Raw genomic sequence first — 57,316 nt, forward strand, 5'->3', positions numbered from 1 at the left:
ACGCGCTGAGCGGCGATCGCGGCAAGGTAGCGGCGCTGACGCCTGAATTTTACCGGCGTATTGACGCACTGGTGGAATATGCGCTGTCGATGCGCGCCGCCGCGATCCTCTTTACCTGCTCGGCGCTGGGCGAGGCGATCGACGCCAGCGCGCAGCGACACGCGCTGCCGGTGCTGAAGCCCAACGAAGCGATGTTTGAAGCGGCGCTGGCGCAGGGCAACGATATTCTGATGCTGGCAACGTTCGCGCCTGCCGTGCCGAGCATGGAGGCGGAATTTCACCAGCTTGCCGCCGCGCAGGGCTCGACGGCGACGCTGAGAACGCAGGTGGTGGCTGGCGCGCGCGACGCGCTAAGCGCGGGCAACGTTGAGCTTCATAACCGGCTGGTGGTCGAAGCCGCGCGCCAGAACCCGCACGTCGACGCCATCGTTTTGGCCCATTTTTCGATGGAAGTCGCCTTCGAGGAGATAAAAGCGGCCGCCGCCTGTCCAGTATTAAGCAGCGCGCAATCCGCCGTCGCGAAATTAAAACGCCTGATGGCGTAATCTCTTTTCTAACCGTCAATAATAAAGGCCAGCCGTGAACAGCCACTCTATTAAGGAGGAGGTGAAATATAGCGATATTTCATCTTCGCCGGACAGCCTGTTGCCGGAAAACAGCTGCGACTGTCATCACCATATTTATGATCATCGGTTTCCCTGCGCACCGGACGATACGCGCAATTTACCGGACGCGACGCTTGACGACTATTCGCACCTGAAAAGGCGGCTGGGTTTTCAGCGGCATGTTCTGGTGCAGCCCTCATCCTACGGCACCGATAACCGCTGTCTGCTGGCGGCGCTGGCGCAGGCGGGCGACTGCGCACGCGGCGAAGCGGTGGTGACGGATCGGGTCAGTGATAGCGAACTGGACGCGCTCGGGCAGGCGGGCGTCACCGGCGTGCGTTTCAACTTCGGCGCAGGCAGCGCCACCACGCCGGAGATGATGCTGCCGCTGGCGCATCGGCTGGCGGCGCGCGGCTGGCATTTGCAGATCCACGCCTCCGCCGACCAGCTCTGGTCGCTGCGTGAACGTCTGCTGCAGCTGCCAGGCAATCTGGTGATCGACCATGTTTTCCGTCTGCCGCAGCCCGAGCCGATGGCGCATCCGGCCTGGCGGCTGGCGTGGGAATTGATTAACCAGGGTCGCTGCTGGGTCAAGCTCTCTGGCCTTTACCACCAGTCGCGACGCGACGACGTCTCAGATATGTCCGCCTTAGTAAAAAGCTTTTTACATGAAGCGACAGAACGCGTGTTGTGGGGCAGCGACTGGCCGCACCCCAGCCTGATAAGCGCGAATAAAAAAATGCCAGACGATGCGTTAATTCTTTCGAAAATCTTTCACTGGGCAAGTAATGAACAGGTTCGGCACAAGTTATTTGTGGCAAATCCGGCTGAACTTTACCGATTTAATTAATCGAATGGCAAAAAAGGCCGAAATAATGGATACCTTACACTCCGCACCACGAAAAAATAAGCCGACGCACTATCGTTATATGATTTTGCTGATGGTATTCCTCAGTATTGCGCTGAATCACGGCGATCGCGCCACTTTCTCTATTGCCGGAACGGATATGGTGAAAGCCGCCGGCCTGGATATTGTTGCGCTGGGCTATCTTATCTCTACCTTTACCTGGGCTTACGTGCTGGGGCAATATCCCGGCGGCTGGCTGCTGGATCGCTTTGGCTCGAAAAAAGTGCTGGTCACCGGCGTCTTCGCCTGGTCGTTTTTTGTTTTCCTGGTGGGGTTCAGCACCGCGTTTGACAGCGTCTGGGTGACGCGCGTCATGATGTTCGGCTTTATCTTTATGATGGGGCTGATCGAGGCGCCAACGCTGCCGGCCAACTCGCGCTTTCTTGCCGCCTGGTTCCCGGCGCGCGAACGCGGCAAGGCCTCTGGCTTTACCACCGCCGCGCAATATTTCGCGCTGGTGGTCTTCCTGCCGCTGATGGGCTGGTTTTCTTACACCTTCGGCTGGGAATCGGTGTTCTGGTTTATGGGCGGCATTGGCATCCTGATATCGCTGCTGATGAGCCGCGTGCTGGCGGACACACCAAAAGTCCATCCGCTGGTTAACCACGCCGAGCTGGAATATATTCAGTCCGGCGGCGGGCTGACCAACCTCAAAGCGACAAAAAAAGGGGACACCCGCAGCAAAGGCTACACCAGAAAGCTGTTAACCAGCCGCCTGGCGCTGGGCGTCTATATGGGGCAGTTCTTTTTTACCGTGCTCTCCTATTTCTTCCTGACCTGGTTCCCGGTCTACCTGGTGCACGATCGCGGCATGACCATTCTGAAAGCAGGCTTTGTCGCCTCGCTTCCGGCGCTGTGCGGCTGTGCGGGCGCGCTGCTGGGCGGCGTACTCTCCGACTTTATGCTGCAGCGCGGCTTTAGCCTGTCGGCGGCGCGCAAAACGCCGATTGTCATCGGCATGCTGCTGGCCGTCAGCATGGTGATCTGCAACTACGTCGACTCCGCCTGGATTGTGGTGGCGATCATGTCGCTCGCCTTCTTCGGCAAGGGATTCGGCGCAATGGGCTGGTGCGTGGTCTCTGACTTTTCGCCAAAAGAGGCGGTGGGGCTGAGCGGCGGCCTGTTCAATATGATTGGCAATATCTCCGGGATCTTCACGCCGATTATCATCGCCTACATTATTAAGGACACCGGCTCCTTTAATGGCGCATTGATTTTCGTCGGCGTCTGCGCCTTCCTGAACCTCTGCTGCTATCTCTTCGTCGCCGGTAAAATCCAGCGGTTGAACTTTGAGACCAGCCAGCAGGATCCAAACGACCGCTTCCCGGAGGAACCGCATGTCAGTCATCGCTGATTCAGAAATCCGTTTCGCCATTAATCTTGGCAACGCCGTGCTGGCCACCACCCTGCCAGACGGCGCACCAGGCGGCATTACCGTCGAGATCGCCCGTAAAATAGCGGCCGCGCTCGACACGCCGCCGCGGTTCGTCACTTACCCCACCGCGGGAAAAGTGGTGGACGATGCGCAAAATGGCCGCTGGGATATCGCGTTTCTTGCCGTCGATCCCAAACGTGAAGAGGTGCTGCGCTTTACGCAGCCCTACATTCAAATTCAGGGCACGGTGCTGGTGAGAGCGGAGAGCAGCTGGCAGAGCGTTGACCAGATGGATCGGCCGGGCGTGGTCATCAACGTCGGCAAAGGCGCCGCCTACGATCTGCATCTGACGCGCCAGCTGCAGCACGCGACGCTGAACCGACTCGACTCTTCCCAGGCGGCAATCGATGCGTTTCTGAGAGGAGAAGGGGATATGGCGGCCGGCATTCGCCAGCCGCTGACCCGCGCCGCCCGCGAACAGGCGGGCTATCGCGTCTTGCCGGACAACTTTGGCGCCATCAATCAGGCGATTTGCGTGCCGCGCCAGCAGCCGGCGCGCTATGAACAGATCGTTGAACTGCTGACCCAGTGGCAGCAGGACGGCAGCCTGCAGTCGATCATTGACAGCTACCTGGCTGACGCCTGAGCCCCTCGCAGAGCGTTCTCATTATGAGAACGCTCTCTTATTCAAGGTTCAATTTTCAACGCCCTTCTGGCGTGGCACGTTATCCATCTGAGAACATAACAATGCTGTGATAGCGGAAGGTTTGTATGACATCGCCCTTATCTCTGGAACGCTCAACGCTGGTCATTGATGGCCACCTTTTTCAGTTTCTCGATCTGACCCAACTGCTGCCGCTCGATCGGCTACAGCGCCTGCCGTTCAGCCTGCGCATTCTGCTGGAGAATGTCGCGCTGCGCTCGCCGCAGGCGCTGCCCCATTTTCTGCGTATGCTACAGGGCGAAGAGGCGGCTGGAGAGGTCGCCTTTTATCCCGACCGCCTGATGTTTCACGACACCACCTGCCTGCCTGCGCTGGCGGACTTTGCGGCGATGCGCGATCTCACCGCCGAACTCGGCGGCGATCCGCAGCGCATCAATCCGCATATTCCGGCGGTGCTGACCATCGATCACTCGGTGATCGTCGAAAGCTACGCCTCCGCCGACGCGCTGGAGCAGAATCTGCAGTTTGACTTTCGTCGCAACGCCGAGCGCTATCGCTTTATTCGCTGGGCCGAGCAGAGTCTTGATAACTTCCGCGTGATCCCGCCAGGCACCGGCATTATTCATCTGATGAACCTGGAGGCGATTGCGGAGATCGTCACGGTGGACGCGCGGGAAGAGGTGCCGCTGCTGCACGCCGACTGCATGGTGGCGACGGACAGCCATACGCCGATGATTAACGCGCTGGGCATTCTGGGCTGGGGCGTAGGCGGACTGGAGGGTCAGGCGACGCTGGTCGGCGAACCGGTTACGCTGCGCTTTCCGGAGGTTATCGGCATTTCGCTGTCGGGTGCGCTGGCCGCTGACGTCAGCGACAGCGATCTGGCGCTGCATATCACCCGCCTGTTGCGCGAAAAAGGTGTGGTCGGCAAGTTTGTCGAATTTACCGGCCCGTCGCTGCATCTGCTGCCGCTGGAGTCGCGCGCCACCATCGCCAATATGGCGCCGGAATATGGCGCCACGGTGGTGTTTTTCCCGTGGGACGATCGCAGCGCCGACTATGTGCAGATGACCGGACGCAGTGAAGAGAAGCAGGCCATCGTTCACGCCTATATGCAGCGGCAGCACCTGTGGCGCTCGCCGGAGACCCCAACGCCTGAATTTACCCAGCTGATCGCGCTGGATCTCGGCAGCATCGAACCCTGCATGGCGGGGCCGGTGAACCCGCATCAGCAAATCCCGCTGAGCCGCGCCGCCGAAAGCTTTCGCGACAGCCTGCCGGCTGAAGCGCGTAACCGGCGCTGGCAGCAAGCCGCCTATCCGCAGGAAATTGAGCAGGGCGCCATCGCCATCGCCGCCATTACCAGCTGCACCACCACCGCCAATCCGTGGCTGGTGATGCAGGCGGCGCTGTTCGCGCGCAACGCCGCGCGGCACGGTTTGAAACCCAAACCCTGGGTGAAAACCTCGTTCTCGCCGGGCTCGCGCGCCGTGACCGACTATCTCAGCGCCTGCGGTCTGCTGAGCGAACTGGAGAAGATCGGCTTCGACGTGACCGGCTACGGCTGCATGACCTGCATCGGCAGCTCCGGCGCGCTGCAGCCTGCGATGGAGACGCTGGTGAACGAGGGTCTGCAGGCGGTCTGCGTGCTGTCGGGCAACCGTAACTTTCCCCGTCGTGTCAATCCCAGCCTCGGGCACGGCTACCTCACCTCGCCGGCGCTGGTGATCGCCTGGGCGCTGGCAGGCCATATTTCCCATGATATGATCCACGACGCGCTGGGCTACGACGCGCAGCAGCAGCCGATCCGCATGCGGGATTTAATGCCGACGCGCGAAGAGGTGGAAGAGTGGGTCGAGCGCGCCATGAAGCGGGAATTTTACGTTAAACGCCGCGAGATTATCTGGCAGGGCACACCGCACTGGCAGCAGATCGCCGCGCCGGGCAGCATGCACTATCCGTGGGAAGCGAGCTCGACCTATCTGCGTCGTCCCGGTTATTTGCAGCGTCTGCCGCGCGATCCCTCTGCGCCGCTGTCGCTGCGCGACGCGCGCCCCTTTTTGTGGTTTGGCGACGACGTGACCACCGACCATATCTCGCCCGCTGGCGCGATTCCGCCCACCAGCCTGGCGGGAAAATGGCTGCTGGAACACCATGAGGATCCGCAGGATCTCAACCTCTACTCGACGCGACGCAGTAATCATGAGGTGATGGTGCGCGGCGCCTTCACCAACAAGGCGCTGGCAAACCGGCTGCTGCCGCCGGAGAAACGCGGCGGCGGCGGTTTCGCATGGGATGCCGACCATCAGCAGATCCTGCCCGCCTATGAAGCGGCGCAGAGCTGGCTGGCGCGCGGCGTGCCGCTGGTGGTGTTCGCCGGCGAACGCTACGGCGCCGGCTCCAGCCGCGACTGGGCGGCGAAAGCCCAGGCGTTGATGGGCGTTAAGGCGGTAGTGGCGGAGAGTTTTGAGCGCATCCATCGTACCAATCTGATTGGCATGGGGATCCTGCCGCTGCACTTCTGCGCGGGCGAGGCGGCGCGTTTGCCGGAAATGGACGGCAGCGAAACGCTGGATTTCGCCGGGCTGGACCGCTTACAACCCGGTACAACGCCGTTACAGCTGCGCATCAGTCGAAATAGCAGGCTGCTCGGCGAGTTTGCGCTGACGGCGGTGATCGACTCGCAGCAGGAGCTTGGCTATCTGCTGCACGGCGGCATCTTGCCCTTTGTTATTCAGCAAACCCTGAAAGGCTGACTATGCGTTACGATCTGGTCTCGTTATCTCTCTTTGTCGCCGTGGCGGAAACGCAAAACCTGACCCACGCCGCGCGGCGCAAGCATACTGCGGTCTCGGCGGTGAGCAAGCGCATCGCCGAACTGGAGCAGCAGGTAGGCACGCAGCTAATGCTGCGCCTGCCGCGCGGCATCGAGCTGACGCCAGCAGGCCATTCGCTGCTCTATCACGCGCGTCAGATATTCCGCAATCTGGAGCAGATGGAAGAGGAGCTGAACGATTACGCCGCAGGGATCCGCGGCCATATCCACATCTTCACGATCTCCGCGGCGCTGATGCACTGTCTGCCGCGCGCCATCAGCCAGTTTCTGACGCACTATCCGCAAACCGATATCGATATTGAAGAGCAGACCGGCGTCGGCGTAGTGCAGGGGCTGCTGGAGGGCAACGCCGATGTCGGTATTTTCTCCAGCTGGACGCCCGCGTCCGGCATCGACGTCTGGCCGTGGCAGCAGGATCAGCTCTCCGTACTGGTGTGGCACGGCCATGCGCTGGCGGCGCGCGCTTCGCTGCAGCTGGCCGATCTGCTTGATGAGAAGATTGTCGGGCCGCACCGCGACAGCGCCGTCAGCCATATTCTGGAACGCGAGGCGCGCAGGCTGGGCAGAACGCTGAGCATCGGGCTGCGCGTCAGCAGCTTTGTCTCGATGGCGGAGCTGGTCAGCCAGCAGCTTGGCATCGCCATCCTGCCGGTGAATGAGATTGCGCCCGCCTCGCTGCACCGCGGCGTGCGGGCGATTCCGCTGGCGGAGCCCTGGGCGAAGCGGGAGCTGCTGGTGGGCGTCAAGGCGCATGCGCTGGCGTCGCCCTCGGTAAAAACCCTGATTGAAAGCCTGACCGCCGCCAACAGACGCGGTCAGGAGGAGGAGGGGTCAGGCAGCGTGGTTACGCTGCGCTAGCGAAACAGAGACAGGTTGGGCTGGCCGTGACGATCGTCTGGCCACGCCTGCGCAGCAGGCCGGTTTGCGCATCGACGTCAAACACCTCAATGGTATCGGACTCCTCATTGGCGCTAAAGAAGCGGCGTCCGTCGGGGGAGAGCGCGGTAAAGCGGGGCGTTTTGCCGCCGCACGCCACCCAGTCAATCACGCTGAGCGTGCCCGTCTGCGCATCCACCGCAAACACGCCGATGCTGTCATGACCGCGATTCGCCGCGTAGACAAAACGGCCGCCAGGATGTACCTCAATCTCGCTGGCGTCGCTGCGTGCCGCATAGCCCTCCGGCAGCGCGCTCAGCGTCTGTTTTAGCCTCAGCGCGCCGCGCTGGGCATCCACCTCCAGTACCGTCAGCGTGCTGCTCAGTTCGCTCAGGCCGTACAGCCATTTTCCGCTGGGATGAAAGTCGACGTGCCGCGGCCAGCTGCCGGGCGCGAGCCTGATTTCATCCAGCAGACGCGCTTCATTTTTATGCCAGCGATAGAGCCGGATCATATCGATGCCGTTGCCGGCCGCGCGTCCCTGTATCGGCACGGCGAACAGATCGCTGTTGGGCGCAAAGACAATCTCATGGGGTCGAGAGAAACTTTCCGGCGCCTCGTGCGCGGCGGGATAGCCGGGAATGCGCGCCAGCGAGTGGGGCGGCTGCAACCCATGTTGATCAATGGCGAGCGCCGCAATATTGCCCGCTTCATGGTTGGCGATCAGCAGATGCTGTCCATCAGGCGTCAACGCCGCGCCAACCGGGTTATTGCGCCGCTGCGGATCGAGATCGGGGTGTGAATGACGCGGACCGGTGGTCTGTTGCATCAGCAGGCTCAACAGGCCGCTCTCGGGATTGCGCTGCCAGACCGCAACAACATCACCGTCGCCGTGCAGTGCGTAAAGACGCTGGCGAAGCGGATCCAGCGTCAGCCATGACGGGTTCTCCTGTACCGACTCGACGCGCTGAATAAGCCGCCACTCGCCATCTGGCAGCACCTGATAGACCTCGATTCCTTTTCCACGCGCGCCGCGCCAGGCGGACGTTCGACAACCCACATAGGCAAATGTCATGCAACCCCCCCGAATTAATGCATTTATGTTAATACAAGTGCATTAATCATCCTGTGACGAGCCTCACAGCAGCCTGTAAATTTAGTAAAAAAACCGGAAAAGACTGGCTTTCAGCGCTGATAAACGTGCCCAGCTTCTCAAAGCACTTTTGAGTGCCAGATTGCATTATTGCATTTACATATCTTTAAAAGCATAAATTAGCCGATCCTGTTCACATTTTCGACGCGGGCAGATTGCAGAAAAAGCGGGTACACCGCTTACTGTTAATGCGAAGTGAACGAATGTTAAAAAAATGCATCTGGGAGTAAGGGTATGACCCAACGTATCGCGTATGTCACCTCTGGAATGGGCAGTCTCGGCACGGCAATCTGCCGTCGGCTGGCTAAAGATGGATTCAAAGTCATTGCCGGCTGTGGCCCCAATTCAAAAAGAAAACAGACCTGGCTGGATGATAATAAAAAGCTGGGCTTCGATTTTATCGCCTCTGAAGGCAATGTGGCCGACTGGGACTCTACCGTTAAGGCCTTTGACAAGATCCGACAGGAGATCGGTGAAGTCGATGTGCTGATCAATAATGCCGGCACCGCGCGAAACGCCTTATTTCGCGATATGCAGCCGCAGGAGTGGCAGGCGGTGATCGATACCAATATGAATTCACTGTTTAACGTCACGCGTCAGGTGATCGACGGCATGATGTCGCGCGGCTGGGGTCGCATTATCAATATCTCCTCGCTTAACGCGCAAATTGGCACCGTCGGGCAGGTGAACTACTCCACGGCGAAATATGCGGTGCGCGGCTTTACCCGCGCGCTGGCGCGCGAAGTCTCCGCGCGCGGCGTCACCGTCAATACCGTGTCGCCGGGCTATCTCGCCACCAGCAAGCTGAAAACCGTCACCCCGGTGCAGGTGATCGATAAAATCGTGCAGGAGATCCCGGTGCGTCGCCTGGGATCGCCGTCGGAAATCGCCTCAATCTGCGCCTGGCTCGCCTCCGATGAATCGGGCTACGCCACCGGCGCGAATTTCTCCGTCAACGGCGGTATGCATATGAGTTAATTTTCCCGCGCTGTAAAAAATATAACGACGACAACTTTACTCGCGCCTTTATTTATAAGGGCGCCGGAGGCTCTTATGCTCTCTTTGCTGGGTTACGGCATGATCGTGGTCTTTATGATCCTGATTATGACTAAAAAGCTTTCTGCTCTGGTCGCACTGACAATTATTCCTATTATCTTTGCGTTAATTGCCGGTTTTGGCGGCGAGATGGGCGAGATGATGATTGAAGGATTAAAGAAAGTCGCGCCGACCGCCATTATGGTGATCTTCGCCATTCTTTATTTCAGCACCATGTTCGATACCGGTTTATTTGATCCCATTATTCGCTTCTTCCTGCGAATTATTAATGGCGATCCGGTGAAAGCGGTAATGTGCAGCGCGGTGCTGGCGGCGATGGTATCGCTGGATGGCGACGGCTCCACCACCTATATGATTTGCGTTACCGCGATGCTGCCGCTGTTCAAACGCATCCGCCTCGATCCGCTCTCATTAACCTGCGTGGTGTTCCTCGCCGGCAGCATTACCAATCTGCTGCCGTGGGGCGGGCCGCTGGCGCGCGTGGCGGCCTCGCTGAAGGTGGAGTCGAGCGATCTGTTTATACCGCTTATCCCGTCGATGGTGTGCGGCTTTGTCGGCGTGCTGGTGCTGGCGTGGTATATCGGCATTCGCGAACGACGTCGCCTGGGCAAACTGAGCATTCAGACCCGCGCCGACGGTTCGGTGGTGGAAGAGGACGCGGAGAGCTATCTGCCCGCCATTAATGAGGTGAACGAAGAGTTGCGTCGGCCGAAACTCTTCTGGCTGAACGCCGCTCTGACGCTGCTGTTGATGGCGTCGCTGGTGATGGAGCTGCTGCCGCTGTCGGTGCTGTTTATGGTGGCCTTCGCGCTGGCGCTGCTGATCAACTATCCCCATCTGGATGCGCAGCGTCAGCGTATCGCCGCCCATGCGCCGGCGGCGCTTAATCAGACCTCGATCTTTCTTGCTGCGGGCATCTTCGCCGGGATCCTGTCCGGCACCGGCATGGTGACGGCGATGTCCGGCTCGCTGCTGGCTATTCTGCCGCAGTCGTGGGGACCCTATCTGGCGCCGATCACCGCGCTGATCAGCCTGCCGGGCACCTTTTTCATGTCGAACGACGCCTTTTACTATGGCGTGCTGCCGGTGCTGGCGGAAGCGGCGAAAGCGTATGGCATCGAACCGATTGAAATCGGCCGCGCCTCGCTGGTGGGACAGCCGGTGCACCTGCTCAGTCCGCTGGTGGCCTCAACCTATCTGCTGGTGGGGCTGGCAGGCGTCGAATTTAGCGACCATCAGAAATACACCTTTAAGTGGGCATTTCTGCTCTGCATGATCTTTCTGGCTTCGGGCCTGCTGCTGGGGCTTTATCCCATCTACTCTACCGCGGCATAACAACAAACGGCTCAGGGAATGAGCCGTTTTGCTTTCAGGCTTCCGCGCTGATACGGCGCATTTTTTTATTTTCCAGCGCCACCGCCAGATGCTGCTTCATCATGTAGGAGGCTTCGATACGCTGTCCCGACTCAATCAGCGCCAGCAGGCGCATATGATCGTTGACCTCAGCGTAGTAGCGGCTGCGATCGTCCATGATGCGGTAATCCATCAGCATACGCATGCGGTTGACGTTGCGCAGCGAGATTTCAAAGAAGGGGTTGTTGGAGAAGCCGATCACCGTCTCGTGAAAGCGGTAGCCGGCCAGCTGCAGCTGTTTTGGCGAGAGGCGTTCAATGCCGTTGTCGAGCAGCATCTCCAGCTCGCGGCGGATCTCGTCGATTTTCTCCTGCGGCGCGTTGAAGGTGGGCTCCAGAATCGCCATCGGCTCAATCACCATACGAAAGCTGAAGATGTTTTCCAGCGCCGCTTTGGTTTTCGCCACCGGCAGAAAACGCCAGCCGTAACCCTGCTTGCGCTCTACCCAGCCCTCGCTGATGCCGCGCGCCAGCAGCGTCGAGAGCTGGCTTTTGGTCAGGTTGTAGCGTTTCATCAGGTAGAGTTCGGTGACTTCCGCTTCGATATTGTCCTGCAGCCAGTCTTCCGCCAGCTGATAATACTCCGGCAGATCGCTGCCGTCGGCGGGCGCGGGCGCGTCGTGCTGCTGCGGCGCGTAGTCCTCTCTGACGAAAAATCCGCGGTTAAGCTTTTGCTGCAGAACACCTTTCTGCTCCAGATAGACCAGCGCTTCGCGCACCGGCGAGCGCGAAACGTCAAAGGTTTCGGCCAGCTTCGGCACGCTGAGATGCGCGCCGGGCACCAGTTTGCCGGTGTCGATCAGACCCACGATTTTTTGCGCAAGCCGTTCAGTCAGGGCGCTAATTTTCATTTCATTTTATGGCGGTTGAGAATGAATAGGGGATTATTGCATTTAAATAATTTGAAATGCAATACCCGCAGCACAGCGTGAAAGCTAAATAAAAAAGCCACCCAAACGGGTGGCGTCAACAATAGAGTTTAATACGCATAATAACGATGTGGCAGGCGCTCTTTCCTTGAGTACCGTACCTTGACTATTTTACCCGGCTGAATAATTTATTCTGTACTCTCTTTTTAAGGATAATGTAAAAAAGTGCGGCGTCTTATTCCTGCGAAATAAAGGCTACCAGGTTTTCCCGATATTAAACTGGAATTGCTCTGCTTTATCGCCGCTATATTTTTTAAGCGGCAGCGCATAGGAGAACACCAGTGGGCCGAGCGGCGATTGCCACTGCAGCGCGACGCCGCTCGATACGCGAATTTCGCCTGGATCGCTGTAGTCGGGAATGCCTGCGGCACGCGTCTCTGCGGTGTTCTGCCAGCCGGTATCCCAGACGGTACCGGCGTCCACGAACAGCGAGGTGCGCAGTGCGTCGGCGTAGCGGTCGCCGATAAACGGCGTCGGCATGATAAGTTCTGCGCTCGCCACCGCCATTGCATTGCCGCCGACCGCGTCGCTCGACGATTTCACCGGGCAGGTGGCGTAGCTGCTTTCCGATCCGTTGCAGCGATAATAGGCGGCTTTCGGCCCGATGGTGTTAGAGGAGAAGCCGCGTACCGACGTAGAGCCGCCCGCATAGAAGTTGTCGTAGAAGGGTACCTCTTTTCCGCCCAACCCGTCGGCATAGCCCGCTTTGGCGCGACCCATCACCACCCAGCGATGATCGCTGCTGAGCGGGAAATAGGCGTTGGCGCTGAGGGTGCTTTTGTAATAGCTGTTGGTCGATCCCGGGATCGTCACTTTGGTGTTGAAGCCGGCGCTCAGACCCGACGTGGGAAAGAAGCCGCGGTCGAGCGAGTTATAGTTCCAGCCGATATTCCAGAAGAAATCGTTGGCGGTGTACTTTTCATCGCTGGTGCCGTCATCGTCAACCGTGCGCGTGACGACAGAAGGGTTAACGCCCTGCGAGCCGAGATAGCGCCACATCGCCACCTGCGGCGCCATATTGCTGACGCGATTGTAGACGTAATCCAGTCCGCTGCTGAGATTGCTGTTTTCGCTGATGGGGAAGCTCAGGGTGCTGCCCGCGCCGAAGCTTTTCAGCGTATATTCGGACAGGTCATTATCTTCCGCGCTGTAGTCGTTATAGAACAGCTTTCCGCCCAGGCTGACGCCGTCCACGGTGAAGTAGGGGTCCGTGGCGCCAATTTCGACATAGGTCTGGTAGCTGTTTTTGGTGCCGCTAAAGCTGACGGTGTTGCCGCTGCCCAGCCAGTTATCCTGGCTAACGCCCAGCTGATAGCTGATGCCGCTGTCGGTGCCAAAGCCCAGCCCGACGTTAAAGGTGCCGGTATTGCGCTCTTTGACCTTGTAGACCACATCGACCTGATCTGCGCTGCCGGGCACCGGTTGCGTATCGACATCCACGCTTTCGAAAAAGCCGGTACGGTTGAGGCGCGTCTTGCCTTGCTCGACCAGATCGCTTGCCAGCCAGGCGCCTTCCATCTGTCGCATCTCGCGACGCAGCACCGCATCTTTCGAGGTATCGTTGCCGGCAAAGCGCACCTGACGCACAGAGAAGCGACGGCCTGCGTCGACGTTAATGTGCAGCCTGACCGTCTTATCTTTCTCGTTGATCTCCGGCTGGGTAGAAACCTGCGGGAAGGCATAACCGTAGCGACCCAGCAGGGTTTTGATCGCCGTTTCAGCCTCGCTGATTTTCGCGCCGTTATAGAGGCTGCCTGCCGGAAACGCAGCCAGTTTTTCAATTTCAGCTGCGTGTCCGGCCATATCGCCGCGCAGGCTGACGTCAGAGAGATGATAAACCGCACCTTCGCGAATATTGATGGTGAGATAAATGCCTTTTTTATCTGGCGTCAGGCTAACCTGGGTGGAGTCGATGGCGAATTGCGCATAGCCGCGATCGAGATAGTAGCTGCGCAGCGTTTCCAGATCGCCGGAGAGCTTTTGCTTCTGATACTTCTGATCGGCGGTGAGGTTCCACCAGGGCACATCGTCACGCAGCTGGAAGTGGGAGATCAGCTCATCGGAGCTAAACGCCCGATTGCCGACGATATTAATCTGTTTGATTTTGGCGGAGACGCCCTCGGTAAACACAAAGCGCAGATCGACGCGGTTGCGCGGCAGGGGCGTCACCACTGCTTTGACGCTGGCGCTATATTTCCCCTGGCTGTAGTAGAAATCCGCCAGGCCTTTTTCAATGTCCGCCAGCGTGGTGCGGTCCAGCGCATTACCCACACGTACGCCGGAAGCGTCGAGGTTTTGCTGCAGTTGCTCTTCCTTGATCGCTTTGTTGCCGGAAAAGGAGATGCTGGCGATCGACGGACGCTCTTTGACGTTGATCAGCAGCGCATCGCCGTCGCGCAGCACCTGAACGTCGTCAAAATTGCCGGTCGCGAACAGGGCGCGAATGGTCTGGCGCACATCGTCGTCGCTGACGCGGTCGCCCACGCGCACCGGCATGGTAAGCAGAGCCGCGCCTGGCGCGACGCGCTGCAGGCCGTCAAAATGAATCTCCTTTAGCGTAAAATCATCTGCGCCTGAGGCGGTGGTGGATACGATAAGAAGTAATCCGGTTAACATCTTTTTCATCTGCTATACGCCTGCCGTTTTCCTGTGCCTGCTTCAGTGGCTTTCCCGCGCCGCATCTCATTGAGCTAAACAGCCTGTTCAGCTCGCTATTTGCGGCAATAGTGTGCGGGAGAAGACCGCCGAGTCAGAGGGAAATTCAGCGATTTCGTCGGATTTTCGCTTACTTTACAGAAGGATGAAAAGACACTGCGTAAATATCGGCACCGCGATTACTCTCTGCTATGCGCGGACGAGCAGGCGTGGCGCTGGAGGGCATCTAATATGGGGTGCGTGGCGCGGATGCGGTGTGAAGAACACGCTGTTTTAAGTACGCATAATCATGATTATGTTAAATCACATCTCCTCAGCAGTTAGCACATCCTGTTGTGGCAGATTTTGTGCTCCCTCTTCTCCTTGACGACCTGTACGCCAGCCATCGATAAGTCGCCTGATGATGGCGGCCCTTAAGGCCGCCCGTTGCGAGTCCAGCGCGTTGCTGCGCTCCCCGCCCTAATTAAAGAATTTGATATCCGTCGGCGTGGCAAGTTTCGCCGCGTCCCCGGCCGCTTTCAGTTCGCCGTTACTCGGGTCGAAATGGAACAGGGAAATATTGTTAGAGAAGACGTTGGTCACGTAAAGATATTTACCGCTGCCATCAAAAGAAAAGGCGCGCGGTTCAATACCCTTAGCGCTATAACTCACCGGCTTACCCAACATGCCATCTGCTCTAATTTTAAACACCAGCAATTTATTATCTGAGCCGCGATTTGAGGCAATTACATATTTACCGTTCGGGCTTAATATAATTCCGCCGCCGCTGCGATACTCTGCGCTGCTATTCTCGCAATTTAATTTGATTCGGCCAGCCGGCTCCAGACGATCCTGATTCACATTGAACACCGCAATTTCACCGGCCATTTCAGTGATGACATAGGCATGCTTGCCATCCGGCGTAAACACCATATGGCGAGGACCGGAACCGGCCGTGAAATTCACGTCGCGTGCGCTATCCGCCTCCAGCGGCTGTGCTTTATCCGCATGATAGCGAAAGGCGTGCAGCTTATCGCCGCCGAGGTCAGCGGCGTAGAGAAACTGACCATCCTGCGTAAAGGTGGTGGAGTGCGCATGGCCGCCGTCCTGGCGCCCTTTTACCGCGCCGGATCCCTGCTCAAATGGAAACTGCTGAACCTGCTCGCCCAGCTTGCCATCCTGATGGATCGGGAACACTGATACGCCTGCGCCACCTTTCGCCACGGAGTAGTTGGCGACAAACAGGAACTTACCGTCCGGGCTGATAGTGGCATGGGTAGGCTGCTGGCCGTGGCTGTCCACGCTATTCAACACCTGCACCTGGCCGCTTTTATCCACGCTCAGCGCGGTGACCGCCCCACTGTTCTCTTCATTGGTGGTATAGGCAAAACGTCCGTCGCGGGATTTCACAATCCACGACGGGCTTTTCATTTTGATTACATCGAGTGGCGTCAGCGTGCCGTCGCTGTTCACCTTCAGGCGATATAACCCTTCACTGGGATGGTCAGGTTTTTGTTCTGATGGCGCATCGGGAATCGACGTCCAGGTTCCCACTAATGCCGTTTGATGATCTATCGCGTCATTTGCCATTGCGCTTCCCGCCAGTGAATAAACAGCCAGGGATAATGCCATGGTTATGTTCTTGGCTAAACTGCTGCGCGCGGCTTTTTTATTTCTATTCATTTTAGACCCCACCATAATCGGAATGATTAACGACTATAGAGTGGGTTCCATTTAAGTAGTGTCTGGTCAGAGTGACCGGGTTCACAATACAGAAGATTAAACGTGTCTGGTCAGCCCTTTTGCTGCGTTGCAGGATCGGCAACGCCGTGTCGCTGTAATGTGATTACCTGTAGGCTGAGTCGGCTGATAGGATAAAAAAGGTCTTTCTGCATTCACACCTTCAGGAGCGCTATGGGCATCGTTAATCCAGCCGGTCTTAAAGCAAGAAGCTATTACAATCATATTAAAATCCGGCCCGGCATGCCGGTATTTCCCACGGGTCAGGTGGCATGGGACGAAAATGGCGAGGTGGTGGGCGTCAATAACATGACGCAGCAGGTCGAGCAGGTCTATGCCAATATCGATCGGTTGCTGGCGGGACTGGGCGTCACCAGAGATTCTATTGTCAAAACGACGACGTACGTAACCGATCTTGCCCTGGTATCGGAGATTCACCCCGTGCGGGAGCGATTTTTCTCAGGGCTGGAGTTGCCCGGCAGCACCCTGTTTCAGGTTGCCGCGCTGGCCGAGCCAGAACTGATGCTGGAAATTGACGTGGTTATTATGATGCCGCAGTAATGCGGCATTTTTAGGTGACGAAAACGCCGCGGTTCACGCCTGACTAAGATGACGGAAGCGGCGATCCATATAGAGCAAAGGCGCCGCGTCCGGACGCGGATGCGACACCGCCGTGACCTCCCCGAGAAAAATGCCGTGGCTGTGCCAGTCGACAATCTGCGCCAGCCTGCATTCAAACGCGACCAGCGCTTCTGCGCATACCGGCGCGCCGTTTGTCGCCGTTGTCCATTCACCGGTCCGAAAGCGCTCTGCGCGGCGAGCTGAATGGCTGAACAGATCAACCAGCGGCAGCGCCTCTCTGGTCAGCACACTGACGCAGAAACTGCCCGTCTGCTGGATCAAGGTAAACATGGATGCGCTGCGGTTGATACAGACCAGCAACGTCGGCGGCTCGGCGCTAACGGAGGTGACAGCGGTGGCGATCATGCCGCCCGGTTCACTGTCGCAGCTGGCCGTAATCAGGCAAACGCCGGCTGCCAGCAGGCGCATCCCGCCGCGATACGCGTCAGCAATCGGCGGCGTCTGTGAGGTTTCGCTAGAAAGTCTCATACCCTTTTTACCCTCTGCCGTGACCGGGTGCCGCCAGACATGCTCTTCTGCGGCCCAGATAGCGGGTTTGCGCTCAGGATGGAATAAGCGCCGTCGTGGCGATCTCGACTAAAAATTCCGGGCGCACCATCTCCAGCTTCACGCAGAAACGAGCCGGCAACAGGGTCGGGAAATAGCTGACGTAGATGTCGTTGAATTTATGGTAATCCTCCAGATTACGCAGGAATATCTGATTCATCACCACGTGATCCATACTGCTGCCGGCGGCTTCCAGCACCACTTTGATGCTGTCGAGGACGCGGCGGGTCTGCGTTTCAATATCGCCCACGCCAACCAGCGCGCCATCAACCGGATCGGTTGAAAGCATGCCGGCGACATAGACATGATGACCGGCTTTGATGCCCCAGTTGAGGTGGTTGAGGCCGGTTGCGGTCTTGCCAGTAATCCAGCCTTCCGGGTTGATTGCCTGATTCATTTGCTTCTCCTGTGTCGGGCGACAGCCCGCGTATTTAAAAGGTTTAACGTCCTGAACCGCGCAGGAAAGGACGGCCTAAATCCCCTGGCGCTGCGCCGCCGCGTCCCATCATGATCCAGGCGACGAGCGCGACCACAAAGGGCATGGCCATCAGCAGCGCGGGAGGAATATCAATGCCGAGATACTGCCCCTGAAACTGCAGGGCTTCGAGTAAGCCGAGAAGTACTGCCACCAGCAGCACGCGGCCGGGCTTCCAGCGCGCAAAAAGGGTAATGGCGATCGCCAGGTAGCCGCGCCCCGCGGTCATGTTGTCAACAAAGGTGCCGCCAGAGGCCACAATGCAGAGATACGCGCCGCCCAGCCCCGCCATCAGGCCGGTAAACAGCGCGGCGCTGAAGCGCAGTCCCAGCACCGAATGACCCGCCGCATCGGCAGCGGCGGCGTTTTCTCCGGCCGCGCGCACCAGCAGCCCCACACGGCTAAAGCGAAACAGCGCCCATAACGCCAGCGTGGTCAGCACAGCAAGGTAGAACACCGGGCTTTGCGAGAAGATGGCGCGGCCAACGAGGGGGAGGTCGGAGAGCCAGGGCAGTTTCATCACTGAAACTGAGCGCATCGAACCGGCGGCTGGCGCGCCGCTGAGCCACAGCTGACGGATCAACGAGGTGGCGCCAGCGGCGAACAGGTTAAAGCCGATGCCCATGACGATCTGATTGGCGCGAGCCAGTACCGTGCCGGCCGCCAGCAGCGCCGCCGCCAGCAAACCGCCCAGCGCGCCAGCAACAAGCGCCAGCAGCGGAGAGCCGGTGAACGCCAGGCCGAGTGCCGAAGAGGCGGCGCCAGACAGCATCAGCCCTTCCAGCCCGATGGTGAATACCCCTGCCCGTTCGGAAAGGGTTTCGCCCAGCGCCGCGAGCAGTACCGGCACGCAGAGACGCAGGCCGCCGGCCAGAAACAGCGCCAGGGTTACAATGTTGAATTCCATACCGGCCTCCCTTTAACCAGCATCACGCCGCTCAATACCGCCAGCAGCAAAATGGGCAGGCCTGCCAGCACGTCGGCTAACGCGGCGGGAATCGAGAAGGCGCTTTGCAGCGCCAGCGCGGCGCTGTTAATGGCGCCAAAGTAGATCGAAACGATGACCGCGCCGAGCGGTTCAAGACCGGCCAAAAACGAGACGGCGAGCCCTTCAAACCCCAGCCCAGAGGAGAAGCCGTCAATCAACCGGTACTGCACGCCCAGCACCTCAAAGCTGCCGGCCAGTCCGCCGATCGCCCCGGACAGGGCCATGCTGGAAAGGATCGTTCTGGCGGCAGACTGGCCCTGCAGACGAACGAAACGCGGACTCTGGCCGCTGGCGCGCAGCGTCAGGCCCGCCGCGCTGTGTTTGAGCATCAGCCACACCGCCAGGGCGATCAGCAGCGCAAGAAATACGCCGGCATGCAGGCGCGTGCCGTCAATCAGCGTGTGAAAGACGCCCTCTGCTGGCAGCTGGACGGACATATTGAAGCTAGAGCCGGCCGGGCGCATGGGGCCCTGCACCAGATATTTCAGGCTATAGATGGCGATGAAGTTCATCATCAGCGTAACGATGATTTCATCGATGCCGCGCCAGATTTTCAATATGGCGGGAATCACGCCCCATACCGCGCCGCACAAGGCGCCGCTGAGGATGGCTAACGGCAGCAGCCCCGGGCCGATATTGCCGACCGCCAGAAAAGGCAGCATGGCGCCGATAGCCCCCATCTGTAGCTGCCCTTCTCCTCCCAGGTTAAACATGCCGCCGCGAATGGCGACCAGCGCGCCCAGCGCCACCAGCAGGCGCGGCGTCATAAATACCAGCGTGTCCGACAGCGCCCGAAGGTTGCCAAACGCGCCGTCGACCGCCACGCTTACGGCGGCATGCAGCGGCACCCCCATGGCGCTAATCAGCGCCAGCCCCGCGAGCAGCGACCCGGCAAAGGCGCTAAGCGTCACCCACAGGGAACGCGAGGCGCTAAGCTGAGCCAGCGCTCGTCGCAACGGCATGCTGGTCGCGGTCAGCGGCTTAACAGAATCAGACATACTCAGCTCCTGCTGCCTGCGGCGAAGGGTTGCGCCCAGTGGTCATCAGGGCGCCGATGCGTTCTGGCGTCATGCTCTCGCCGGCCACTTCGCCAGTGATGCGGCCGCCATTGATCACCAGGATGCGGTCACAGAGCCGAATAAGCTCGTCAATGTTCGACGAGATGATGACCACCGTCGTGCCGCCATCGGCGGCTTGCGCCAGCCGCATCAGTACCGATTCGGCGGCCGCCATATCCAGTCCGCGCGTGGGTTGATAAACCACTACGACCGCGGCGGCGGCGTCCAGGGCGCGCGCCACCACGATTTTCTGCTGATTCCCTCCCGACAGCGCGCGCGCCGGGGTGGCATGGGAGTCAGTGCGAATATCAGACTGCGCGATCATCTCCCGCGCGCGGCGAGAGATGGCCGCATGGTTCAGCAATCCCCAGCGCAGATATTCGCCCCGCATAATTTTGGCATAGAGCAGGTTGTGGGAAACCGGCAGGTCAAGCGACAGCCCCTCGTGGTGGCGATCCTGCGGGACAAGCGCAACAGTGACCCTGTCACTGTGACGCGTCACGGCGCCGCGCTCTGGCTGGCGCTGCCCGGCCAGCAGCTCAAACAGCTCTGTTTGTCCGTTGCCCTCGACACCCGCAACGCCGGTTATCTCGCCTGCGTAAAGCTGGAGGTTGATATCGTGCAGCCCTGGCGATCCGCTGGCCGGACGCAAATACGCTGCGGTGACGCGCATCTGTTCTTTGCCCGCCTGGCGCCGCGCGCCGATACGGGTGCCGGTCGCGACGGCGCGCCCGACGATTTTTTCGACCAGATCATGCGGCGTGCAGGATGCGGTCAGCCCGCTGCCGTTGGTCTTGCCGCGCCGCAGAATGGTGTAGCGGTCAGCATGGGCGAGCACCTCGTCCACGTTATGGGTGACCACGGCCACGGCGGTGCCTTTCTCACTGATGCGGCGCAGCGTGTCGTACAGGGCGCCGATCTCATCCGGCGTGAGGATAGTGGACGGCTCATCCAGCAGCAGCACGCGGCTGTCATTCACCAGCGCTTTAAGGATCTCTACCCTCTGCTGCAGCGCCAGCGGCAGATCTTTGACCTTCGCCGCCGGATCGAGATCCATGCCGTAACGCTGCATAAAGGCATGAATGTCGCTCTGCCGTCGAAACATTTTTTGCCGTTCCCCTCGGGCGACCAGCGCCAGATTCTCAGCCACGGTAAACGGCGCCACCAGCCTGAAATGCTGATGGACCATGCCGATACCGTTAGCGATAGCATCGGCAGGCCGCCGGTGGATGACCTGACGGCCGTGCATCAGCACCCCGCCCTCGGTCGGCTCATGTACGCCGTAAAGGATATTCATCAGCGTCGATTTACCCGCACCGTTCTCGCCCAACAGCGCGTGGATCTCCCCAGGAAAAAGGGAGAGAGAGACCTTTTCCAGCGCCATAAAACCATTGGGATAGCGCTTTGAAACGTGGTCGAGTTCAATGACGGGAGCGGGCATGACGTTAATCCTCGATCTTGATTTTACCGGCCTTCAGATCGGCGATGATGCTGAACACCTTGTCCTGCACCTCTTTTCCGACATGGGCAAAAGGCGTGGCAAGGGTCCAGCCGTTGGTGGCGAGATTCTCGGTAATAATGCGATTGCCTAACTGACCCTCAACGAAGTGTTTGCCAATGTCGGCGTAGGACTTATCGAAGTTCATCACCGTGGAGGTCATCACGGCGTCAGGGAAGGTTTTTGACTGATCGGTGTAGGAGCCGAGGGTGAGCGCGCCCTCTTCATCCGCCGCCTGTTGAATGCCGGCGTCAGCGGTATCCGCTGAGGGGATGACAAAATCAGCCCCACGCGCTATCGCGCCGGTGGCGATCTCTTTGGCGCGCGCCACATCGGTAAAAGAGCCGACATAGGCTGAGTCCACCTGGACATGAGGGTTAACGTAGGCGGCCCCCTTTTTAATAAACTGCACGGTGCGTTCAGCGGAGGGGATTGGCTCGCCGCCGATCACCGCGATATGCCCATTTTTACTGGCCGCCGCCGCCAGAGCGCCCAGCACGAAGCCATACTCGTCCCAGTCGACGGACCAGGCTGAATAGTTGGGCAGATTAGCGGTAGCGTTTTCATAGGAGTAGAGCACGAACTGGGTTGCAGGATATAGCGGGGCCACTTCTTTGATCGCGGCTGAATAGCCCGATGAGTGAGCGATAATCAGCTTCACGCCACCTGATGCAAGCTGGCGCAGCACTGAGGGCGCAGATTCATAGCTGGTGTGTTCCAGATAGCTCGGCGCAAAGCCGTCCTGCGCCGCCATTGACTTAAAGGCCGCATAACCGGCGGTGTCCCACGCGCCTTGCGTCACCGTTTGGGTGAAGAGCGCCGCCACCCGCGGTTTGCTCTCATCCGCCTGAACGCCAGCACAGCTCATCGCCGCGCCTATTCCAATAGCCAACATCATGTTCAGTTTCATCGCTCGACTCCTGGCAATCCGCATCGCGGGGAAATGATTAAAATGGCTGAACAGCGCCGTCAGCCTTGTCGTGGTCGCAGTTCAGCTTTGGTTTGCTTTTTGCCAGGCGCGGGCGTGAGTGGACACCCCATTCGCCTCCAGCACCTCCACCACCTCGGTGCCGACGGTGCGCAGGTCATCAATAAAGTCCGGCACAATGACCGTGACGCCATCAAGCTGCGCGCCTTTGATAATCGCCGCCAGCTTGTTGCCGATGGTTTCAGGCGACCCCACCAGCACGGCGCGCGTCATGGCGTTGCGCTGCTCGCCCTGAGAGACGAACCGCTGCGCCATGGTGTTTTGCCTGAAGCTTTTGTCGCCGGAGTACTCGCGTGTCTGGTTATCCAGGGCAATGGTGTCCACCCCGGCGTCATAGCGTGCAACGCGCTCACGCGCCTGCGCGTCTGTTGCGCCCGGCACGATGGTGAACAGCCCGTAGGTTTTGAAGTCGGGCTTGCCCTGCTCAGCCGCCAGCTGTTTCGCGCGCAGGCCCGTTTTTATAAAGTCGTCGTGATCCGAGCCGAGCATAAAGCTCGCCGTGCAGTGCTCCATGGTGAACAGGAATCCGCGATCCGAGGCGCCGGCGCAGATAATGGGCGGCGGCGTCGCCGGTTTCGGGTTCGACATGCAGTCGGTCAGCTGATAATGCTTGCCCTGATGATCGACACGATCTTCCGTCCAGAGGCGCTTCAACACCGTCAGCCATTCGGCAGCCAGCTCGTAGCGCTCGGCATGATCCAGATCCATCCACAACCCCATCTGCCCCTGATCGGAAGGATTGGAGCCGGAAACGATGTTTAGTCCAAAGCGGCCTTTTGAGATCTGATCGAGTACCGCGCTCATTTTGGCCACCACCGCCGGATGGAAAACCATGGTATGCACGGTTCCCCACACGCCGATGCGGCTGGTGGCCTCCGCCAGCCCCGCCATTGTCGTCAGGCTTTCCAGCGTGACGTCCCAGTGGCGCGAAGGGCCGCCGTAACCGCGCCATTTCGCCATTGACAGCGCAAAGTCAAAGCCGAGCTGCTCCGCCAGGATGGCGACTTGTTTGTTGTACTCATAGGTCGCCGGTAGCTGAGGGCTGGTGGTTGAGGTTATCCAGCCGCCATTGCCCACCGGCAGGAACACACCCAACTCAACGTTACGATTCATGGTTAACTCCTTAAATCAATTCGCGTGATGGACCCGGGTCATAAAGTCGAGCGCAATCTGGTTAAACAACGGGGGTTCTGTTTCAGAAAAGCTGTGGCCGCCCTGAGGCACGATTGTCAACTCAGCACCCGCTATTGCGCCCGCCAGCAGGCGCGACTGATAGGGCGGCGTCAGAATGTCATCCTGCGCGCAGACCACCAGCGTGGGAGTGGTAATCAGGGGAAGTAAGGCCGTGGCGTCATGCGCCATAATGGCGTCAATGCGGCTGAGCACCACGTCGCGCTGAGGAAAATGGCGGGCAGACGCCAGCAGCGCAGGCGACAGTCGCTCGGCGTGTTTGCTGAGGTGCTCCGGCGGATAGAGAAAAAGCGCGCTGCCATGCACGTACTCTTCGAGACTGCTGCCGACTAACAGGGCGCGACGCATTCTGAAGCACCAGTTGAAGTGCAAATCGGAACGGGGCCAGCTGGCATAGAGCACCATGCCCGCTAACAGCCCAGGCTGACGCGCCGCCAGGATCTGACCAATAGCGCCGCCGGTGGAGTGACCCACTAACACGGGACGAACCAGCCCGAGTGCGGCGATCAAGGCCTGCAGATCGTCGGCCAGCGTGTCGAGGCTATAGGGACCCGCGGGATGATCTGACCTTCCTGCGCCCCGCTGATCGTAAGTGACCACGGTAAAATCCTGAGCAAACCACGCCACCTGCGGTGCCCAGTAGGCGGCGGTGCCGCCCAGGCCTGAAACAAAAATGATTACCGGCCCCTTTCCCTGTTTCTCGAAATAGGTCTGAATCCCGTTAGTCATGATGCTCGGCATCTCACTACCCTCTTTTCTGACGGCGTCAGGCGTTTAATCACGCGATGACGCATTGATACCACGGGATTCAGGGGCGAAAGTAATGCCGTCTTCAGCACGCCGCGTTGCCGGTTTTGGTACGCCAGAGATCGATTGTGGAAACGGTGGGGAGGCGCAGGAAAAGCCCTACTCAAATTCCTGACAGATATGTTTAAGGAACTGGTGCGCGGCAAAGGAAAGGGAGCGGTCGCGATGCACGCAAATTTCGATGTTGGCGCGCTGTAGCGCCTCGTTATCGACCGGTATGGCGATAAGCGTGTTTTGCTCAATTTCCCGACGGGCAATCTGCACCGGGCCAATCGTCAGCGTGCGGCCAGCAATCGCCATCGCCTTAGCCAGTTCAAGATTGTTAGTGTTCACAATGGATTGCGGATTGAGATGCAGACTGCGGGTCACGCTGTCGAAGGTCTGGCGCATACCAAAACTGGACACCGGCAGGGCGACAGGATAGGAACAGATCTCTTTCAGGCTCACGGCGCGATGCTGAGCCAGAGGATGTTTTAGTGAGACCAGGCACTGAACGGGTGCAGGAAAGCGTTTGATCACCTCAATGCCCGCACGCTCGCCCGTATTGAACACAATACCGATATCAATTTCATCGCGGATAATCGCTTCAAGGGTGCGATCGGATGATTCGCTGTTAATCGAGAAATGTATCGCCGGATAATGCTCATTAAAATGGGTCATAATGCGCGGCAAAATGGTCTGAACCACCGCTTCGATCACCCAGATTTTCACTTCCCCTTCACGTAAGCCCTTCAGGTTTTTGATCGATTCATGAATGCGGTCCAGGTCGCGACACATTTTGCGGGTGAATCGTTCTAACAGGGTGCCTGCTGGCGTCAGGCGAATGCCGGTATTGGTGCGTTCCAGTAAGGTCACGCCCAGGCTGTGTTCAAGCAGCGCTATCTGACGGCTGATCGCCGATGGCGCGATATGCAGACGGTCGGCGGCCCGTCGGATAGATCCGGTTTCAGCCACTTCATTGAAATATTTATAGGTGTTCAGGTTCATTTCTCTCATCCGGTAACGCGCAGGGCGGTAAAACCTTTAAGCAATTTCGATGCCAGATGAGGGTTACAACGGTTTATGTATGAGAATGAAATTCGCTGATTGAACGCCCTACTGACAGACTTCAGCCAGCGATCGCCCCGGCTGAAGCCTGATGGTCAGATTTCTGCCGAATGCGCCTTCACCCAGCGCACCACGTCGGCATGCGTGGCGAACCAGGCGCCTGAGGCTTTCCCCAGCCGCACAATCTCTTCCAGAATCCATATACGCGATCGCGGCGAAATAATGTGCGGATGCATCGTCAGCTGGAACAAACCGCCCTCCCGCTGAGCGTACTCCAGTTCGCGCCGGAAAATATCGAACACCGACTCCGGCGAAGTATAGGGACGCAGCGCCTGAAAACGGTTCATCATAAAATAGACCGCGTCATCGCGTATCCACTCTACCGGCAGCTCAACCACGCCGCTCGCCTCGCCATCCAGCAGCAGCTCATAGCAGTGCTCGTCCGCCATCAGCGACGAGTCATACAGCAGCCCCATCTCTTTCGCTATCCGCAGCGTATGCGGGCTAAAGTCCCATGAAGGGGTGCGCATGCCCACCGGACGCTGGCCCGTCACCTTTTCCAGCGTATCGGCGGATTTCAGCATCAGCGACCGTTCGTCTTCATATGACAGCACGGAATTCAGCTCGTGGATCCAGCCGTGCAACGCGATTTCATGCCCCTGAGCCTGTAGCCTGCCCTGCTCCTCGGGATAAAGCAGCGCGCAGACGGCGGGCACATAGAAGCTCGCCGGCACCCCGGCGCTGCTGAGAATCGCCTCAATGCGCGGAATGCCGACGCGCGTGCCATATTGCCCCCAGCTCATGCGCCCATAGGAGTTGCCTCCTTCGCGCAGTTCATTGGTTTCATGATCGCTGTCGAACGAAAGGGCGATGGCGAAGGGTGCATCGCCGGGCCAGCGGCGCGGCTTCAGTGTCCGGCCGGCGCGCACGTGGTTGACCTTCTGCTGCCAGGTTTCATCCGGCCACTGCCAGGGTTGCTGTTCAGATTCGCTATGCTGCATAGGTTTAACTTCCCCCATCTACTGAGATAATTTGTCCATTGATAAACGACGACAGGTCGGAAGCGAGGAAAACCGCCGCGTGCGCGATATCCTCGACGCTGCCGAGGCGTCGCAGCGCAATGCCCTGTAGCAGCTGCTGCTGGCGCGCTTCGCCGAAGTTTTCCCACTGCTTTCTGGTGGCGTCGTTGGTAAACACAAAGCCGGGCGCAACGGCGTTAACGTTGATGCCGAAGGGGCCAAGCTCGTGCGCCAGCTGTCGGGTCAGCCCGAGTACGGCATGCTTTGCGGCGCAGTAGGCCTGCACGCCGGTCAGCGAGGCCTTCAGGGCGGCGCCCGAGCTGATATTGATAATTTTTCCCTGACCAGCCTGTTTCATCAGAGGCGCGACGGCGCGGCTTAGCGCAAAGGTGGCGTTCAGATTGATATCGATTACGCTGTCCCATTCGGCGTCGCTTACCTGCGCAATCGCTTTGCCCTGCTGGCCCGCCACGCCGCCCGCGTTATTGATCAGCACGTCGATCGCCCGCGCGCCTTGCCTGCTGACCGCGTCGATCCATCCAGCGGCGGCCTGCCTGTCGCAGAGGTCGACAACCGCGGTGGCGATGCCCGCCTCGGAGAGATCCTGCATCGCTTCGGCGCGGATATCGCAAACGTGCACCTCCGCGCCCAGCGCCTGAAACTGGCGCGCCATCTCCCGACCGAAACCAATTGCGCCGCCGCTGATGGCAACGCGTTTTCCCGCAAATGACAGCATCATGGCAATAGCTCGCTAAGGTTGTGATCGGACAGGGGACGCTCTCCCGCCTCTATCTGGTGGATCAGGGCGATAAGCGCATTCAGAGCGGGAGAGGAAAGGTGGCGTGCGGCGGCCATCGCGGCCACCACGCCCATCTGCCCGTCAACCTCGGTGGGCCGCTTGCGGATCGCCAGATCGCGCCAGATGCCGGAGTGGGTTTTGCTGTTGGGCCGATTAAAGGCCACCATCTGCTCGAAGGTGCGATCGATGCGGTCTGCGCTGGCGTTGGGGCGAAACGCCTCCGGGTCGAAACCGTTAAAGCCGCGCAGCGGAATGGCGTATGCGTCCGCCACCTGCACAACCTCGCCCGCCAGCTGGGTCAGCACCGGGCGGATATCGCGGCGCGCCAGGCAGTCGGCGATGCCCTTTTCCCCTGTCGCCTGGGCAAACAGCAGCGATGCGTAGGCGAGCTTGCCCCACAGCCACGACGATAGCGCGTCTGACTGCATCACGTCGGGTTCAAAATGGCGCAGGTCCTGATGCAAGGCCGCCAGCCGGGGCGTCATCTCGCCATGCAGTTCGCCAATCACCGCCGCGCCGCGGTTGGAGTAGTGAATTTCGCCCGGCGCAATCCAGTCGGCATAAAAGTTAATAAACGCGCCGATGGTGCGATCTTCACCGACAACAGCGGCAATGGCCGACTCGCACAGACCATTTTGCAGAGATAACACATAGCCATCCGGCTGCAGAAAGGGGGCCAGCTGCCGCGCAGCCTCCGCCGTATGATGCGCCTTTACCGCAAGGAAGATACGCCGCCAGCGCCCGCTCAGTTCAGCGGGCGTAAACGCCGGTGCCGTTACGGTAAACTCGTCCACGCCGATGATATGCAGCCCGGCGTCAGGATCCTTGATGCGGCTGACGTGCGCGCCATCAATGTCGACAAAGGTGACGTCATAGCCTGCCCGTTTAAGCCATGCCCCTACCGTGCCGCCAATGGCTCCAGCGCCCCAAATCAAAATATCGTTGCTCATTATTGCCTCCGGTAAATTAGCGCAGCGCCTCGCGCGCCGTCTCACGCAGCCGCATGATCACCAGCCCGGATACTGCGCCCGCCAGCATCAGGTAGAAGGTCGGCGAAATCGGCATACCGGTCACATCGATCAGGCCGGTGGAGATAAAGGGCGCAAAACCGCCGAAGATCGCCGTCGACAGGCTGTAACCAATTGAAAGCAGCGTGGTGCGCGAAGCGGTAGGAAAGATTTCGCACAAGGCGGCTGGGGCGGCGCCGGAAAAGGCGGCGATAAACAGATTGAAGACAATCTGCACTGCCAGCACCACGTAAAAGGTTTTCGCGGACAGCAGCAGATAAAATAGCGGATAAGGCAGAATAACGAAGGCGGCGCAGCAGGCCAGCAGCAGCGGTTTGCGCCCAATGCGGTCCGAAAGCGCGCCGAAAAAAGGAATGGTGGCCACCATGATCGTCAGGGCAATGGCGTTAGAGATCAGCGCCTGCGTCTGGCTGAAGCCGACCTGTTTATTCAAAAACGTCGGCATCCAGGAAAGCATGACGTAATAGGAAACCGTCCAGATAATAGCAAAGCCGAAGGTCTGGCCCATCATGCGCAGCGCGGCGTTAAGCGGCACTTTTTTGCTGGCGGATGAGGCTTCCTGCGCGGCGATAAAGGCCGGCGTCTCTTCCAGATTGCGGCGCATATAGACGCCGACCGGCAGCAGCACGACGCCAAGCAGGAAGGGGATGCGCCACGCCCAGTCCACCATCTGCTGCTCGCTAAAGATCACCGTCACTATCGCCACCACCAGACTGGTGACCAGCTGAGCAGAGGCGATAGCGGCCTGCCCCAGCGCGCCGAACAAACCGCGTTTGCCTGTCGGCGCGGACTCTACCACGAAGGTGGTAGCCGTTCCCCATTCACCGCCTGCGGCCAGTCCCTGAATCAGCCGGATGATCACCAGCATCACCGGGGCGAGAATGCCGGCCGTCTCATAGGTGGGCAGCAGGCCAATACCGACGGTGCCCAGCGCCATGCCGTAGATGGTGATTTTCAGCGCCACGCTGCGGCCATATTTATCCGCGATGCGGCCGATAACGGCGCCGCCAAGCGGTCGCGCGAGAAATCCGACGCCAAAGGTCGCAAAACTGGCGAGCAGGCCGGTTGAACCGTCTCCCTGGTAGAAGTTGCGGGCGATCAGCGAGGCCATATAGGCGAAAATGATGAAGTCATAGTATTCAAGTACGTTGCCTACCATGGCAGCAAACAGCTGGCGACGTTTGCGACGGGCGGGCGTCTCGGCTGAATAATGATTTAACTCCTGGGTGAACTGGTCTTGGCTCATAGTCAGGCTCTCAGTCAGGGCGGCAGGAAAAAGCATCGTTGTTCATATATATGAACACTCGTTTTCATATATGAATTTAACCTGACACAGTTTTTCACCGCGATCCAGTGGGCGGATCCAGCCAACGTCATGACGCGTCGATAGCAATAAATGTCTTTTTTATGCGCGAAAGGCAGTGCAAAAATCACACAGAATAAACGGGCAGGTGTTTTTTAACCGCCAGTAAAACGTATGACGCTATAACTGGCTGGTTAAAAAAGAGGTCGAAGAGAGGATTTTTTGGCTAAAAATAAGAAGTTCGTATCATCAGAGGGCACGATGATAAGGCCTGGCTTATACCGCGGCTCCGCCTGAGGCCAGCCGATCCGCAAGCTGCTGACCCTGCTCCAGCACCGCTTTGATGATGAGGTTTTTTTTATCGCCGAAGCGCGCGGAAACGCAGGAGACATTCAGCATTGCCAGCGGCGCGCCGCTGGCGTCAAGAATGGGGGTACAAACGCCGGTGCCGCCAATATCTACCTCGTCGGCAGAAACCGAGTAGTTTCTGGCAGCCGCTTCCTCAATTAATGCCTCCAGCTGTGCACTGTCGGTCACGGTATATTTCGTCCACGGCGAAAGCGGATAGCGCGCCAGCAGCGCTCTGCGCTCTTCCGGCGTCTTGAGGGCTAAAAACATTCTGCCCATAGCGGTGCAGTGTATGGGCAACTGCGTGGACATCGGCATTTCGTAACGAATCGGCTGAGAGGAGAGCGCCTGATGCACAAGGCGAATCTTCCCTTCTGCGGTCAGCACGCCAAGGGTGATGGTTTCTCCCAGCTCGCTGGCCATCTGTGTCATAACGGGTCGTGCGAGGGTGAGCAATCGAGTCAATCTGGCTCCGCCCCAGCTGAATCCCTGAATGCGGAACGTCTCGTTAAGCTGGTAAAGCCCCTGCTCATCTTTTTCCAGATAGCCACGCACGCAGAGCGTCCGCAGTAGCCCCAGCGCGCTACTTTTCGGCAGGCTAAACGTCTGGGCTATGTCAGCCAGGTTGGTCCTGGTTTCGCCATCGCTAAAATATTCCAGCAGATCCAGCACGCGCGCCGCGGAACGTACAATTTCGCTCATCATTATTCCAGCAGAGTAGAGAGTTCATATATGTGAACTATAAGCAAATGTATTCATAAATGCACCTGCGCTGGCGCTAGCGATCTCATCTGTTAGCCCGCGTGCTGTTCCCCTACAACCGCTGCCCGCCGCTGGCATCAATACTCTGCCCGGTGATCCATCCTGCTCGCGCACTGGCGAGAAACGCCACCACCTCCGCAATATCCTGCGGTTGGCCCACGCGGCCCAGCGCAATCTGTTTCGCCGTTTCCGCCGCCTGCCGCGGATCCTGCGCGCCAGGGTTCATGGCCGTAGCGGTTGCCCCTGGCCGCACCGCATTAATCGTAATAGCGCGCGCGCCAAGCTGCGGCGCCAGCAGCAGCGTCAACGCTTCCAGCCCGGCCTTGGTCGGCGCGTAGGCAGCCATCTCTGGCCAGGCGGATCGCGTACCAATCGAGGAGATATTGATAATACGGCCGCCGTCGCGCAGCAGCGTCAGGCTCTGCTGAATAAGAAACAGCGGCGCGGTCAGGTTGATTTGCAAATAGTGGGCAAACTCCGCTTCCGTCAGCGCCTCGAGCGGCATCCTGCCGCCCTTGCCCGCGTTATTCACCAGAATATCAAGGTAGGGCGTTTTCGCCCGCACCACGTCAATCAGCCGCGCCGCCGCGCCAGGCTGGGCGAGATCGCCCTGCACCACCTGCGCTGCGCCGCCCGCCTCGCGGATGGCAGCGGCGAGACGCGCTGCGTCATCCGGCTGGCTATTGGTGTGGAGCAGCACGCTGGCGCCCGCCGCCGCCAGCGTCCGGCTAATCGCCTGGCCGATACCGCCGCTTGCGCCCGTCACCAGCGCCACTTTGCCGCTTAGCTCAGCCATGTTGCCACTCCGGTTCTGACGCTTCCCAGCGCTGCTGCTGCTCCAGCGTTGCCGCCAGCTGGCGCAGCGCGTTGCGATCGACCTTATTGGTGGCTGCCCAGGGTAACTCGGTAACAAAGGCGATGCGGCGCGGGTGCTGATACGCCGGGCCGTGAGCCAGCGCGTGCTGTTTCAGCGCCTCGCGCGTCACCGCTTTGTCCGCCTGCAACACCACAAAAGCCACCGGCACCTGGCTGCGCTCCTCGTCCGCCAGCGGCACCACGCTCGCCTGACGCACCGCCGGATGGGACTCCAGAATCTTCTCGACTTCGCCGGGATAGATATTTTCACCGGAGCAGACAAACATGTCGTCGGCGCGCCCGACAAAGAAGTAAAAGCCGTTTTCGTCGCGACGCATAACGTCGCCGCTGTAGTACCACCCCTCCTGCAACACCTGCGCGCTTTTCTCCGCCAGACGATGATAGCCGGGCGTCACCGCCGGATTGCGCATCATCAGCACGCCCTCATCACCGCTGTGGCCGTCTGCAAATTTCACTTCGCCCGCCGGCAAGGGATAACCGAGCGACAGCGGCGGCGTTGGCAGACCCTCTGGGTGTGGACCGAATATCGCCGGTCCCGCCTCGGTGGTGCCATAACCGTGGGTAATGGTCACGGCGGGAAACGCCGCCCTGATACGCGCCAGCAGGCCGAGCGTCATCGGCGCGGAACCGAGCATCACCTTTTGCAGCTGGCTGAAGTCGTAACGCTGAATATCGGGATCGCGCAGCAGCCGGGCGAACATGGTGGGCACCGCCGTGACGATATTGATCTGATAATGTGACAGCGCATGCAGATAGCTCTCTATGCTGAATGCGGGCAGCACCACCAGCAAACCGTTGGCGGCAAAGACGCGCTTAGTGAGAAACAGCCCGTTCATATTGAACAGCGGCTGCGCCACGATATAGCGCGCCTGCGGCGCATCCGGTTCGACGCCGCCAGTGCGCGTGGCGTCGAGCGCCCAGCGATGTCCGGCATGGGTCAGCGGCACCCCTTTTGGGCGGCCGGTCGAGCCCGAGGTATAGAGCATCATGGCGACCTCATCCGCTTCCGGCGTGACGCTGATGAAAGGCTCCGGGACAATCCGTTGAGCAAAACCGTTTTCGCCGTCGTCATCAAAGCTGACCACGGGCACCACCTCATACAGCAGCGCCGCGCGCTCGCCATCGGCGAACGCCAGCTGGATCGCCGCGTCCTCGACGAAGTAGTGCAGCGTATCGCGCGGCACCTTAATATTGAGCGGCACCGCCACCATGCCGGCGCGCATAATGCCGAAGTAGGCGGCAATATACTCCGCCCGGTTTAGCGAGGCGATGGCGATGGCGCTGCCGCGCGCAAAGCCCTGCCGCAGCAAAAAATGCGCCACGCCGCCTGCCAGCTCGTCTATTTGCTGATGGGTGTATTCGCGCGGCTGCGCCGCATCGCGCAGGTCGATAATCGCCACCCGCGACTGCGGCAGCGCGCGATCGATCAGATCGCCAAGATTACTCAGAGTGTGCATATAACGGTTCCAGTGTCAGCTCAGGGAGAAATGGCAGGCGACCTGCCGTTCTGGTGAAAGTGCTTGCAGCGCGGGCCGCTGCTGACGACAGATCGCCTGCGCATAAGGACAGCGAGTATGAAAGGCGCAGCCAGGAGGCGGCGACAGCGGGCTGGGCAGCTCGCCCTCCAGCAGCGCGTCGCTGCGCGAATGGCGCGGGTCAGCCACCGGCGCGGCGGCCAGCAGCGCGTGGGTATAGGGGTGCGCCGGGCTGGCCCAGATTTGCGCCGTTGGCCCGCTCTCGACCACGCGGCCGAGGTACATCACCAGCACGCGGTGGGCAATGTATTCCACCACCGAGAGATCGTGCGAAATAAACAGATAAGCCACCTGAGAGCGCTGCTGAATATCGCGCATCAGGTTGATCACCTGCGCGCGCACCGAAACATCCAGCGCCGACACCGGCTCATCGCAAATCACAATGCCCGGCTCCAGCGCCAGCGCGCGAGCAATGCCGATACGCTGGCGCTGCCCGCCGGAAAATTCGTGCGGGAAGCGCGTCGCCGCCGAGGCGGGCAAACCGACCTCTTCAAGCAGCTCGCTGACGCGAGCAGCGATGGCGCTGCGCGACCAGCCCGCCACCTGCAAGGGACGCGCGATGCTGGTGCCGATGCGCTGGCGCGGGTTCAGCGATCCCTGCGGATCCTGAAACATCATTTGCACCTGACGGCGAAACGGCAGCAGCTTGCGTCCCTCCACGCCCAGCACATCGCTACCGTTGAGCCGCAGCGCGCCCTGCGCCGGGATCAGGCGCATCAGCGCTTTACCAAGCGTGGACTTGCCGCAGCCTGACTCGCCCACCAGCCCAAGGGTTTCACCGGCGCGCAGTTCAAGGCTCACTTCGGACACCGCGTGCACCCATCCCGCTTTGCCGGGATAGCGCACCGACAGGTTCTCCGCCTCAAGAAGCGTGCTCATGGTTCTCCTCCTTATCATGTTGCGCGGTGACCAGCAGGCAGGCCGCATGGTGACCGGGACGCTGCGCAGTCATAGCGGGCACCGCTTCGCTACAGGCCTCGCGCGCCAGCGGACAGCGGTTGCGGAAAGCGCACCCTGACGGCAGCGCCGTGAGCGGCGGTACTCGACCCGGAATGGCATAGAGCCGCTCGCCGGGCTGGCCGCTGGTGGGGGTGGATCGCAACAGGCCCTGGGTGTAGGGGTGCGCCGGGCGGTCAAACAGGCTGAGCACTGACGCCTGTTCAACAATACGTCCGGCGTACATCACCGCGACGCGCTGCGCCATCGCCGCGACGACGCCGAGATCGTGCGTAATCAGCAGCAGCGCCATGCCGGTTTCGCGCTGGATGTCGCGCAGCAGCTGCAGGATTTGCGCCTGGATGGTAACGTCCAGCGCGGTGGTCGGCTCATCGGCAATCAGCAGATCGGGCTCGCAGGCAATCGCCATCGCGATCATCACGCGCTGCGACATGCCGCCGGAAAGCTGATGCGGATAGTCATTCATTCTTCGCGCCGCGTCGGGGATCTTCACCTTTTCCAGCAGAGCGATGGCCCGTTCGCGCGCGTCGCGCCGCCTTAGTCCGGCATGCACCTGCAGCACTTCCATCAGCTGATCGCCCAGCGTTTTCACTGGATTAAGGGCGCTCATCGCATCCTGAAAAATCATCGCGATACGCCGACCGCGCAGCTGCCGATACTGTTTTTCTCCCAGCCGGGCCAGATCTTGTCCATCGAAGTGGATAGCGCCCTGTGTAACGCGCGCGCTGTCGGCGGGCAGCAGACCCATAATCGCCAGCGCGGTCATCGATTTGCCGCAGCCCGACTCGCCCACCACCGCCAGGGTTTCGCCCGCCAGGATATCGAACGAAATCTGGTTGAGCGCGGTTACGCTTTTGCCGCCGCTGCGCAGCGCCACGCTCAGCTTATCCAGCGAGAGAACCGTCATTCGCGCCCCCGTAATTTTGGATTCAGCGCGTCGTTTAAGCCGTCGCCCACCAGATTGAGCGCCAGCACCGCCAGCATGATCGCCACGCCGGGCACCGCGCAGATATACCAGGAAGAGCGGATCAGCGTGCGGCCTTCCCCCACCAGACGCCCCCAGCTGGCAAGGTTGGGATCGCCGAGGCCGAGAAAAGAGACCACCGATTCATAGAGGATCGCGCCTGCCACCACCAGCGACGCCATAACAATCACCGGCGGCAGCACGTTGGGCAGGATCTCCCTGATGACGATCTGGCTGCCCGCCATGCCGCTGGCGCGGCAGGCCAGCACGAACTCGCGCTCGCGCCAGGAGAGAAACTCGGCGCGCGTCAGCCGCGCGATCGGCTGCCACGACACCAGCGCCACCGCAATAATGATGTTGCCCATATGCGGTCCCAGCACCGAAACAATGGTCAGCACAAACACCACGTTAGGGATAACCTGAAACAGTTCGGCAATGCGCATCAGCGTTTCGTCTACCCAGCCGCCGAACCAGGCGGCGCTGGCGCCGACGCTCACGCCGATCCCCGTTGCCGTCAGGCTCGCAGCCAGGCCGATCAGCAGCGTGGATCGGGCGCCGTGCACAATAAGCGCGGCGATATCGCGGCCCAGCGAGTCGGTGCCAAGCGGATAGCGCGCGTCGGTAAACGGCCAGATCTCCGGCATCGCCACAATACGCAGCGGATCTTTGGGATAGAAATAACCTGCGCTCAGCGCCATCGCGAGGATCAGGGCGAGGATCAGCGCGCCGCATACCGCGCCGGGATGGCGTGCGAACTGGCGCAGCCAGCGCGGCGGCGACAGACGTGAACGCGAGCGCCAGGCGGCGATATATTCACTCATCAGCGGCTCCTGACGCGAGGATCGAGGCGCGAATAGGCCACGTCCACCACGATGTTAATGACAATCACCAGCAGCGAACTCAGCACCAGAATGCCCAAAATCAGCGGGAAGTTGCGGCTCATCACGCTGTCGAACAGCACCTGTCCAATGCCCGGCCAGCTAAACACCGCCTCAATGACGATGCTGCCGCCCAGCACGGTGCCGAGCTGCAGACCCAGCAGCGTGACCACCGGCAGCAGCGCGTTGCGCAGCTGATGGCGCAGCACCACGCGCGTCCGGCTCAGCCCTTTAGCCTGCGCGGTGCGCACATAGTCCATTTGCCCGACCTCCAGCATGGAAGCGCGCATCACGCGGGCATAGGTCGCGGCATAGAACAGCCCCAGCGTGATGGCGGGCAGCGCGAGGTGATGCAGGATATCCAGCGCCTGGCCCCAGGGTGACAACGTCACGCCGATACTCTCCATGCCGCCGACGGGAAACCAGCCGAGCTTCACGGAAAAGAGGATCACCAGCATGATGCCCAGCCAGAAGCTGGGCGCGGCGAAGCAGATCACCGCCAGCGTGGAGATCAGCGTGTCCCACAGACTATTGACGCGCATCGCCGCCAGCACGCCCGCGCCGACGCCCACCAGCACCGCCAGCGCGATGCTGGCCAGCATCAATATCAGCGTGGCGGGCAGATGTGCGAGGATAACGTCGAGCACCGGCATGTTTTGACGGAAAGAGAAGCCGAGATCGAGCCGACAGACGGACCAGAGATAGTGGAGCAGCTGCGTCAGCACCGGCTGGTCCAGCCCGTACAGGTGGCGCAGCCGTTCGATCATCGCCGGATCGGTGACCTGCTGTTCGGCGGTCATGACATCCAGCAGGCTGCCGGGCACCATTTTCATCAGCGCGAAGTTAATGACAATAACGCCGAACAGCAGCGGAATGCCCTGCAGCAGGCGGCGCAGGATCAGTTTCATCAGTTACCCCAGCAGCCAGATGTCATTGAGCGAGGTGCCTTGCACGTTGGCGTCAGTGGTCACGTTCTGCACCTTTTTATGCGCCAGGGTATAAGACTGCATCTCAATCAGCGGCACGAGCGGCACGTCGGTGCTGGCGAGGCGCGCGAACTGGTGCACCAGACCCTTGCGCTTCGCCTCATCAGTTTCGACGGTGATCGCCGCCACCAGCTGGTCCATCTGCGGATTTTGATAGCCGGTGGCGTTGCGAAAGGCGCCGCCTTTGACAATGCCGTCAGAGGTGAAAAACTGCGTCACCGTGGGCACCGGCTCGATAGGCGCGGTGAAGTTGGAGATAGCGATGTCGTAGTTGTAGTCGCTGTAGATGCGCTTCAGCGCCGTGGCGCGATCCACCGAGTCAAGCTGCACCGCAATACCGACATCCTCCAGCGCCTGCTTAAGGTACTGGCCCAGTTTGGCGTTCTCTTCAAACCAGGCGGCGGCCAGCAGGTTCACGGTAAAGCGGCCGCCCTCTTTTTCCGGCAACCCGGCCTGATCCAGCAGCTGTTTTGCCTTGTCCGGATCGAAGGCGTAGGTCGGCACGTCGGCGCTATAGAACAGGCGGTTGCTGCTGAAGATCGGCGACGTTGCCGCTTTGCCGCGCCCAAAGTAGATGGTGTTCAGGATAAAATCGCGGTCGATGGCGTGCAGGATCGCCTGGCGCACTTCCCGTCGCTTCACGTTATCGCGCCGCTGGTTAAACTCTACCGTCACGGTCCAGGCGGAGTTTTCGTAGCCGCGCGTGTCGAGCGTGATATTACCGCTTTTTACCAGCCGGTCGATTTCCCGTGCCGGAACGGGATTGGAGTAGCCAACCTGTAGCTCGCCGGTCTCCAGCGCGGCGGTGCGCGAGGCCGCGTCGCCCCACCAGCGGACAATCAGCTTATCAATATAGGGCTGCCCTGCGCCCCAGTATTGCTCATTGCGCGCGTACTCCACGTGGCTGCCGCGCACCCAGTTGCCATATTTCCACGGGCCGGTGCCGACCGGACGGTTGTTAAGCGGATTAGTCAGAATCGGCTGACCGGCATAGAGATGCTTCGGCAGCACCAGCTGATACTGTCCGGCCAGCGTCGATTTCAGAAAGAACGCCGGCACCGGCACGGAAAATGTCAGCTTCACGGTATGGGGATCGACCGCCTCGGCTTTCTCCAGCGACTTCAGGGCGATCCCGGCTGAGATCGCCTTCCAGTGCTCGGTCACGTTGAATACCACGTCATCGGCGGTAAAGGGCTGGCCGTCGTGCCAGCGCACCCCCTGCCGCAGCGCCAGGGTATAGCTCTTGAAATCGGCGGCGGGCGTCACGCTCTCCGCCAGCGCAGGCTGAAACTGCAGGTGGTTATCGAGCTTTAACAGCCGTTCTAGGATTTTCGTCGAGGTCTGGAACGGCGCGGAGCCGCCGCCGCCCGGCACCAGCAGCGCCTGCGGCTCCAGACCGCCCCAGGAGATCACCAGGGTTCCGCCGCGCTGCGGCACTGCGCCGCTCTGCTCTGTCGCGGCAAACGCGCCGCGTATCAGGTTGAATCCGCCCGCGCTGGCTGCCGCGCCGAGCGCAGCGCCCTGCGCCGCCAGCGTCAGCAGGCGGCGGCGTTGTGGGTTAAAGGTCATAAGGGTTTCTCTGGTGTGATCGATAAGGTGGCGTAGCTGGCGCGGCCTATCGCCACCAGCTGCCCGTTCTGATTTAAAACGTCGACATCCGCGACGCCCACGCTGCGGCCTGCCCGTCTGACGCGGGCGATGACCTGCAAATCGGTGTCGATCGCCGGGCGCAGATAGTCGACGCGGAAGTTGATGGTAGGGAGTCCCTGTCCCAGCAGCATGCCGAGCGCAAAGTCGCCGACGGTATCGATGACCGATGCCAGCGGGCCGCCGTGCCACTGGCCGCTGTTAGCTTTACGCTCAAACTCGGGACGCATCGGCACGCTGACCCTGAGCGTCTGCGCCTCATAATCAATGGCGTCGATACGCAGATTGAGCCAGTGGATAAAGGGCGACGCGGCGAAGATCGCCTCCAGCTCGGCCTGATTGAGGGTTTTGCTCATGCCACCACCACTTTGCCGACCACCTGACGCTGCTCCAGCGAGGCGAGCGCCTCTGCGCCCTGCTCCAGCGGCCACTGACGGTCGATCACCACCTTCAGTTTCCCTTGCTCGACCGCCGCCAGCAGCGCGTGCAGATCGTCGCGCTCCCAGCCGTTAGAGCCGCGGATTTGCAGCTCGTAGGTCCAGATGTAACGCAGATCCTCCTTCGGAGCGAAGCCCGCGGTCGCGCCGCAGGTCAGCACGCGGCCGCCGAGGCGCAGCACGCGCAGCGACTTCACCCAGCTGTCGCCGCCGGTGAAGTTGACCACCACGTCGACGCCGCCTGGCTCGGCGCTGCCGCGACGGCGCGCCGGTTTGCCGTAGCGCTGGAATACCGCTTTAACAAAGTCTTCCTGCTGATAGAGGATGATGTCATCCGCCCCCAGCGCGCGCAGACGCGCCGCTTTCTCTTCGCTGCCTGCACAGGCGATCACCGTTGCGCCCGCCAGCTTCGCCAGCTGCACACAGCAGACGCCCACGCCGCCGCTGGCGCCGAGGATCAGCACTTTTTCCCCAGGCTGAATTTGCCCAATACGCTGCATCATGCGCCACGCGGTGCCGTATGCCACCGGCAGCGCGGCAGCGTCGGCAAAACTGACGCCGTCAGGCAGGCGGATAAGCTGATGCGCCGGCACGCGGCAGCGTTCGGCAAGGCCGCCGTGGGTGGTTTCGCCCACCAGTCCACCGTCGATGCGGTTGATGGGATCAACCACGACGCGGTCGCCGATTTTCCAGCCGCTGACCTTGCTGCCCACCTCAATAATTTCACCGGCCACGTCGAGTCCGATAATAATGGGAAACGGCAAGGTAATGCCCGGCATACCGCGGCGGGTAAAAATATCGTGATAATTTAGCGACGCGGCTTTGACGGCAATGACCACATCATTTTCACCGGCGACCGGATCGGGAAATGCCGGATTAAATATAAATTTTTCGTTTTCCCCGTGCTCTTCTAATACCAGTGCTTTCATTATTTCCCCAGCGTTTGTTATTGATCAAAATAAAATAGCCCTGTCGCCGCGCGCCCTGCACCGCCAGGGCTGCCGGCATCCTTTAGCACAGGAGCAGGGTATGGCAACAAAATAGCCTGCACTTTTTTTATCATTAAATTTCCATAGGGCGAAAATGACAAAATCACCTTTGCAATGCCATAAACCAGGATTATTAACAGCGGAGGAAAATTATTATCTGCGGGTTTCACTATGCGGAACAAATAAGAGGTGATTTCAGCGCGCTATTATTTAAATAAAATAACCGATTCGCGTTCAGGAAAAGCTTATTTCATTATCTGGCAAAGAGGTCATCGACGCAAAACGGCGACGTATTGCCGCTACTCGAAGAGAGAGCAGGCACGTTCGCCTGCTCTCCTTCATTACTCAGAAGGCGGGATAACTCACAGGCGTGATTGCGCTGTGATCGAGTCTGTTGCTCAACGCCCGCAGCGCCGCCTTCATCGGACACAGCGTGCCGACATCCGTGATGCGACAGCCCGACTGACGCCACTCCTCATTTAACAAAGGATGGGTTTGATCAACCGCCTGCAGGTTACGCAGATCGTTCAGGCTCTGTCCCTGAAAATAGACGCGCAGGAATCGCTCGCCACTGCTGGTATCGCGCCAGCGTTCAAATACCAGGCTGCTGCCAGGCGGGATATTGCCGCGCGTGTACCCGGTCAGGGTCCAGCTAAAGTTCATTAGCGTACGTACCATAGCAATATTGGTGTCATGGGCCACCAGTAGCAGCCATTTGGTATCCGGTGTGGCATCCGCGGTGTTGTTAATTCCCTGTTCGACCCCCTGAATCATCGCATTCAGCAGAATCGATCCCCGTTTCTGCGCCGTATAGAGCACGTCATTGCCCAGATCGTAGTTCGCCGTCAGTAGGGGAAGAACAGCGGTGATTTGCGCAGAAGCGGTGATATTTCCCCAGGCCAGCTGGCTCAATGGCAAATTTTCACTCCAGCCGAGCCGCAGGGTTTCCACCATGTTAGCCAGCACGCTCAATCCTTCAACCGAGGTTTTACCACTTTTCCCCTGTTTGATTTGCCAGGGTTTATCAAAGAACGCGCAATCCGCGGCAGGCGGGCAGACGGCCGTTTTCAGCGCGTTCACCGCCGGCTGCAGCGCCCGCTGACGCGCGGCTAAATCGCCCGCTGTCTGTTTCACGGCCGCCAGCTGCCGCGCGGGATCGGTGTTTGTTGCCGCAAAGGCCTCTGTCTGGAACAGCGGATCGTCTTCCCCTTCAACACGGTGGACAGCCACGCCGCAGCCGGGAAATGCCCCATCCACCAGCGCTTCGGCGGTGGCGCGGGTACGCTGCAGCGGGCTGGCCCGCACATAAATATCCTGTGGCTGGGGACAACCTGCGGTCAGTAAGCCAAGCTGGCGGTAACGATCGCCTTCCCAGCGGCCTTTATTGACCACCGCAGCATAGCCGTGGCCGGTGAGTTCTCCATCGTGCGTCGTCCAGCGGGTCCAGGGGCGCTGGGTAGCGGCTTCAATATCTTTCCGGTTTCCCGGCGTGGGTGGGCGAATGCCGTGACGGCTGAGTTCAACCACTTTCTCCAGCTGATATTGCGCCTCCGCGTGCGCCTGCATTACGCCTGACCACAGCGCGCCGGCTATTAACAGGCGCGCAGCAACCTGATGTCTGCGTAGCATCATAATCTCTTCCTTATTGGGCTAGTTAAGAGGAAAGAAGGGTGCGGTGTTCGCTGGCGTGACGTCTGGCCACCATGACGGCAGTGACGAAGCACAACAGCGCGGAAACCAGACCGGCTGCCACCCAGAACAGGGACAACGTGTGAAAATCGTAGAGCTTTTTACCATTTTCAATCACCGAGGTTTTATCGATGATGATCCCTGTAAGGAATTCGCCCAGACCTGCCCCGGCGTAGCTGACGATGCCAATGGTGCCGAGCGCAGCGCCCGCCGCCTTACGTGAAGAGATATCGACAGCCAGCAGGCCACCCAGGAAACAGGTCAGCGCACCAATGGTGGCGCCAAAAATCACCATGGAGAGGATATCGGCATAGTAGCTGTGCGGGGACCACAGCATCAGCGCAAAGCCGCCGGTGTTCAGCAGGCTGATAAACCCGGCCATGATACTGCGGTTGCGGGCAAAAAAGCGGTCTGACAGGATGCCGGCCAGAATCGTGCCGACAATACCGGCAATCGCGTTCACGCCAATAATGGCGGAGGCCTCAACGGTGGTGTAACCCTTGCCCTGCTGCAGAAAGAAGATGCCCCACGAATTCACGCCGTAGCGATCGATATACATAAAGGCCGAGGCCAGCGCCAGCGTCCAGAGGGCCGGATTGCGCAGCGCCAGCAGCTGATTTTTCAGAATCGAGCTTTTGGCCTCCTCCTCCTCCATCGGTTCATGGCTGATCTCATGAATAGAGGGGAAACCGCAACTCTGCGGCGAATCACGCATCAACAGCAGCATGATCGCGACGCCTGCCGCGCCCAGCGCCGCAGTGGAGAGATAGCCCATATGCCAGCCGTAGCCGGCAATCACGGCGGCGATCACCATATAGGTCACGGCTTCGCCGATGTTGTGCGCCGTGGACCAGATCGAGTAGAAGGTGCCGCGCTCTTTGGTGCCATACCAGCGCGCTAAGGAAACCGCGCACGGGCCCACGCCCATCGATTGCGCCCATCCGTTAATGCCCCAAAAGATCGTCAGCAGCATGGCATTGGTGGTCATGCCCATCATCAGATTCATCCCGGCGCTAAGCAGCAGGCCCAGGCTCATAAAGCGCACCACGTTGGCGTGATCGGCCAGAAAGCCGTTAACCAGCTTGCCAATGGCATAGCTGAAGAACAGTGCGGAACCGATCATGCCCAGTTCCGAAGGCGAAATGCCGAGATCGACCAGCGCGCTTTTGGCAACGGTAAAGGAGAGGCGGCACACATAAAAGGTGACATAGGCTAGCGTCATCGCCAGAAACGTCTGCCAGCGGAGCTGGCGGAACCGCTGCGGGTTAAAAACGCCCGCCGGTTTCTCCGGGCTGGCACGAAAAAAACTGAGTAATCCAGACATGATCTTATCTCCGATCGACGGAGGCGCTGCTGATTGCTGTTGATCATCCCTTATGGCCAAATCCCTGTTGTTGTGTAGAGTACAGAATCAGACGCCCGCCCGTGCAGGTTAGCGCAAAGGTTGTTTAACCCATTGTTGTAGTTGCGGATAAAGCGTTTTATTTGCCAGCAGCACGGGGTTACCGCGCGCGATGCCCTCATCCGCCAGGTAGTCGTTGGTGGCGCCGCCCGCTTCGCGCATCAGTACCAGGCCAGGTAACCCGTCCCACGGGTTCATATGAGGTTCGTAGTAGCCGATCAGGCGTCCGGCGGCAGCCCAGGCGCTCATCAGCGCACCAGAGCCGTTGCGAATAAACATGCCGCCGTGCTGCAACAGGGCGTCGAGGAACGGCAGAAAATCTGCGCATGACACGCGATGGGAGGTGCCTACGCCCATAACCCCGCCAGCCACCGTTGACGCCGAATGTGGCTGAATCGGGCGATCGTTCAGCCATGCGCCCTCTCCTTTGTGGGCGTGGAACAGTTCATGATGGTTAGGATCGTACACCACCCCGGTGACCGGCTCGCCGTCGACAACAATCGCCAGTGAAAGACACCAGGTATGCAGCCCGTTAAGAAAGCAGCTGGTGCCATCAATGGGATCGACAACCCAGAGCACCGGGTTATTGGCATCGCTCGTTCCGCTCTCTTCCCCTAAAAAACCATCCTCCGGGAAAGCCTCAGCGATGCGCGACTTTATAAAGGTTTCAACCTCACGATCGGCCATGCTGACCACATCCTGCAGGTCGGTTCCCTTATGATCGATCTGCAGCCTGTCACGCCGCAGGTAAAATTCATGTGCCCGTTTCCCTCCAGACTCAGCGAGCGCGCAGGCGAAGCGGTAGCGCGCCAGCAGTGAATCGTTATCCAGGATAGCCATAACCTCTCCTTAAAATGCACACGTGTGCAATATGTGGCGAAAAATAAGCCCCGCAGGGCAGAAAGGAGTGTGGCGATATTACCGCGAGCAGTCTGTGACCCGGCCCGCATAAAATTAATTTTCCATTACGCACTATTACGAACGATTAATTTCACCGGTACCGCACGATGGCGCGAAGGCAGATCAAACTGCGCAATACGGGTAACCAGCAGGTCGACGGCCTGCTGCGCCAGTCCATCCGTATCCTGTTGAATAGTGGTAAGTTGGTAAGGATCCCAGCTCGCCTGAGGGATGTCATCAAAGCCAATAACAGCGGGAGTCGGATGGTGGCTGCCGAGCGAACGCAGGCCATCGATCGCCCCAAGCGCCAGCATATCGGTGGCGCACAGCAGCGCCTGGCAGTGGCGAAGTTCGCATGAGGCAGCGCGGCCAGCAGCATATCCGCCTGCCGTCATAAACCGGGTCGACAGCGAAAAATCTTCAGCCGCAGAAAGCAGCGCTTTATAACGCTCACCGGTGCTGAAATTGTGCGCATCCTCGCCGATAAAGCCGATATTTGTCCATGCCTGCTGACGACAATAGGCCGCGATGAGCTGCATCCCCTGCTGATTATCGCTGGCAACGCGATCGCAGCCTGCCAGATCGGCGTGACGATTAATCAGGGTAACGGGAATTTTTCGCTGCAAATATTCTTCAGCCAGAGAAAGCGGCGGTGCGCCGGAGGTAATAATGACGCCCGCAACATGGTAACTCAAAAGCTGTTTAAGCGAAGGCGCCAGCTGATCAGGATCGTCAGCGTTCATCAGCAGCGGCATAAAACCATGCAGTGCCAGCTGATGAACAAGGGGAGAAAGCAGTTTACTGCGGAAGGGATTATCAAAGCCCGCGGTGACGATACCAATAAAGTTACTGCTGCCGGTGTTCATGGTGCGCGCGATAATATTCACCTGATAACCCAGCTGCTCGGCCGCCTGCATTACTCTGGCGCGCGTTTTCGCCGCAACCGATGCGCCGGGCGTAAAGGTGCGTGAAACGGCTGACCGCGACACGCCCGCCAGACGCGCGACATCTTCCGCTTTTACCCAGTTCTTTTTATTGTCGCTCATGCTGCATCCACGCTGATTTTTCTCCTCCCTAGCTTATGCATCCGGCACGGCATAATCCAGCGCTTCAGCCGCGGCGCACCGAACCGCGCCACACCACGCTGGCTTCATAGAGTAAACGGCTGTTTTGCTGCTCCGTGCGGGGTCGCAGCTCGCCATTATGCTGCTCCTGGGCGATAAGCCACTGCACCGCGTCCCGCGCAAATTGCTCGACCGGCTGCGCGAAAGTCGTCAGGTTATAAGATGACCAGCCGCTTTGCGGGATATTGTCATAGCCGACGACGCAGAGATCGTCCGGGATGCGCAGCGCGAAGCTATGGCGCGCTTCGTCCATAAAGCCGCACGCCACCAGATCGGTGACGCAGAAGACCGCATCAGGCCGCTGCGGACGGGTAAGAAGCCGATGCGCCAGGATGCGTCCGCTCTCATAGGAGGTGCTGCCGAAACGCTCCACGGTGACCGGGATGCCTGCGCGCGACGCGGCGGCCAGAAAGTCCCCTTCGCGCTTCATCAGGCTGGGCGTGCCCGCCAGCGAGTTGGCGAAGGCGAGGTGACGACAGCCGGCACGCAAAAAAGCCATCAGGGCGGTTTCCGCCGCGTGCGTGGAGTCCAGGTTAATACTGAGCGAGCCCGGCAAGGTTTCATCGCGGTTGATCAACATCAGATGCTGGCCATGCTGATAGCACAGGTGAGTGATCCCGCTGTCGGGCATGCCGGAAAGAATGATTGAGGCATCGGCGCGGAAATTGATCGCCTGCTGCAGCGCCATTGAGACGCTGCTGTCAGAGCGATCGGTATTGATAATCATCGCCACTTTACCCGCCTCCTGCAAAAACTGCGTCATCCAGCTGACCAGGCTGGCGCGGTAAGGCGTGGCCACTTCAGAGACGATCAAACAGACAATACCGCTGCGGTTACGCACCAGGCTGCGTGCCAGATGGTTGACATGGTAGCCCAGCTCTTCTGCCGCCTTCATCACGCGGGCGCGCATCGCTTCCGAAACGCTTGCGCCGGGCGTAAAGGTGCGGGAAACGGCCGAACGTGAAACTCCGGCGCGCCGGGCAACATCTTCAGCACTGACAACGGTTTTCCCCTGGCTCATGTTTCTCCTCGTCATGGCAACAGACTCAAAAGGAGTCTCTATCAGATTGCACATCTGTGCAAAAGGCAAGCCCGATTAAATGTTGCAATTTTGTGACATGGCTGAACAATTGCGTCGCATGATAATTGACAGGCTATTTTTTGTTCTCTACTAATTTGCACACATGTGCAATAAAACCCGATGCCAGTGTAGCATCGACTCTGAACCCCAGGAGAACACCATGCGCTATACCCTGCTGCTCCCAGCCATAACGCTGTGCTGCTCGACCCTGCCGTTAACCGCCCGTGCGGCCGGCGATCTCAATATGATCTGCTCCGCCGATGTGGTGGTATGCGAACATATGACACGCCTGTTCAGCCAGTCACACACCGATATCAAGGTCAACATGGTGCGACTCTCTGCCGGCGAAGCCTATGCGCGCATTCGCAGCGAGGCGCGCAATCCGCGTACCGATATCTGGTGGGCGGGAACGGGCGATCCGCATATGCAGGCGGCGGATGAAAAGCTCACCCAGCCTTATCACTCTCCGCTGCTCAGCCAGCAGCATGACTGGGCGCAGAAGCAGGCTGAAATCTCCGATTTTCGTACGGTCGGGATTTATGCGGGCGCGTTAGGATGGGGCTATAACACAAAGCTACTGGCGGAAAAGAAGCTTAAGGCCCCGGCCTGTTGGTCCGATCTGCTCGATCCCGGCTTTAAGGGCGAAATTCAGATCGCTAACCCTAACTCTTCCGGCACCGCCTATAACACGCTGGCGACGCTGGTGCAGATCATGGGCGAAGACCACGCCTTTGATTACCTGAAGAAACTCAACGCCAATATTTCGCAATACACCAAATCGGGCTCGGCGCCGGTCAAAGCCGCCGCGCGCGGAGAAACCACCGTCGGCATCGTCTTTATGCACGATGCAGTGGCGATGGAGGTGGACGGTTTTCCTGTTAAAACGGTGGCGCCCTGCGAGGGCACCGGCTACGAGATTGGCTCGATGTCTATCGTGAAGGGCGCGCGCAATCTGGCCAATGCCAAAGTCTGGTACGACTGGGCGCTCAGCGCCGACGCGCAGTCGCATATGAAAGAGGCGAAATCCTTCCAGCTTCCCTCCAACACCAAAGCGGAAATCTCTCAATACGCGCCGCGCTTCGAAAACATCAAGCTGATCGATTACGACTTTAAAACCTACGGCGACTCCGCGAAGCGCAAGGCGCTGCTCAGCCGCTGGGATAAGGAAATCGGCGCCAGCGCCCAGTAATCCGATTCTGCCGGCGCGACGCCCGGCTATTTAACCAGACGGCGGTGGCGTAAGCCTGATGTCCGCTTCAGCCTGAACGCTCAGGTCGAGGTGATTCATGAATGCAAATAACCGGCGCTTAACCGGCGCGCTGGGTCTGGGAGCCGCGTCGTTAACGCTGCTGCCGTGGTACAGCCTGGAGACGGGCTTTTTCGATTTCTCATGGCTCGCCGCGCTCTGGCGTGACCAGGCCACGGCCCCCGCGCTGTGGCAAATAGTAGACTGGCAGCGGCCGTGGCTTGCTGTCATCGTCGGGCTGTTTTGTCTGGCATTGCTGGGTGGAGTCGTCAAAAACCGCAGATGGCGAAGCGCATTGCTGTTGAGCGCCAGCGCCGCCGGCGTGCTGTTTATCATCGCAGAGGGCCATGCCATCGGTTACAGCGGCTGGAGCTGGGCGTGGCTGGATAATCTGCTGGGGCCGCTGGCGCAAGGCCAGCCCGCGATGGGCGCCGGCGCGCTGCTGATGCTGACCAGCTTTCTGCTGCTGTTCGCGTTTGCCCTGGCGGAACGCGGGGTACTGAGAGGTGACGCCTTTGTCGTCGCCGCTATCGTGCTGCTGGTGGCGCTGGTCACCACCTTCGTGCTCTATCCGGTGCTGAGTCTGTTTGTGGTGTCGGTACAGGACGTGGACGGCAGCTTCAGGCCGGATGGCCTGCTGGCGAATATGAAGGATCCGGCGATATGGAGCCTCTCCTGCGTAGTCGGCGGCACCTGCGGCACCGCCTGGCGCACGCTGATACTGGCGCTGATGACCGCAACCGGCTCCACGCTACTTGGCCTGGCCTTTGCGCTGGCGGCGACGCGCACCGCGCTGCCGTGCAAAAAAGCGCTGCGTCTGCTGACGATTCTTCCCATCATTACGCCGCCGTTTGTCATTGGGCTGGCGCTGATCCTGCTGTTTGGCCGCGCCGGCGTGGTGACCAGCGCGCTGGCGACGCTGTTCGGCATTGAGCCTGGCCGCTGGCTATACGGCATGACCGGTATCTGGATCGCGCAGGTGCTCTCGTTTACGCCCGTGGCGTTTCTGGTGTTGATTGGCGTCGTTGAGGGGATCAGCCCGTCGCTGGAAGAGGCTTCGCAGACTCTGCGCGCCAACCGCTGGCGCACCTTTACGCGCGTGTCGCTGCCGTTGATGGCGCCGGGGCTGGCAAATGCTTTCCTCATTGGCTTTATCGAAAGCATGGCCGATTTCGGCAATCCGATGGTGCTGGGCGGCAGCCACGGCGTCCTGTCGACCGAGATCTTTTTTTCCGTGGTCGGCGCGCAGAACGATCCCAGCCGGGCAGCGGTGCTGGCGATGATCCTGCTCTGTTTTACCCTGTGCGCCTTTATCATTCAGCGCCTGTGGCTGTCCGGCAAAAACTTTGCCACCGTGACCGGCAAAGGCGATGGCGGCAGCCATAGCGCGTTGCCGAAGCCGATGCGTATCGGCGTTTACGGCGTGGTGATCCCGTGGGGAGCGTTCACGCTGGTGGTCTACGGCATGATCATGGTCGGCGGGTTTGTTCAGTCATGGGGGCTGGATAACAGCCTGACGCTGCAGCACTACATTCACGCCTTCCGCGTCACGCTGCAGGAGGGTCATCTGGTCTGGAGCGGCGTCGCGTGGAACTCCTTCTGGACCACCATAGAGATCGCCCTGATCGCCGCGCCGCTTACCGCTATCGTCGGGTTACTGACCGCCTGGCTGATCGTGCGGCAGAAGTTCGCCGGACGCCAGGCGTTTGAATTTGCCCTGATGCTGAGCTTTGCCATTCCCGGCACGGTCATTGGCGTCAGCTACGTCATGGCCTTTAACCTCCCGCCGCTGGAGATCACTGGCACCGCGTTGATTCTTATCGTCTGTTTTGTTTTCCGCAATATGCCCGTCGGCGTGCGCGGCGGCATAGCGGCCATGAGCCAGCTCGATAAAAGCCTGGATGAAGCCTCTCTGACGCTGGGCGCGACCAGCTTCCGCACGCTGCGCAAAGTGGTGCTGCCGCTGCTGAAACCGGCCATTAGCGCCGCGCTGGTCTACGCCTTTGTGCGCGCTATCACCTCCATCAGCGCCGTGATTTTTCTGGTCAGCGCGCAGTACAACATGGCGACATCCTACATCGTCGGGCTGGTGGAAAATGGCGAGTATGGCGTGGCGATAGCCTATTCCTCTGTGCTGATCGTCGTGATGCTCGCCATCATTGCGCTCTTCCAGCTGCTGGTCGGCGAGCGGCGCCTGCGTCGAACCGTTAACAGCCGCGCCATCGCCGCGGCGCCGGCCGCCCCCACCTCGTTAACTCAGGAGAATGCCGTATGAGCACTGCAACAGCAGGAACTGTGGTCTTTGAACATGTGGCTAAACGCTTCGCCGGGTTTACGGCCGTGCCGGATCTCTCGCTGACGGTTGAAGCCGGCACGCTGGTGACGCTGCTCGGTCCGTCCGGCTGCGGCAAAACCACCACGCTGCGTTTGCTGGCCGGTCTGGAGCATCCCTCCGCCGGGCGCATTTTTATCGGCGGCAAAGATGTGACGCACCTGCCCGCCAACGAGCGTGACGTTGCGATGGTGTTTCAGTCCTATGCGCTGTTTCCGCATATGTCGGCGCTGGAAAATGTGAAATATGGCCTGCTGTCCGGCGGCATAAGCCAGCGTGAAGCGCGGGATCGCGCGCGGGAGGGGCTAAAACTGGTGGGCCTGGAAAACCAGGGCGACCAGCTGCCATCGGAGCTTTCCGGCGGCCAGCAACAGCGAATTGCGGTGGCGCGTGCGCTGGTGCTGGAGCCGCAGGTGCTGCTGCTGGACGAGCCGCTATCCAATCTGGATGAGCGGCTGCGCCGCCGCGTGCGTACCGATATTCGCGATTTGCAGCAGCGTCTGGGCTTTACCGCGGTGTACGTCACGCACGATCAGGAGGAAGCGCTGGCCGTTTCCGACAAAATCATCGTGATGCAGGAGGGAAAAATCGCTCAGCAGGGCGCGCCCGAAACGCTTTACCGTTCGCCCAATTCCGTTTTCATTGCCGATTTTATGGGCGAGGCCAACATTCTCGCCTGTGAAGTGGAGTCGCTGGAGGGTGACGAGGCGCTGGTACGCCTCGGCAGACAGCTTTACCGCGTGCCCGGCAGCGGCGCGGTGCCCGGAAAAGCGCAGCTTTCCGTGCGGCCGCAGTTTATTACGCTGCATACCTCCGGCGAAGGTGCGCTGCCGGGCGAAATCCTCCATGCCACCTGGCTCGGCGATCATATTGAATATGAGGTGAAAACGCCTCTGGGATCGTTGTTTATTGTGGATAACCAGATGGAAAGCAGGCTGCCGCTCGCGGCGAACGTCAACGTCGATTTTAAACCGCAGGGACTGGCGCTGATCGCCCCCTGAAATCCGGCAATGAAGGAAATAATATGAGTGAGATTGATCGCAACGCATTGATGTCGCGTCTGGCGCTGGCAGAAGAAACGGCGCGCGACGCCGGTAATCTTGCGCTTAGCTGGTTCCACCAGCGCGACAGTTTAGTGGTTGAAACCAAAAAAGACTTACAGGATGTCGTTTCCAGGGCCGATCGCGATGTCGAGCAAATGATTGACGCGCGTATTCGGGAGCGCTTCGCGGCAGATGGATTCTTAGGCGAAGAGTTCGGCCTGCAGCCTGGCTCGTCGGGCTATACCTGGGTGGTGGATCCCATCGACGGCACCAGCCCGTTTCTCAACGGCATGCCCAACTGGTGCGTTTCCATTGCGGTGTTGTATCAGGGCGAACCGGTGATTGGCGTGATCTTCGCGCCATGCTTTGACGAATGTTATGTCGCCGCCACTGGACAAGGCGCGACGCTGAATGGTCGCGTCCTGCAGGTCGATCCTGCCAGAACCCTGCAAAACCATGTGGTGGGTTTTGGCGCGAACAGCTATGTCACTCCGCAGGCCGTAGGCGAACTGCTGACCGCACTGCTGGCGGCGGGCGGGAATTTTATTCGCATCGGATCGGGCGCGTTGATGCTGGCCTGGGTCGCGGCCGGGCGCGTGGTGGGCTACGTTGAGCCCTATATGCACGCCTGGGATTGTCTGGCGGGTTATTGCCTGGTGCGTGAAGCGGGCGGCTGGTATCTGCCCTTTAACACTGAAGGGGATCGCTTAACCAAAGGCGCGAAAGTGCTGGCTGTTGCGCCCGGCGCCCGCGATGAGCTGAAGAGAATAGCCGGCGTTGAGTGTGAATAGCTCTTCCCTGGTTAACCGAACCCGCCGGTTTTCACGGGTTCGGTTGTTTTGAAACCGGGAGAAAGCGCCCCGTCACGCCGGGATCCACGGCCCCTGCAGCTGCACCTGCGGAAAACCCGCAGTCAGAATACGCAGTTCGGCATCGCGCGGGGTGTTGTCGCCCTGCCCCTGAATGCTGACAATATCCTGCGGGCAGGCTGAGAAGGCGACAAAGCACTCCATCTCCGCGCGCAGGACAATGTAGTCGCCCGGCTTAGTCACCACCGGCAGGGTTTTCAGCGTGATGCCGTCCGGCTGCACCTGAATGTTCATGAAGATATTAAACGACGCCAGATTGCCGTGCGGCAGCGCGACGTCCAGCTCGCGCATGGCTTCAAACAGGTTGTCGTGACAGTTGCGATGGGGTTCGGTGCAGCCCAGAAGTTCATAACGGCGCGCATCGCACGCCGCCATAAAGGTGTCGTGCACGCCCGGCGAGGTATCCGCCACCAGCGTCAGAATCGGATGACGCTGGCTGGTGATAAAGCTATCCCCAACCTGCGGGTTAAGGCGCTGATTCCACACCCGCGTGGCTTCCATGCTCATATATTCGCTGACGTCATGCGCGTTATAGGCCCAGCAGTCCACCACCTGGGTGCCGTGCAGGTTGATCACCTGCACCGCTTCTCCTTTCTTCAGGCGCACCGCTTTGCCGTAGCGCGCGGGAAGGGTTAGCGCTTCGCGATGCTGAAATTCAGCTGACATGTTGTTCTCCTGGTTAATGCTGCACAGCGCGACGATAGCGCGTCATGCGAGATTCAAGGCTGCGGGCCAGCCAGTCGATAAGGCTGTTGAGCAGCCAGTAACAGAGCGCCACCGTCAGATAGATCTCCAGCGGCGCGTAGGTATCCGAAATCGCCTGTTTAGCGGCGTACATAAACTCCTGCACCGAGACGATCGACAGCAGCGCAGAATCCTTAATTAAACCGATCATTAGCCCGACCAGCGGCGACAGCATCTGCGGCAGCGTTTGCGGCAGCACCACGTCGCGCAGCTGCTCGCGGCGGCTCAGGCCTAATACCCGACCCGCTTCCCACTGCCCTTTGGGAAGCGCATCGATGGCCGCCCGGATCACCTGGGCGATGTAAGGCGCGTAGTAGAGCGTCAACGCCAGCACGCCCACCACCGGGGACGACAGGGTGATGTCATACTCGGGCAGCACAAAGTAGAGCAGATAGATCACCACCAGCAGCGGCAGCGCCAGGGTTAACCCGCTGTAAAGATGGAGCAACCGCAGCCAGAACGGCGAGGCGCGCATCAGCAGCAGCGCCATCAGCGCGCCCCAGCTCAGCGAGCAGAGCGCCGCGACAAGACAGAGTTGCAGCGTGGCGAGCATGCCGTCACCCAGCGAGGGCAAGGAAGAGAGAATCGCCTGCCAGTCCATTACGCTCTCCTCTTTTTAGTTTCAAGACGTCTTGCCGCGGCAATCAGCGGCATGGCGATCAACAGATAACCCGCCGCCACCAGCAGCAGCACCTGGGTCGCTTCATAGGTGCGCGCAATAACAATTTGCCCGGCGTAGGTGAGTTCCGTCAGGGCCACCACCGACGCCAGCGGCGTGGTTTTCAGCAGAATCGTGAACTCGTTGACCAGCATCGGCAGGCTCGCCCGCATCACCTGTGGGTTAACCACATACCACCAGGTTAACAGCCGGCTTAAACCCAGCGTACGCGCCGCTTCCAGCTGGCCGCGCGTCACCAGCGAGCGGTTAACGCGCAATATCTCCGCGACATAGGCCCCGCTGTTGAGGCCGATGGCGATCACCGCAGCCAGCATCGGCTGGCCGCCCAGCCCAAGGCGCGGCAGGGTAAAAAACACCACAAACAGCTGCACGATGGCGGGCGTGCCTCGCATCAGGCTGACATACAGCCGGCCAATCGCGCGCCAGATCCCACCACGACGCAGCTGCAGGAAGCAGCCAAGCTGCCCCATCACCACGCTGACCAGCGACGCGAGCAGGGTCAGCACCAGCGTCATCAGCAGGCCGTGTCCGAGTTCCGGCAGCGCGGCCACTACCTGTGGATCCAGCCCCATGCGCTACTCCGCGTTAAAGTCGTGCAGGTTTTCCGCCACCGATAACAGCAGCGGCGCCGGACGATCGTTGCCCTCAATCCCGGTGTTGCATGCAGAGACGATAAACTGCGTGTCCATCACGACGCGACAGGTGATGCTGTCGCCCGCTCTGGTCAGGTTTGGCTCAGGCAGAATCTCGCCGGCGCGTGTCAGCCTGACGTGCATAAACAGGTTGATCGGGTCCGGCAGCTTCGGCACCGTCATATCCAGCCGCGCCAGCTCGCTCTTCACCGCTTCCAGACAGCCCTCTTCGCCCTGATAGCCGCGCCCGGCAAGAAACGCGCGCGTCGAGGCGGGCAGCAGCAGGTCGTGACGCTTCACGCTGTCTTTGCCCAGCACCATCATTGGGCGACGACGGTTATTCACCAGGCGCATCCCGGAGCCGAGCAGATAGCTGTTGCTGAAGACGCGAGTGTGATGCACAGAGAGCCACACCGCCGGATCGGCCAGGCTAAAGCCGAACAGCGAGGCCACCGCGCCGTCGCCCTGCGCGGTAATACGCAGCAGCTGGCCGCGCAGCACCCTGATGGCTCCGGCGCTGCCCGGCTCGACCGTGACGGATGGCGCCTGGGTGCGCAGCGCGGTCTCGCTATAATTTTCACGCATTAACAGCATGATGCATCTCCTCTGCGTGGAAACGGTCGCTCACCACGATCTCGATGGGCGTAACCTGTAGCCCGTTGCCGGGAATAATGTCCTGCGGGCAGGACGACACCGCGCAGATCAGGTCGCACAGCGCTTCAAACGTGATACTGTCACCCGCCTGGCTGTTGGGGTCGGTCACCTCCATACGGCCATCGGCCGTTACCGGGCCGTTCTGGAACAGGTTGAACGGCTCCGGCAGCGAGAAGTAGGTCACGCCAAAGGCCTTCAGCCCTTCAAGCAGGTTATCCACGCAGTTGCGATGCCCTTCAACGCCGAAATCCACGCTGAAACGGGTGCGATCGCAAGCGGGCACGTTGGCGTCGTGAATGCCGATGCTGTCGGCCAGAATGCGCAGCATCGGACGGTTTTCACTCGACCAGAGCGCGTCGCCCGGCTGAAAGAACAGCGAGCGCAGCTGCTGACGGGTATGCACCGGCGACAACTTTTCGTTGAGGTCGTCAGCGTTAACCGCGACAAAATCGGCCGCCTGCTGCCCTTCACTGTCAATGACGGTAATAAACTGCCCTTTACGCACGCGAAAGGTCTTTCCGTGGCCCGCAGGCACGGTCAGGTTGCACTGGCACATAGTTACTCCTGAGGAATGAAATCGCTGGCGGGCACGGTAAAGGTGGTGCCGAGATAGTGCTGCTGCAGCGTTGTCAGCTCGCCATTTTTCTGCATGGCCAGAATATGGTCGCTGATGGCTTTGTTCAGGCTGCCGTCCTCTTTGCGCGTTGCCCAGCCCATCCACTGCGACGGCCCCACTTCGCCTGCCTGCGCCACTTTGCCGGCATATTTTTTCGCCACGGGCGCCAGTACCGAGATGTCGTCATAGACGAAATCAGCGCGCTTGGTCATCAGGGTGCTGACCGTCTGATCCAGCGAGTCCACGTTGATGATAGCGATCGGTTTTTTGCCCTCTTTTTTCAGCTGCTGGTTAAAGGTTTTCAGCAGCTGCTCCGGCACGCTGGAGGTTTTCACGGCGCCACGCAAACCAGAGAGGCTTTCCGGACTGAGGGTTTTACCGCTGAACGCTTTCGCCGCCTCTTCACGCATCAGCACGCCGTTAACGGTTTTGCTGTAGGGCACGGTGAACAGCACTTTTTTGGCGCGCTCAGCGGTGAGGTTGAGCGAGGATCCTTCGGCATTGAACGAGCCGGAGATCAGGCCAGGCAAAATGCCGCTGAAAGCGGTTTTCTGGAATTCCACTTTCACCCCGAGATCTTTCGCGAAAGATTGCATAATCGCCACGCTGTAGCCGGTGATCTCCCCTTTGTCGTCGGTGTATTCGTATGGAGGAAAGGTTGGATCGATGCCAACGGTGATTTTGCCGCTGCTTTTGATGTCGGCCAGGGTGTCGGCTTGCGCCTGCGCCATGGTGCCAACAGAGAGAAGTACGGCGATCAGCAGTGCGTTTTTTTTCATTGTGGTGTTTCCCTGGTGTGGTGAAATCTCTTTTTCTACTGAGCATGTTTTGTGCCAGATTTTTCACTCACCCGATGACGCATTGAGAGAACAGGATGCTTTAGTTAATAAAATCAGTGAGAAACAAATGTTTCTTTTATTTAAATTTATATTTCTTAAATTTCACAGGCGGGAAAACGGGACGCCTGCGCCTGGGGAGGGTTGCACCGTTTCGGCGCGATGACTGGCGCGGGATGCGCCAGAAAGGGGCGTTATTCGAGTTCGTCGAGAGCCTGATGCAGGGCTTCAACCTGCGCCAGGTGATCGTTGCCGGTTTTGCCCATTTGTCGGGCCACCAGCGAGCAAAGCAGATTGCACACGCCGGAGAGTGCGGTGGTGCTGTCGAACAGTAGGCTGCTGTCGGTGTGGCAGCGCACCACCCACTGCGCATGCCGCGCCGGTTTGCCGGAAAGCACATCGGCGATATAGAGCATCGGCACTTCTCGCTCCGCCAGCGCGTTCATCGCCGCTTCCAGCGCCGGCATACGGCGGCGCAGCCCAACGCAAATCACCACGTCCTGCTGGTTAAGCGCAGCAAGATGCTCTGCCAGTGAATCACCGGGCCGCGGCAACAGGCGCACATCAGGATGGATATGCACCAGGTCGCGGTAGATCAGCTGGGCGATGGTCTGGCTATGGCGCCAGCCCATCACCACCACGCGTCGCGCCTGGGCAATGGCGCTGACGGCCTGCTGGAGCTGGTCGCTGTCCAGCGTGCGATAGCTGTTGACCAGATTGGCGATCTCTTTTTCCAGATGCTGCTGCATGATGCTGGCGAGGGGCGACGCCGTCGGCACCGCTTGCAGATAGAGCGGCGATCCGCTGCTCTGCATCTCCCGCGCCTGGCGACGCGCGGCTTCGTAGCTTTCGTAGCCGAGATGGCGAAAGAAGCGGGTAGTGGTAGCTTTAGAGACGCCCGCGCTCTGCGCCAGTTCGGTGGCGGTGTTCATCGCCAGTTGCCCAGGCGCTGCCAGCAGTACGTCAGCCAGTCGCTGCTCATGGCTGGAGAGGCGATCCCATTGCTGTCGAATCCGACCCTCTAACGTTGCCGCTTTTGCACTCATGGTGGTTCCCTGAAATGAAAAAAAACATCCTGCACAGAGCATGCCGGGTTGTCATCCGGAATTTTACAATTCGCCACAGCAAAAGAGCCACGTAAAGTGGCTCTTTCCCATCACAGGCGGTGACTCCACGGCCAGAGGGCGTCAGAACGGTCCCCAGTTGATGGCCACGCCGATTAACAGCGTCACCACGCAAATCACAAACCAGATCGCCACCACCGGCGCGACAAATTTGATCCATTTGCCAAAGGAGATATTGGCGGTGGCCAGCGCCGCCATCAACACGCCGGAAGTGGGACTGATGGAGTTCACGATCCCCTCGCCCAACAGCACCGTTTGCACCGTGACCTGCCGCGTCAGCCCAAGATTGTCGCCCAGCGGTGAAAAAATGGGGATTAACAGCGCCGACTCGCCCGATCCTGATGAAATGCCGAAATGCATCAGGGCGGCGCTCACAAACATGCCGACGGC

Annotated in this window: 53 protein-coding genes (2 of these 53 only partly in view); 13 read left to right on the forward strand and 40 right to left on the reverse strand. The window is 59.7% G+C overall.

Annotated features, from left to right (window positions below; genetic code table 11):
- The 6 genes from B2J69_RS00975 to B2J69_RS01000 form a co-directional block, all read left to right on the forward strand.
- Positions 1-545, forward strand: partial view of an arylsulfatase gene (locus tag B2J69_RS00975; protein ID WP_081134964.1) — the 3' portion only. 109 nt of this gene lie to the left of the window's left edge; 545 of the gene's 654 nt are visible here — the last part of the coding sequence; the start codon falls outside the window, past its left edge; its stop codon occupies positions 543-545.
- Between the two features lie 61 nt (positions 546-606).
- Complete coding sequence (locus B2J69_RS00980) at positions 607-1,455, forward strand: amidohydrolase family protein (protein ID WP_236722671.1); 849 nt, start codon at positions 607-609, stop codon at positions 1,453-1,455.
- Between the two features lie 25 nt (positions 1,456-1,480).
- A complete protein-coding gene (locus B2J69_RS00985) occupies positions 1,481-2,866 on the forward strand; it encodes an MFS transporter (protein ID WP_081134969.1) in 1,386 nt (461 codons plus the stop codon).
- On the forward strand, positions 2,850-3,533 hold the full coding sequence (locus B2J69_RS00990; RefSeq protein WP_081134972.1) for a transporter substrate-binding domain-containing protein: 684 nt from the start codon (positions 2,850-2,852) through the stop codon (positions 3,531-3,533). The genes B2J69_RS00985 and B2J69_RS00990 overlap by 17 nt, the downstream gene beginning before the upstream one ends.
- 125 nt (positions 3,534-3,658) lie before the next feature.
- Positions 3,659-6,307: an aconitate hydratase gene (acnA, locus tag B2J69_RS00995; protein ID WP_081134974.1), complete on the forward strand. Its 2,649-nt coding sequence runs from the start codon at positions 3,659-3,661 to the stop codon at positions 6,305-6,307.
- A 2-nt stretch (positions 6,308-6,309) separates the two neighbouring features.
- Positions 6,310-7,245 (forward strand): LysR family transcriptional regulator, encoded by a 936-nt coding sequence (locus B2J69_RS01000; protein ID WP_081134977.1) that lies wholly within the window; start codon positions 6,310-6,312, stop codon positions 7,243-7,245.
- Here B2J69_RS01000 and B2J69_RS01005 read toward each other — a convergent pair.
- Positions 7,232-8,338 (reverse strand): lactonase family protein, encoded by a 1,107-nt coding sequence (locus tag B2J69_RS01005; protein ID WP_081134980.1) that lies wholly within the window; start codon positions 8,336-8,338, stop codon positions 7,232-7,234. The genes B2J69_RS01000 and B2J69_RS01005 overlap by 14 nt on opposite strands.
- Positions 8,339-8,650: 312 nt before the next feature.
- Between B2J69_RS01005 and phbB the strand changes: the two genes are divergently transcribed.
- Together phbB and B2J69_RS01015 are read left to right on the forward strand one after the other, a co-directional pair.
- Positions 8,651-9,394 (forward strand): acetoacetyl-CoA reductase, encoded by a 744-nt coding sequence (phbB, locus tag B2J69_RS01010; RefSeq protein ID WP_081134983.1) that lies wholly within the window; start codon positions 8,651-8,653, stop codon positions 9,392-9,394.
- Positions 9,395-9,469: 75 nt separating this feature from the next.
- A complete protein-coding gene (locus B2J69_RS01015; RefSeq protein ID WP_081134986.1) occupies positions 9,470-10,807 on the forward strand; it encodes a CitMHS family transporter in 1,338 nt (445 codons plus the stop codon).
- A gap of 34 nt (positions 10,808-10,841) precedes the next feature.
- Here the strand turns inward: B2J69_RS01015 and B2J69_RS01020 are convergent, their stop codons facing one another.
- The 3 genes from B2J69_RS01020 to B2J69_RS01030 all read right to left on the reverse strand — a co-directional run bounded on the left by B2J69_RS01020 (position 10,842) and on the right by B2J69_RS01030 (position 16,130).
- Complete coding sequence (locus B2J69_RS01020; RefSeq protein ID WP_081134989.1) at positions 10,842-11,735, reverse strand: GntR family transcriptional regulator; 894 nt, start codon at positions 11,733-11,735, stop codon at positions 10,842-10,844.
- Between the two features lie 273 nt (positions 11,736-12,008).
- Positions 12,009-14,438 carry an outer membrane protein assembly factor BamA gene (bamA, locus tag B2J69_RS01025; RefSeq protein ID WP_081134992.1) on the reverse strand — a complete coding sequence of 810 codons (2,430 nt, stop codon included), beginning with the start codon at positions 14,436-14,438 and terminating at the stop codon, positions 12,009-12,011.
- A gap of 489 nt (positions 14,439-14,927) precedes the next feature.
- Positions 14,928-16,130: a lactonase family protein gene (locus B2J69_RS01030; protein ID WP_236722672.1), complete on the reverse strand. Its 1,203-nt coding sequence runs from the start codon at positions 16,128-16,130 to the stop codon at positions 14,928-14,930.
- Between the two features lie 231 nt (positions 16,131-16,361).
- Here B2J69_RS01030 and B2J69_RS01035 point away from each other — a divergent pair, with 231 nt between their 5' ends.
- On the forward strand, positions 16,362-16,748 hold the full coding sequence (locus tag B2J69_RS01035) for a RidA family protein (RefSeq protein ID WP_081134998.1): 387 nt from the start codon (positions 16,362-16,364) through the stop codon (positions 16,746-16,748).
- 33 nt (positions 16,749-16,781) lie between these two features.
- On the opposite strand, the gene B2J69_RS01040 is transcribed toward B2J69_RS01035, so the two are convergent.
- The 28 genes from B2J69_RS01040 to B2J69_RS01175 form a co-directional block, all read right to left on the reverse strand.
- A complete protein-coding gene (locus tag B2J69_RS01040; protein WP_081135000.1) occupies positions 16,782-17,297 on the reverse strand; it encodes a flavin reductase family protein in 516 nt (171 codons plus the stop codon).
- 73 nt (positions 17,298-17,370) lie between these two features.
- Positions 17,371-17,772 carry a RidA family protein gene (locus B2J69_RS01045; RefSeq protein WP_081135003.1) on the reverse strand — a complete coding sequence of 134 codons (402 nt, stop codon included), beginning with the start codon at positions 17,770-17,772 and terminating at the stop codon, positions 17,371-17,373.
- A 43-nt stretch (positions 17,773-17,815) separates the two neighbouring features.
- On the reverse strand, positions 17,816-18,757 hold the full coding sequence (locus B2J69_RS01050; RefSeq protein ID WP_081135008.1) for an ABC transporter permease: 942 nt from the start codon (positions 18,755-18,757) through the stop codon (positions 17,816-17,818).
- Entirely contained in the window at positions 18,739-19,836 is a 1,098-nt protein-coding gene (locus B2J69_RS01055) for an ABC transporter permease (RefSeq protein ID WP_081135013.1), read from the reverse strand. The genes B2J69_RS01050 and B2J69_RS01055 overlap by 19 nt, the downstream gene beginning before the upstream one ends.
- Positions 19,829-21,337, reverse strand: a complete 1,509-nt coding sequence (locus tag B2J69_RS01060) for an ABC transporter ATP-binding protein (RefSeq protein WP_081135018.1) — start codon at positions 21,335-21,337, stop codon at positions 19,829-19,831. The genes B2J69_RS01055 and B2J69_RS01060 overlap by 8 nt, the downstream gene beginning before the upstream one ends.
- Before the next feature lie 4 nt (positions 21,338-21,341).
- Positions 21,342-22,304 carry a BMP family protein gene (locus B2J69_RS01065; protein ID WP_081135022.1) on the reverse strand — a complete coding sequence of 321 codons (963 nt, stop codon included), beginning with the start codon at positions 22,302-22,304 and terminating at the stop codon, positions 21,342-21,344.
- Between the two features lie 81 nt (positions 22,305-22,385).
- A complete protein-coding gene (locus tag B2J69_RS01070; RefSeq protein ID WP_081135026.1) occupies positions 22,386-23,495 on the reverse strand; it encodes an LLM class flavin-dependent oxidoreductase in 1,110 nt (369 codons plus the stop codon).
- 15 nt (positions 23,496-23,510) lie between these two features.
- Complete coding sequence (locus tag B2J69_RS01075) at positions 23,511-24,302, reverse strand: alpha/beta fold hydrolase (protein ID WP_236722673.1); 792 nt, start codon at positions 24,300-24,302, stop codon at positions 23,511-23,513.
- A gap of 177 nt (positions 24,303-24,479) precedes the next feature.
- Positions 24,480-25,367 carry a LysR family transcriptional regulator gene (locus B2J69_RS01080; protein ID WP_081135035.1) on the reverse strand — a complete coding sequence of 296 codons (888 nt, stop codon included), beginning with the start codon at positions 25,365-25,367 and terminating at the stop codon, positions 24,480-24,482.
- Positions 25,368-25,522: 155 nt separating this feature from the next.
- Complete coding sequence (locus B2J69_RS01085) at positions 25,523-26,428, reverse strand: polysaccharide deacetylase family protein (protein WP_081135039.1); 906 nt, start codon at positions 26,426-26,428, stop codon at positions 25,523-25,525.
- A gap of 4 nt (positions 26,429-26,432) precedes the next feature.
- On the reverse strand, positions 26,433-27,185 hold the full coding sequence (locus B2J69_RS01090) for an SDR family NAD(P)-dependent oxidoreductase (RefSeq protein WP_081135044.1): 753 nt from the start codon (positions 27,183-27,185) through the stop codon (positions 26,433-26,435).
- Positions 27,182-28,195, reverse strand: coding sequence for a ketopantoate reductase family protein (locus tag B2J69_RS01095; protein ID WP_081135048.1), 1,014 nt, complete (start codon positions 28,193-28,195; stop codon positions 27,182-27,184). The genes B2J69_RS01090 and B2J69_RS01095 overlap by 4 nt, the downstream gene beginning before the upstream one ends.
- A gap of 16 nt (positions 28,196-28,211) precedes the next feature.
- Positions 28,212-29,519 (reverse strand): MFS transporter, encoded by a 1,308-nt coding sequence (locus B2J69_RS01100; RefSeq protein WP_081135311.1) that lies wholly within the window; start codon positions 29,517-29,519, stop codon positions 28,212-28,214.
- Between the two features lie 333 nt (positions 29,520-29,852).
- Entirely contained in the window at positions 29,853-30,596 is a 744-nt protein-coding gene (locus B2J69_RS01105) for an IclR family transcriptional regulator (protein WP_236722674.1), read from the reverse strand.
- A gap of 142 nt (positions 30,597-30,738) precedes the next feature.
- Positions 30,739-31,482, reverse strand: coding sequence for an SDR family NAD(P)-dependent oxidoreductase (locus B2J69_RS01110; RefSeq protein WP_081135057.1), 744 nt, complete (start codon positions 31,480-31,482; stop codon positions 30,739-30,741).
- Positions 31,475-33,019: a class I adenylate-forming enzyme family protein gene (locus B2J69_RS01115; RefSeq protein ID WP_081135060.1), complete on the reverse strand. Its 1,545-nt coding sequence runs from the start codon at positions 33,017-33,019 to the stop codon at positions 31,475-31,477. The genes B2J69_RS01110 and B2J69_RS01115 overlap by 8 nt, the downstream gene beginning before the upstream one ends.
- 15 nt (positions 33,020-33,034) lie before the next feature.
- The gene (locus B2J69_RS01120) at positions 33,035-33,976 is read right to left on the reverse strand and encodes an ABC transporter ATP-binding protein (protein ID WP_081135064.1); all 942 of its coding nucleotides are present in this window, start codon (positions 33,974-33,976) and stop codon (positions 33,035-33,037) included.
- Positions 33,960-34,961 carry an ABC transporter ATP-binding protein gene (locus B2J69_RS01125; RefSeq protein WP_081135068.1) on the reverse strand — a complete coding sequence of 334 codons (1,002 nt, stop codon included), beginning with the start codon at positions 34,959-34,961 and terminating at the stop codon, positions 33,960-33,962. The genes B2J69_RS01120 and B2J69_RS01125 overlap by 17 nt, the downstream gene beginning before the upstream one ends.
- Positions 34,958-35,839 (reverse strand): ABC transporter permease, encoded by an 882-nt coding sequence (locus B2J69_RS01130; RefSeq protein ID WP_081135072.1) that lies wholly within the window; start codon positions 35,837-35,839, stop codon positions 34,958-34,960. The genes B2J69_RS01125 and B2J69_RS01130 overlap by 4 nt, the downstream gene beginning before the upstream one ends.
- Positions 35,839-36,804: an ABC transporter permease gene (locus tag B2J69_RS01135; RefSeq protein WP_236722675.1), complete on the reverse strand. Its 966-nt coding sequence runs from the start codon at positions 36,802-36,804 to the stop codon at positions 35,839-35,841. The genes B2J69_RS01130 and B2J69_RS01135 overlap by 1 nt, the downstream gene beginning before the upstream one ends.
- A 3-nt stretch (positions 36,805-36,807) precedes the next feature.
- A complete protein-coding gene (locus tag B2J69_RS01140) occupies positions 36,808-38,451 on the reverse strand; it encodes an ABC transporter substrate-binding protein (RefSeq protein ID WP_081135079.1) in 1,644 nt (547 codons plus the stop codon).
- Complete coding sequence (locus tag B2J69_RS01145) at positions 38,448-38,885, reverse strand: PaaI family thioesterase (RefSeq protein ID WP_081135083.1); 438 nt, start codon at positions 38,883-38,885, stop codon at positions 38,448-38,450. The genes B2J69_RS01140 and B2J69_RS01145 overlap by 4 nt, the downstream gene beginning before the upstream one ends.
- Positions 38,882-39,895 (reverse strand): quinone oxidoreductase family protein, encoded by a 1,014-nt coding sequence (locus B2J69_RS01150; RefSeq protein ID WP_081135086.1) that lies wholly within the window; start codon positions 39,893-39,895, stop codon positions 38,882-38,884. Before B2J69_RS01150 ends, B2J69_RS01145 begins: the two co-directional genes overlap by 4 nt.
- Positions 39,896-40,300: 405 nt before the next feature.
- Positions 40,301-41,587: a histidine-type phosphatase gene (locus B2J69_RS01155; protein ID WP_081135090.1), complete on the reverse strand. Its 1,287-nt coding sequence runs from the start codon at positions 41,585-41,587 to the stop codon at positions 40,301-40,303.
- Between the two features lie 22 nt (positions 41,588-41,609).
- Entirely contained in the window at positions 41,610-42,968 is a 1,359-nt protein-coding gene (locus tag B2J69_RS01160; protein WP_081135094.1) for an MFS transporter, read from the reverse strand.
- 108 nt (positions 42,969-43,076) lie between these two features.
- A complete protein-coding gene (locus B2J69_RS01165; protein ID WP_081135099.1) occupies positions 43,077-43,886 on the reverse strand; it encodes an inositol monophosphatase family protein in 810 nt (269 codons plus the stop codon).
- Positions 43,887-44,011: 125 nt separating this feature from the next.
- Positions 44,012-44,992 (reverse strand): LacI family DNA-binding transcriptional regulator, encoded by a 981-nt coding sequence (locus B2J69_RS01170; protein ID WP_081135103.1) that lies wholly within the window; start codon positions 44,990-44,992, stop codon positions 44,012-44,014.
- Between the two features lie 64 nt (positions 44,993-45,056).
- Positions 45,057-46,091 (reverse strand): LacI family DNA-binding transcriptional regulator, encoded by a 1,035-nt coding sequence (locus tag B2J69_RS01175; RefSeq protein ID WP_081135107.1) that lies wholly within the window; start codon positions 46,089-46,091, stop codon positions 45,057-45,059.
- 220 nt (positions 46,092-46,311) lie between these two features.
- Here B2J69_RS01175 and B2J69_RS01180 point away from each other — a divergent pair, with 220 nt between their 5' ends.
- The 4 genes from B2J69_RS01180 to B2J69_RS01195 all read left to right on the forward strand — a co-directional run bounded on the left by B2J69_RS01180 (position 46,312) and on the right by B2J69_RS01195 (position 51,563).
- Positions 46,312-47,340: an ABC transporter substrate-binding protein gene (locus B2J69_RS01180; protein WP_081135110.1), complete on the forward strand. Its 1,029-nt coding sequence runs from the start codon at positions 46,312-46,314 to the stop codon at positions 47,338-47,340.
- 97 nt (positions 47,341-47,437) lie between these two features.
- Positions 47,438-49,672: an ABC transporter permease gene (locus B2J69_RS01185; protein ID WP_081135114.1), complete on the forward strand. Its 2,235-nt coding sequence runs from the start codon at positions 47,438-47,440 to the stop codon at positions 49,670-49,672.
- Positions 49,669-50,730: an ABC transporter ATP-binding protein gene (locus B2J69_RS01190; protein WP_081135118.1), complete on the forward strand. Its 1,062-nt coding sequence runs from the start codon at positions 49,669-49,671 to the stop codon at positions 50,728-50,730. Before B2J69_RS01185 ends, B2J69_RS01190 begins: the two co-directional genes overlap by 4 nt.
- A 23-nt stretch (positions 50,731-50,753) precedes the next feature.
- Positions 50,754-51,563: an inositol monophosphatase family protein gene (locus tag B2J69_RS01195; RefSeq protein WP_081135121.1), complete on the forward strand. Its 810-nt coding sequence runs from the start codon at positions 50,754-50,756 to the stop codon at positions 51,561-51,563.
- A gap of 72 nt (positions 51,564-51,635) precedes the next feature.
- On the opposite strand, the gene B2J69_RS01200 is transcribed toward B2J69_RS01195, so the two are convergent.
- The 8 genes from B2J69_RS01200 to B2J69_RS01235 form a co-directional block, all read right to left on the reverse strand.
- Complete coding sequence (locus B2J69_RS01200) at positions 51,636-52,307, reverse strand: DUF1989 domain-containing protein (RefSeq protein ID WP_081135124.1); 672 nt, start codon at positions 52,305-52,307, stop codon at positions 51,636-51,638.
- A gap of 13 nt (positions 52,308-52,320) precedes the next feature.
- A complete protein-coding gene (locus tag B2J69_RS01205; RefSeq protein WP_081135126.1) occupies positions 52,321-52,986 on the reverse strand; it encodes an amino acid ABC transporter permease in 666 nt (221 codons plus the stop codon).
- Positions 52,986-53,636, reverse strand: coding sequence for an amino acid ABC transporter permease (locus tag B2J69_RS01210; protein ID WP_081135129.1), 651 nt, complete (start codon positions 53,634-53,636; stop codon positions 52,986-52,988). Before B2J69_RS01210 ends, B2J69_RS01205 begins: the two co-directional genes overlap by 1 nt.
- 3 nt (positions 53,637-53,639) lie before the next feature.
- Positions 53,640-54,290, reverse strand: coding sequence for an urea carboxylase-associated family protein (locus B2J69_RS01215; RefSeq protein ID WP_081135132.1), 651 nt, complete (start codon positions 54,288-54,290; stop codon positions 53,640-53,642).
- The gene (locus tag B2J69_RS01220) at positions 54,274-54,906 is read right to left on the reverse strand and encodes a DUF1989 domain-containing protein (protein WP_081135135.1); all 633 of its coding nucleotides are present in this window, start codon (positions 54,904-54,906) and stop codon (positions 54,274-54,276) included. Before B2J69_RS01220 ends, B2J69_RS01215 begins: the two co-directional genes overlap by 17 nt.
- Before the next feature lie 2 nt (positions 54,907-54,908).
- A complete protein-coding gene (locus B2J69_RS01225) occupies positions 54,909-55,745 on the reverse strand; it encodes a transporter substrate-binding domain-containing protein (protein ID WP_081135138.1) in 837 nt (278 codons plus the stop codon).
- 251 nt (positions 55,746-55,996) lie between these two features.
- On the reverse strand, positions 55,997-56,848 hold the full coding sequence (locus B2J69_RS01230; RefSeq protein ID WP_081135142.1) for a MurR/RpiR family transcriptional regulator: 852 nt from the start codon (positions 56,846-56,848) through the stop codon (positions 55,997-55,999).
- Positions 56,849-56,989: 141 nt separating this feature from the next.
- Positions 56,990-57,316, reverse strand: partial view of a YfcC family protein gene (locus B2J69_RS01235; RefSeq protein ID WP_081135145.1) — the end only. The gene runs 1,074 nt beyond the window's last position; only the last 327 of its 1,401 coding nucleotides appear in the window; the start codon falls outside the window, past its right edge — the gene reads right to left on this strand; the stop codon is at positions 56,990-56,992.

This window comes from Pantoea latae (assembly GCF_002077695.1).
GTDB classification, from domain to species: domain Bacteria; phylum Pseudomonadota; class Gammaproteobacteria; order Enterobacterales; family Enterobacteriaceae; genus Pantoea; species Pantoea latae.

Bases quoted from the DNA above. Each gene is read 5' to 3' on its own strand.
- phbB (WP_081134983.1), top strand. From the start codon at position 8,651: ATGACCCAACGTATCGCGTATGTCACCTCTGGAATGGGCAGTCTCGGC.
- B2J69_RS01090 (WP_081135044.1), bottom strand. From the start codon at position 27,185: ATGATGCTGTCATTTGCGGGAAAACGCGTTGCCATCAGCGGCGGCGCA.
- B2J69_RS01005 (WP_081134980.1), bottom strand. From the start codon at position 8,338: ATGACATTTGCCTATGTGGGTTGTCGAACGTCCGCCTGGCGCGGCGCG.
- B2J69_RS01190 (WP_081135118.1), top strand. From the start codon at position 49,669: ATGAGCACTGCAACAGCAGGAACTGTGGTCTTTGAACATGTGGCTAAA.
- B2J69_RS01020 (WP_081134989.1), bottom strand. From the start codon at position 11,735: ATGAAAATTAGCGCCCTGACTGAACGGCTTGCGCAAAAAATCGTGGGT.
- B2J69_RS01120 (WP_081135064.1), bottom strand. From the start codon at position 33,976: ATGAGCACGCTTCTTGAGGCGGAGAACCTGTCGGTGCGCTATCCCGGC.
- B2J69_RS01215 (WP_081135132.1), bottom strand. From the start codon at position 54,290: ATGCTGTTAATGCGTGAAAATTATAGCGAGACCGCGCTGCGCACCCAG.
- B2J69_RS01180 (WP_081135110.1), top strand. From the start codon at position 46,312: ATGCGCTATACCCTGCTGCTCCCAGCCATAACGCTGTGCTGCTCGACC.
- B2J69_RS01175 (WP_081135107.1), bottom strand. From the start codon at position 46,091: ATGAGCCAGGGGAAAACCGTTGTCAGTGCTGAAGATGTTGCCCGGCGC.
- B2J69_RS01100 (WP_081135311.1), bottom strand. From the start codon at position 29,519: ATGAGCCAAGACCAGTTCACCCAGGAGTTAAATCATTATTCAGCCGAG.
- B2J69_RS01040 (WP_081135000.1), bottom strand. From the start codon at position 17,297: ATGAGACTTTCTAGCGAAACCTCACAGACGCCGCCGATTGCTGACGCG.
- B2J69_RS01230 (WP_081135142.1), bottom strand. From the start codon at position 56,848: ATGAGTGCAAAAGCGGCAACGTTAGAGGGTCGGATTCGACAGCAATGG.
- B2J69_RS01085 (WP_081135039.1), bottom strand. From the start codon at position 26,428: ATGCAGCATAGCGAATCTGAACAGCAACCCTGGCAGTGGCCGGATGAA.
- B2J69_RS01015 (WP_081134986.1), top strand. From the start codon at position 9,470: ATGCTCTCTTTGCTGGGTTACGGCATGATCGTGGTCTTTATGATCCTG.
- B2J69_RS01060 (WP_081135018.1), bottom strand. From the start codon at position 21,337: ATGCCCGCTCCCGTCATTGAACTCGACCACGTTTCAAAGCGCTATCCC.
- bamA (WP_081134992.1), bottom strand. From the start codon at position 14,438: ATGAAAAAGATGTTAACCGGATTACTTCTTATCGTATCCACCACCGCC.
- B2J69_RS01110 (WP_081135057.1), bottom strand. From the start codon at position 31,482: ATGGCTGAGCTAAGCGGCAAAGTGGCGCTGGTGACGGGCGCAAGCGGC.
- B2J69_RS01165 (WP_081135099.1), bottom strand. From the start codon at position 43,886: ATGGCTATCCTGGATAACGATTCACTGCTGGCGCGCTACCGCTTCGCC.
- B2J69_RS01065 (WP_081135022.1), bottom strand. From the start codon at position 22,304: ATGAAACTGAACATGATGTTGGCTATTGGAATAGGCGCGGCGATGAGC.
- B2J69_RS01185 (WP_081135114.1), top strand. From the start codon at position 47,438: ATGAATGCAAATAACCGGCGCTTAACCGGCGCGCTGGGTCTGGGAGCC.
- B2J69_RS01055 (WP_081135013.1), bottom strand. From the start codon at position 19,836: ATGTCTGATTCTGTTAAGCCGCTGACCGCGACCAGCATGCCGTTGCGA.
- B2J69_RS01030 (WP_236722672.1), bottom strand. From the start codon at position 16,130: ATGAATAGAAATAAAAAAGCCGCGCGCAGCAGTTTAGCCAAGAACATA.
- B2J69_RS00990 (WP_081134972.1), top strand. From the start codon at position 2,850: ATGTCAGTCATCGCTGATTCAGAAATCCGTTTCGCCATTAATCTTGGC.
- B2J69_RS01150 (WP_081135086.1), bottom strand. From the start codon at position 39,895: ATGAAAGCACTGGTATTAGAAGAGCACGGGGAAAACGAAAAATTTATA.
- B2J69_RS01045 (WP_081135003.1), bottom strand. From the start codon at position 17,772: ATGAATCAGGCAATCAACCCGGAAGGCTGGATTACTGGCAAGACCGCA.
- B2J69_RS01050 (WP_081135008.1), bottom strand. From the start codon at position 18,757: ATGGAATTCAACATTGTAACCCTGGCGCTGTTTCTGGCCGGCGGCCTG.
- B2J69_RS01195 (WP_081135121.1), top strand. From the start codon at position 50,754: ATGAGTGAGATTGATCGCAACGCATTGATGTCGCGTCTGGCGCTGGCA.
- B2J69_RS01225 (WP_081135138.1), bottom strand. From the start codon at position 55,745: ATGAAAAAAAACGCACTGCTGATCGCCGTACTTCTCTCTGTTGGCACC.
- B2J69_RS01135 (WP_236722675.1), bottom strand. From the start codon at position 36,804: ATGAAACTGATCCTGCGCCGCCTGCTGCAGGGCATTCCGCTGCTGTTC.
- B2J69_RS01205 (WP_081135126.1), bottom strand. From the start codon at position 52,986: ATGGACTGGCAGGCGATTCTCTCTTCCTTGCCCTCGCTGGGTGACGGC.
- B2J69_RS01210 (WP_081135129.1), bottom strand. From the start codon at position 53,636: ATGGGGCTGGATCCACAGGTAGTGGCCGCGCTGCCGGAACTCGGACAC.
- B2J69_RS01125 (WP_081135068.1), bottom strand. From the start codon at position 34,961: ATGACGGTTCTCTCGCTGGATAAGCTGAGCGTGGCGCTGCGCAGCGGC.
- B2J69_RS01000 (WP_081134977.1), top strand. From the start codon at position 6,310: ATGCGTTACGATCTGGTCTCGTTATCTCTCTTTGTCGCCGTGGCGGAA.
- B2J69_RS01080 (WP_081135035.1), bottom strand. From the start codon at position 25,367: ATGAACCTGAACACCTATAAATATTTCAATGAAGTGGCTGAAACCGGA.
- acnA (WP_081134974.1), top strand. From the start codon at position 3,659: ATGACATCGCCCTTATCTCTGGAACGCTCAACGCTGGTCATTGATGGC.
- B2J69_RS01155 (WP_081135090.1), bottom strand. From the start codon at position 41,587: ATGATGCTACGCAGACATCAGGTTGCTGCGCGCCTGTTAATAGCCGGC.
- B2J69_RS01140 (WP_081135079.1), bottom strand. From the start codon at position 38,451: ATGACCTTTAACCCACAACGCCGCCGCCTGCTGACGCTGGCGGCGCAG.
- B2J69_RS01095 (WP_081135048.1), bottom strand. From the start codon at position 28,195: ATGAGCAACGATATTTTGATTTGGGGCGCTGGAGCCATTGGCGGCACG.
- B2J69_RS00985 (WP_081134969.1), top strand. From the start codon at position 1,481: ATGGATACCTTACACTCCGCACCACGAAAAAATAAGCCGACGCACTAT.
- B2J69_RS01170 (WP_081135103.1), bottom strand. From the start codon at position 44,992: ATGAGCGACAATAAAAAGAACTGGGTAAAAGCGGAAGATGTCGCGCGT.
- B2J69_RS01035 (WP_081134998.1), top strand. From the start codon at position 16,362: ATGGGCATCGTTAATCCAGCCGGTCTTAAAGCAAGAAGCTATTACAAT.
- B2J69_RS01130 (WP_081135072.1), bottom strand. From the start codon at position 35,839: ATGAGTGAATATATCGCCGCCTGGCGCTCGCGTTCACGTCTGTCGCCG.
- B2J69_RS01200 (WP_081135124.1), bottom strand. From the start codon at position 52,307: ATGTCAGCTGAATTTCAGCATCGCGAAGCGCTAACCCTTCCCGCGCGC.
- B2J69_RS01220 (WP_081135135.1), bottom strand. From the start codon at position 54,906: ATGTGCCAGTGCAACCTGACCGTGCCTGCGGGCCACGGAAAGACCTTT.
- B2J69_RS01145 (WP_081135083.1), bottom strand. From the start codon at position 38,885: ATGAGCAAAACCCTCAATCAGGCCGAGCTGGAGGCGATCTTCGCCGCG.
- B2J69_RS01070 (WP_081135026.1), bottom strand. From the start codon at position 23,495: ATGAATCGTAACGTTGAGTTGGGTGTGTTCCTGCCGGTGGGCAATGGC.
- B2J69_RS01075 (WP_236722673.1), bottom strand. From the start codon at position 24,302: ATGACTAACGGGATTCAGACCTATTTCGAGAAACAGGGAAAGGGGCCG.
- B2J69_RS01160 (WP_081135094.1), bottom strand. From the start codon at position 42,968: ATGTCTGGATTACTCAGTTTTTTTCGTGCCAGCCCGGAGAAACCGGCG.
- B2J69_RS01115 (WP_081135060.1), bottom strand. From the start codon at position 33,019: ATGCACACTCTGAGTAATCTTGGCGATCTGATCGATCGCGCGCTGCCG.